At 39.4% G+C, this 57,671-nt stretch carries 55 protein-coding genes and 1 other RNA gene (1 of these 56 running past the window's edge); 14 read left to right on the forward strand and 42 right to left on the reverse strand.

The window, feature by feature from the left end; all coding sequences use genetic code 11:
- The first annotated feature begins 273 nt into the window (after positions 1-273).
- Positions 274-486: a DUF3892 domain-containing protein gene (locus BN2425_RS08500; protein WP_052352812.1), complete on the forward strand. Its 213-nt coding sequence runs from the start codon at positions 274-276 to the stop codon at positions 484-486.
- 36 nt (positions 487-522) lie between these two features.
- On the opposite strand, the gene mntR is transcribed toward BN2425_RS08500, so the two are convergent.
- From mntR to BN2425_RS08535, 7 genes are all read right to left on the reverse strand, one after another.
- Positions 523-945, reverse strand: a complete 423-nt coding sequence (gene mntR, locus BN2425_RS08505) for a transcriptional regulator MntR (RefSeq protein ID WP_042457653.1) — start codon at positions 943-945, stop codon at positions 523-525.
- 74 nt (positions 946-1,019) lie between these two features.
- Complete coding sequence (locus BN2425_RS08510) at positions 1,020-3,194, reverse strand: DNA topoisomerase III (protein ID WP_042457656.1); 2,175 nt, start codon at positions 3,192-3,194, stop codon at positions 1,020-1,022.
- 128 nt (positions 3,195-3,322) lie between these two features.
- Positions 3,323-5,050, reverse strand: coding sequence for a thiol reductant ABC exporter subunit CydC (cydC, locus tag BN2425_RS08515; protein ID WP_042457659.1), 1,728 nt, complete (start codon positions 5,048-5,050; stop codon positions 3,323-3,325).
- Entirely contained in the window at positions 5,051-6,766 is a 1,716-nt protein-coding gene (gene cydD / locus BN2425_RS08520; RefSeq protein ID WP_042457661.1) for a thiol reductant ABC exporter subunit CydD, read from the reverse strand.
- Entirely contained in the window at positions 6,766-7,779 is a 1,014-nt protein-coding gene (gene cydB, locus BN2425_RS08525; RefSeq protein ID WP_042457664.1) for a cytochrome d ubiquinol oxidase subunit II, read from the reverse strand. Before cydB ends, cydD begins: the two co-directional genes overlap by 1 nt.
- Position 7,780: 1 nt before the next feature.
- Positions 7,781-9,184 carry a cytochrome ubiquinol oxidase subunit I gene (locus BN2425_RS08530; protein WP_042457667.1) on the reverse strand — a complete coding sequence of 468 codons (1,404 nt, stop codon included), beginning with the start codon at positions 9,182-9,184 and terminating at the stop codon, positions 7,781-7,783.
- 249 nt (positions 9,185-9,433) lie between these two features.
- The gene (locus BN2425_RS08535; protein WP_042457670.1) at positions 9,434-9,712 is read right to left on the reverse strand and encodes a hypothetical protein; all 279 of its coding nucleotides are present in this window, start codon (positions 9,710-9,712) and stop codon (positions 9,434-9,436) included.
- Between the two features lie 273 nt (positions 9,713-9,985).
- On the opposite strand from BN2425_RS08535, the gene cspD reads away from it, so the two are divergent.
- Positions 9,986-10,186 (forward strand): cold-shock protein CspD, encoded by a 201-nt coding sequence (gene cspD / locus BN2425_RS08540; RefSeq protein ID WP_042457673.1) that lies wholly within the window; start codon positions 9,986-9,988, stop codon positions 10,184-10,186.
- A gap of 217 nt (positions 10,187-10,403) precedes the next feature.
- Here the strand turns inward: cspD and BN2425_RS08545 are convergent, their stop codons facing one another.
- Both BN2425_RS08545 and BN2425_RS08550 read right to left on the reverse strand, forming a co-directional pair.
- Complete coding sequence (locus BN2425_RS08545; RefSeq protein ID WP_042457676.1) at positions 10,404-10,589, reverse strand: zinc-finger domain-containing protein; 186 nt, start codon at positions 10,587-10,589, stop codon at positions 10,404-10,406.
- 47 nt (positions 10,590-10,636) lie between these two features.
- Entirely contained in the window at positions 10,637-11,293 is a 657-nt protein-coding gene (locus BN2425_RS08550; RefSeq protein WP_042457678.1) for a reverse transcriptase-like protein, read from the reverse strand.
- Between the two features lie 217 nt (positions 11,294-11,510).
- Between BN2425_RS08550 and BN2425_RS08555 the strand changes: the two genes are divergently transcribed.
- Positions 11,511-12,431 carry a DMT family transporter gene (locus BN2425_RS08555; RefSeq protein WP_042457683.1) on the forward strand — a complete coding sequence of 307 codons (921 nt, stop codon included), beginning with the start codon at positions 11,511-11,513 and terminating at the stop codon, positions 12,429-12,431.
- A 47-nt stretch (positions 12,432-12,478) separates the two neighbouring features.
- Here the strand turns inward: BN2425_RS08555 and BN2425_RS08560 are convergent, their stop codons facing one another.
- Positions 12,479-12,970: a divergent PAP2 family protein gene (locus BN2425_RS08560; RefSeq protein ID WP_042457686.1), complete on the reverse strand. Its 492-nt coding sequence runs from the start codon at positions 12,968-12,970 to the stop codon at positions 12,479-12,481.
- 84 nt (positions 12,971-13,054) lie between these two features.
- On the opposite strand from BN2425_RS08560, the gene sspL reads away from it, so the two are divergent.
- Positions 13,055-13,192, forward strand: coding sequence for a small, acid-soluble spore protein L (sspL, locus tag BN2425_RS08565; RefSeq protein WP_042457687.1), 138 nt, complete (start codon positions 13,055-13,057; stop codon positions 13,190-13,192).
- A 124-nt stretch (positions 13,193-13,316) separates the two neighbouring features.
- Here the strand turns inward: sspL and BN2425_RS08570 are convergent, their stop codons facing one another.
- The 4 genes from BN2425_RS08570 to BN2425_RS08590 all read right to left on the reverse strand — a co-directional run bounded on the left by BN2425_RS08570 (position 13,317) and on the right by BN2425_RS08590 (position 19,977).
- A complete protein-coding gene (locus tag BN2425_RS08570) occupies positions 13,317-14,210 on the reverse strand; it encodes a 5'-3' exonuclease (protein WP_042457688.1) in 894 nt (297 codons plus the stop codon).
- A gap of 116 nt (positions 14,211-14,326) precedes the next feature.
- The gene (locus tag BN2425_RS08575; RefSeq protein ID WP_042457693.1) at positions 14,327-17,986 is read right to left on the reverse strand and encodes a dynamin family protein; all 3,660 of its coding nucleotides are present in this window, start codon (positions 17,984-17,986) and stop codon (positions 14,327-14,329) included.
- A 333-nt stretch (positions 17,987-18,319) separates the two neighbouring features.
- The gene (locus BN2425_RS08585) at positions 18,320-18,889 is read right to left on the reverse strand and encodes an isoprenylcysteine carboxyl methyltransferase family protein (RefSeq protein WP_042457697.1); all 570 of its coding nucleotides are present in this window, start codon (positions 18,887-18,889) and stop codon (positions 18,320-18,322) included.
- On the reverse strand, positions 18,886-19,977 hold the full coding sequence (locus BN2425_RS08590) for a type III polyketide synthase (protein WP_042457700.1): 1,092 nt from the start codon (positions 19,975-19,977) through the stop codon (positions 18,886-18,888). The genes BN2425_RS08585 and BN2425_RS08590 overlap by 4 nt, the downstream gene beginning before the upstream one ends.
- Positions 19,978-20,643: 666 nt before the next feature.
- Between BN2425_RS08590 and BN2425_RS08595 the strand changes: the two genes are divergently transcribed.
- The 3 genes from BN2425_RS08595 to BN2425_RS08605 are packed head-to-tail and all read left to right on the forward strand — an operon-like array spanning position 20,644 to position 22,949.
- Positions 20,644-20,793, forward strand: coding sequence for a cytochrome c oxidase subunit 2A (locus BN2425_RS08595; RefSeq protein ID WP_042457703.1), 150 nt, complete (start codon positions 20,644-20,646; stop codon positions 20,791-20,793).
- A 21-nt stretch (positions 20,794-20,814) separates the two neighbouring features.
- A complete protein-coding gene (locus tag BN2425_RS08600) occupies positions 20,815-21,294 on the forward strand; it encodes a cytochrome c oxidase subunit II (RefSeq protein WP_042457706.1) in 480 nt (159 codons plus the stop codon).
- The gene (locus tag BN2425_RS08605) at positions 21,291-22,949 is read left to right on the forward strand and encodes a b(o/a)3-type cytochrome-c oxidase subunit 1 (RefSeq protein ID WP_042457709.1); all 1,659 of its coding nucleotides are present in this window, start codon (positions 21,291-21,293) and stop codon (positions 22,947-22,949) included. The genes BN2425_RS08600 and BN2425_RS08605 overlap by 4 nt, the downstream gene beginning before the upstream one ends.
- A gap of 101 nt (positions 22,950-23,050) precedes the next feature.
- Here BN2425_RS08605 and BN2425_RS08610 read toward each other — a convergent pair whose 3' ends face one another.
- Both BN2425_RS08610 and BN2425_RS08615 read right to left on the reverse strand, forming a co-directional pair.
- Positions 23,051-24,553: a carboxypeptidase M32 gene (locus BN2425_RS08610; RefSeq protein ID WP_042457713.1), complete on the reverse strand. Its 1,503-nt coding sequence runs from the start codon at positions 24,551-24,553 to the stop codon at positions 23,051-23,053.
- Between the two features lie 112 nt (positions 24,554-24,665).
- Complete coding sequence (locus tag BN2425_RS08615; RefSeq protein ID WP_042457716.1) at positions 24,666-24,899, reverse strand: DUF2249 domain-containing protein; 234 nt, start codon at positions 24,897-24,899, stop codon at positions 24,666-24,668.
- Positions 24,900-25,017: 118 nt separating this feature from the next.
- On the opposite strand from BN2425_RS08615, the gene BN2425_RS22720 reads away from it, so the two are divergent.
- Positions 25,018-25,170 carry a hypothetical protein gene (locus BN2425_RS22720; RefSeq protein WP_195891916.1) on the forward strand — a complete coding sequence of 51 codons (153 nt, stop codon included), beginning with the start codon at positions 25,018-25,020 and terminating at the stop codon, positions 25,168-25,170.
- A gap of 20 nt (positions 25,171-25,190) precedes the next feature.
- On the opposite strand, the gene BN2425_RS08620 is transcribed toward BN2425_RS22720, so the two are convergent.
- On the reverse strand, positions 25,191-27,551 hold the full coding sequence (locus BN2425_RS08620) for a nitric-oxide reductase large subunit (RefSeq protein WP_042457719.1): 2,361 nt from the start codon (positions 27,549-27,551) through the stop codon (positions 25,191-25,193).
- Between the two features lie 204 nt (positions 27,552-27,755).
- Between BN2425_RS08620 and BN2425_RS08625 the strand changes: the two genes are divergently transcribed.
- Positions 27,756-28,448 carry a Crp/Fnr family transcriptional regulator gene (locus BN2425_RS08625; protein ID WP_235714590.1) on the forward strand — a complete coding sequence of 231 codons (693 nt, stop codon included), beginning with the start codon at positions 27,756-27,758 and terminating at the stop codon, positions 28,446-28,448.
- A gap of 34 nt (positions 28,449-28,482) precedes the next feature.
- Here the strand turns inward: BN2425_RS08625 and BN2425_RS08630 are convergent, their stop codons facing one another.
- From BN2425_RS08630 to BN2425_RS08665, 8 genes are all read right to left on the reverse strand, one after another.
- Positions 28,483-30,417 carry an ATP-dependent DNA helicase gene (locus BN2425_RS08630; RefSeq protein ID WP_042457722.1) on the reverse strand — a complete coding sequence of 645 codons (1,935 nt, stop codon included), beginning with the start codon at positions 30,415-30,417 and terminating at the stop codon, positions 28,483-28,485.
- Between the two features lie 64 nt (positions 30,418-30,481).
- Positions 30,482-31,621 (reverse strand): THUMP domain-containing class I SAM-dependent RNA methyltransferase, encoded by a 1,140-nt coding sequence (locus BN2425_RS08635; protein WP_042457725.1) that lies wholly within the window; start codon positions 31,619-31,621, stop codon positions 30,482-30,484.
- Positions 31,622-31,790: 169 nt separating this feature from the next.
- Positions 31,791-32,186, reverse strand: an RNA gene (gene rnpB, locus BN2425_RS08640) — RNase P RNA component class B.
- A gap of 69 nt (positions 32,187-32,255) precedes the next feature.
- Positions 32,256-32,558, reverse strand: a complete 303-nt coding sequence (gene gpsB, locus BN2425_RS08645; RefSeq protein ID WP_042457727.1) for a cell division regulator GpsB — start codon at positions 32,556-32,558, stop codon at positions 32,256-32,258.
- Between the two features lie 126 nt (positions 32,559-32,684).
- Complete coding sequence (locus BN2425_RS08650) at positions 32,685-33,245, reverse strand: DUF1273 domain-containing protein (protein WP_042457729.1); 561 nt, start codon at positions 33,243-33,245, stop codon at positions 32,685-32,687.
- 127 nt (positions 33,246-33,372) lie between these two features.
- On the reverse strand, positions 33,373-33,747 hold the full coding sequence (locus BN2425_RS08655) for a CotD family spore coat protein (RefSeq protein ID WP_042457732.1): 375 nt from the start codon (positions 33,745-33,747) through the stop codon (positions 33,373-33,375).
- Between the two features lie 349 nt (positions 33,748-34,096).
- Positions 34,097-35,353: a ribonuclease H-like domain-containing protein gene (locus BN2425_RS08660; RefSeq protein WP_042457733.1), complete on the reverse strand. Its 1,257-nt coding sequence runs from the start codon at positions 35,351-35,353 to the stop codon at positions 34,097-34,099.
- Positions 35,344-37,647, reverse strand: coding sequence for a DEAD/DEAH box helicase (locus tag BN2425_RS08665; protein WP_042457736.1), 2,304 nt, complete (start codon positions 37,645-37,647; stop codon positions 35,344-35,346). Before BN2425_RS08665 ends, BN2425_RS08660 begins: the two co-directional genes overlap by 10 nt.
- A 40-nt stretch (positions 37,648-37,687) precedes the next feature.
- Between BN2425_RS08665 and BN2425_RS22480 the strand changes: the two genes are divergently transcribed.
- A complete protein-coding gene (locus tag BN2425_RS22480; RefSeq protein ID WP_154663480.1) occupies positions 37,688-37,843 on the forward strand; it encodes a hypothetical protein in 156 nt (51 codons plus the stop codon).
- Here the strand turns inward: BN2425_RS22480 and hcp are convergent, their stop codons facing one another.
- On the reverse strand, positions 37,844-39,133 hold the full coding sequence (hcp, locus tag BN2425_RS08670) for a hydroxylamine reductase (protein ID WP_042457739.1): 1,290 nt from the start codon (positions 39,131-39,133) through the stop codon (positions 37,844-37,846).
- A 200-nt stretch (positions 39,134-39,333) separates the two neighbouring features.
- On the opposite strand from hcp, the gene BN2425_RS08675 reads away from it, so the two are divergent.
- The gene (locus BN2425_RS08675) at positions 39,334-39,819 is read left to right on the forward strand and encodes an Hsp20/alpha crystallin family protein (protein WP_042457742.1); all 486 of its coding nucleotides are present in this window, start codon (positions 39,334-39,336) and stop codon (positions 39,817-39,819) included.
- A gap of 46 nt (positions 39,820-39,865) precedes the next feature.
- Here the strand turns inward: BN2425_RS08675 and BN2425_RS08680 are convergent, their stop codons facing one another.
- Complete coding sequence (locus tag BN2425_RS08680; RefSeq protein ID WP_235714591.1) at positions 39,866-40,414, reverse strand: YppG family protein; 549 nt, start codon at positions 40,412-40,414, stop codon at positions 39,866-39,868.
- 184 nt (positions 40,415-40,598) lie between these two features.
- On the opposite strand from BN2425_RS08680, the gene yppF reads away from it, so the two are divergent.
- Positions 40,599-40,805, forward strand: a complete 207-nt coding sequence (gene yppF / locus BN2425_RS08685) for a YppF family protein (RefSeq protein WP_042457745.1) — start codon at positions 40,599-40,601, stop codon at positions 40,803-40,805.
- Positions 40,806-40,839: 34 nt separating this feature from the next.
- Here yppF and BN2425_RS08690 read toward each other — a convergent pair whose 3' ends face one another.
- The 3 genes from BN2425_RS08690 to BN2425_RS08700 form a co-directional block, all read right to left on the reverse strand.
- The gene (locus tag BN2425_RS08690) at positions 40,840-41,196 is read right to left on the reverse strand and encodes a DUF1798 family protein (RefSeq protein ID WP_042457748.1); all 357 of its coding nucleotides are present in this window, start codon (positions 41,194-41,196) and stop codon (positions 40,840-40,842) included.
- A gap of 73 nt (positions 41,197-41,269) precedes the next feature.
- Complete coding sequence (locus tag BN2425_RS08695; RefSeq protein ID WP_042457751.1) at positions 41,270-41,539, reverse strand: hypothetical protein; 270 nt, start codon at positions 41,537-41,539, stop codon at positions 41,270-41,272.
- A gap of 405 nt (positions 41,540-41,944) precedes the next feature.
- Positions 41,945-42,916 (reverse strand): DUF2515 domain-containing protein, encoded by a 972-nt coding sequence (locus BN2425_RS08700; protein WP_042457753.1) that lies wholly within the window; start codon positions 42,914-42,916, stop codon positions 41,945-41,947.
- Between the two features lie 189 nt (positions 42,917-43,105).
- Between BN2425_RS08700 and recU the strand changes: the two genes are divergently transcribed.
- Positions 43,106-43,711: a Holliday junction resolvase RecU gene (gene recU, locus BN2425_RS08705; RefSeq protein ID WP_042457754.1), complete on the forward strand. Its 606-nt coding sequence runs from the start codon at positions 43,106-43,108 to the stop codon at positions 43,709-43,711.
- 16 nt (positions 43,712-43,727) lie between these two features.
- A complete protein-coding gene (locus BN2425_RS08710) occupies positions 43,728-46,250 on the forward strand; it encodes a transglycosylase domain-containing protein (protein WP_042457757.1) in 2,523 nt (840 codons plus the stop codon).
- Between the two features lie 13 nt (positions 46,251-46,263).
- Here BN2425_RS08710 and BN2425_RS08715 read toward each other — a convergent pair whose 3' ends face one another.
- From BN2425_RS08715 to BN2425_RS08770, 12 genes are all read right to left on the reverse strand, one after another.
- On the reverse strand, positions 46,264-46,632 hold the full coding sequence (locus BN2425_RS08715) for a YpoC family protein (protein ID WP_052352813.1): 369 nt from the start codon (positions 46,630-46,632) through the stop codon (positions 46,264-46,266).
- Complete coding sequence (nth, locus tag BN2425_RS08720) at positions 46,625-47,287, reverse strand: endonuclease III (protein ID WP_042457760.1); 663 nt, start codon at positions 47,285-47,287, stop codon at positions 46,625-46,627. The genes BN2425_RS08715 and nth overlap by 8 nt, the downstream gene beginning before the upstream one ends.
- Before the next feature lie 151 nt (positions 47,288-47,438).
- Positions 47,439-48,137 (reverse strand): DnaD domain-containing protein, encoded by a 699-nt coding sequence (locus BN2425_RS08725; RefSeq protein ID WP_042457763.1) that lies wholly within the window; start codon positions 48,135-48,137, stop codon positions 47,439-47,441.
- 179 nt (positions 48,138-48,316) lie between these two features.
- Positions 48,317-49,510 carry a pyridoxal phosphate-dependent aminotransferase gene (locus tag BN2425_RS08730; protein ID WP_042457919.1) on the reverse strand — a complete coding sequence of 398 codons (1,194 nt, stop codon included), beginning with the start codon at positions 49,508-49,510 and terminating at the stop codon, positions 48,317-48,319.
- Positions 49,511-49,542: 32 nt separating this feature from the next.
- Positions 49,543-50,016: a cell wall elongation regulator TseB-like domain-containing protein gene (locus tag BN2425_RS08735; RefSeq protein ID WP_042457766.1), complete on the reverse strand. Its 474-nt coding sequence runs from the start codon at positions 50,014-50,016 to the stop codon at positions 49,543-49,545.
- 120 nt (positions 50,017-50,136) lie between these two features.
- Entirely contained in the window at positions 50,137-50,985 is an 849-nt protein-coding gene (locus BN2425_RS08740; RefSeq protein WP_042457769.1) for a ComEC/Rec2 family competence protein, read from the reverse strand.
- A gap of 46 nt (positions 50,986-51,031) precedes the next feature.
- On the reverse strand, positions 51,032-53,833 hold the full coding sequence (dinG, locus tag BN2425_RS08745) for an ATP-dependent DNA helicase DinG (RefSeq protein WP_042457772.1): 2,802 nt from the start codon (positions 53,831-53,833) through the stop codon (positions 51,032-51,034).
- A 143-nt stretch (positions 53,834-53,976) separates the two neighbouring features.
- Entirely contained in the window at positions 53,977-54,360 is a 384-nt protein-coding gene (gene panD, locus BN2425_RS08750; protein WP_042457775.1) for an aspartate 1-decarboxylase, read from the reverse strand.
- Positions 54,345-55,220, reverse strand: coding sequence for a pantoate--beta-alanine ligase (panC, locus tag BN2425_RS08755; RefSeq protein ID WP_042457778.1), 876 nt, complete (start codon positions 55,218-55,220; stop codon positions 54,345-54,347). Before panC ends, panD begins: the two co-directional genes overlap by 16 nt.
- Positions 55,217-56,053: a 3-methyl-2-oxobutanoate hydroxymethyltransferase gene (panB, locus tag BN2425_RS08760; protein ID WP_042457781.1), complete on the reverse strand. Its 837-nt coding sequence runs from the start codon at positions 56,051-56,053 to the stop codon at positions 55,217-55,219. The genes panC and panB overlap by 4 nt, the downstream gene beginning before the upstream one ends.
- 249 nt (positions 56,054-56,302) lie before the next feature.
- On the reverse strand, positions 56,303-57,280 hold the full coding sequence (locus BN2425_RS08765; protein WP_042457784.1) for a bifunctional biotin--[acetyl-CoA-carboxylase] synthetase/biotin operon repressor: 978 nt from the start codon (positions 57,278-57,280) through the stop codon (positions 56,303-56,305).
- Positions 57,265-57,671: the 3' end of a CCA tRNA nucleotidyltransferase gene (locus BN2425_RS08770; RefSeq protein WP_042457789.1), read on the reverse strand. Its footprint extends 793 nt past the window's final position; only the last 407 of its 1,200 coding nucleotides appear in the window; its start codon lies beyond the right edge, outside the window; its stop codon occupies positions 57,265-57,267. The genes BN2425_RS08765 and BN2425_RS08770 overlap by 16 nt, the downstream gene beginning before the upstream one ends.

Consider the following 57,671-nt stretch of genomic DNA (forward strand, 5'->3'; position numbering starts at 1 on the left):
GGGCTGGGGAGACCCCGCAGGCGCTAAAGCGCCGAGGAGGCTCCCCGGCACGCCCGCGGAAAGCGAAGCACCTGGAGCGGAAATCAATAGGCCCCATTGCAGGCGATAATCAATTCTAAAAATCATATTTTAATTCAAGTAAAATGAAAAATTGCCGAGAAAAATAACCTTTCTCGACAATCTGAAAACCTGCCGATTGGCAGGTTTTTTTCTTTTATAACGGATGATTTATCAAAAAGTTGCCATAATAGTATGCTATAGGGAGGGATATTCTTGGAAACAATTGTTGGAGTGCATCGAAATCATTATGGAGATATTATAAGCTTTGTGACATCAGAAGGCAGGGTAATTTCTTACCAGAAAGCTATAGTTGAGACCGAATCTGGTTTACTTGACGGAGTCCTTAAACAAGATGATGTGGACGGGCATATCATGCTAACTCCTAGCCATGATGGGAATTTTGACCATTACCCGACCTTATTTTAAAAGGCTGACTCTCAAAAGAGCCAGCCTTTTTTGAATTTATTCACTTTCATTTTGTTTTTGGATCTCTCTCAGTGAATCCAATCGTGAGGGATCTTCCTCGAAATATTGAACTAAATCTCCGATACGGTCAATTGAATCCCAGCTGAGATGATGTTCGATTCCTTCCACATCATGATAAATATTTTCGTCTTTAACCCCGATAATTTTTAAAAATTGTTCTAACAATTCATGCCTGAATACAAGACGTTTGCCAATCTTTTTCCCTTTGACGGTTAACACGAGTCCACGATATTTTTCATATACCAAGTATTCATCTTTATCAAGTTTTTGTACCATCTTCGTAACTGAGGAGGGATGTACGGATAACGCCTCCGCAATGTCGGAGACCCGGGCGTATCCTTTTTCTTCAATCAAAATATAAATTTGTTCAATATAATCTTCCATACTAGGTGTCGGCATCCCATACCCTCCAAAAAACAGAATCATTAAAAGTTTACTATAGAAAAATAAGAGTGACAAGGCAGTTTATCACTTTATCGATGAACCACTTTTGAATTTTCAAATAAAAATTTTACTTTATTATCCTTCTCATCGAGCGTGAGACTAGCATTGAAGCTGCGTTCCTTATTCACAAATCCTTCGATTAGATCTGTTTTTCCCTCGGAGAGAAGCAATTTAATATTCTTTTGCGTAATTGTTTTTCCTAGGATCTTTTTAGAAATGGTAAAATCACAATGGTTTTTTTGATAATTTGAACAGCCATAAAAATTCCCTTTATCAACAACAAAACCATCACACTTCTTGCATGAACCCAGCTTGGTAGGGGTACGTTTGTTAAATTTTCGTTTACCAGGAGAAAAGCTATTTGTCACTTCATCAGAGAAACTCCAGCTATCTGCATGATTCACAGCAGCCGAAATCAAATGCTGGACCATTTTTTTTGTTTGCTCCATAAACTGAGCCGGGGATGCACTTCCTTCTGAAATCTGCTGCAGCTTTTGTTCCCACTTAGCTGTCATTTCAGGAGAGGCAAGTAGTTCACTCCCGATGGCGCCAATTAATATCTTTGCTTTTGCAGTCGCATAGACGAGATTTTTTTTCACCTCGATATAAGCACGGTCTTTCAACATTGTAATGATTCCTGCACGTGTAGCCTCTGTCCCTAGGCCTTCCGTCTTGGATAATATTTTTTCGAGTTCTTTATCGTCTATATGCTTCCCCGCTGTTTTCATTAACGTAATCAGTTGTCCCTCTGTATATCGTTTTGGGGGCTGCGTTTGACCTTCTTTTACTTCCGACGAGACCGTTTGTCCTGCTTCACCCTTTGCTAGGATTGGCAGGCTAGGCTCATCCTCTTGTTCCTTATGTTGGATTACCTTTTTCCATCCTTCAGCGAGCTGGACTTTCCCTTTTGATACAAATTGCGCTCTGCCATCTACTAAAGTTTTCACCGTAGTGTATTCAGTAATTGACTTATCATAATGAGCAGCAATTAAGCTCCTTACAATAAGGTCATAAATTTTTTGCTCATCCTGATTTAGATTCGCCATCTTTGGAACCTGTTCAGTAGGTATAATGGCATAGTGATCGGTAACTTTCTTTTCATTAACATACCGTCGATTTTCAGCAATTGAGGAAACAGGAAGTGGAAAGAATGGCTGATATTCAGTGAAGTGACTGATTTTGGTCAGAATATCCGGAAAGTTCCCGGCTTCCTCTTTCGTCACATAACGGGAATCAGACCTTGGGTATGATACATATCCCCTCTGATATAGCCCCTGAAGAACATCTAATGTTTTTTTAGGAGAAAATTTGTATCGTCTGTTTGCCTCCGCTTGCAGGGCTGAAAGGTTAAAAAGAAGTGGCGGCAAAAATTCTTTCCGTTCAGATATTACCTCAGCGACCTCTGCACTCTTTTCCCGGCAGAAAGCAGCCACCTTTTCAGCCATTTCTCTCTTATTAACTCGGGTTTCTCCATCTAACTGCCATTTTCCGGTATATTTTTTGCCGTTAACTAAAAATTGAGCAATCACTTCCCAAAACGGTTCAGACTTAAAATTTTCAATTTCTAGCTCTCGTTTTACAATAAGAGCCAATGTTGGCGTCTGAACTCTTCCGACTGAGAAAGCATCAGTAAATCCCCGTTTTTGAAGAAGGAGGCTATAAAGCCGCGAAGCATTCATTCCTACTACCCAATCTGCACAAGCACGTGTATAGGCTTCAAAATAAAGACTCCTAGTTTCCTGTTCATCTAATAACTTTCGGAATCCTTCCCGTATCGCGTTGGCTGTTAATGACGAAATCCAAAGTCTTTTCATTGGTTTTCGGCAATTGGTCAATCTTAGGATATTACGGACAATTAATTCTCCCTCACGTCCAGCATCTCCAGCATGAATGATTTCTGTAACTCGCGAATCAGAGACTAATTTTTTTATAACCGCAAATTGTTTGGATTTATCTCTTGTTACTTCGTATTCGAAATGTTCAGGGATTATAGGTAAATTATCTAATGACCATTTTTTCCAATCCGCTCGGTATTTTTCAGGAGCAATTAGTTGGCAAATATGTCCTATCGCCCAAGTAACGAATGCTCCATTTGGAAAAATTTCATTTGGAAAAACTTCAATGAATCCATTTTGTCTTTTATGTTTAAAAACTGATGCCAGTGTGGAACCTTGGTCCGGTTTTTCAGCAATAATCAATATCATATGAAAACCCCTTTTTAAGATGAAACATGCTTTTTCATGAGAAATGGGTATCCCATATTGAAAAACTTTGCTCTTCATTTTACCTATTATTTTAATAGGAAGTAAAGACCAAAGTTATAGATTTTGATTTAAAAAGGATGATCTAATTGGTAAAGCCGCCGGTATTTTTCCTCTAATTTCATAAGGGATTGATGACTGCCTTCCAAGGAGAAAACACCGTGGTCAAGCAATAGAATGCGATCCAAATGTTCTACCCCTACAAGATGATGGGTTACCCAGATAATCGTTTTATCCTTTAATGTTTCAAAAATAGTCTTTAATAGTTTTATTTCCGTAATTGGATCCAGACCCACGGTGGGTTCATCCAACAACACGATCGGTGTATTTTGCAGAAGAACCCGGGCTAATGCAATTCTCTGCTGTTCACCTCCTGAGAACCGCTGGCCAGCTTCCTGCATATTCGTTTCATATCCATTAGATAAATGATTAATCATGTCGTCAAGTTGAACCAATTTGCAAACTTGATAAACTTCCTCATCTGAAGCCTCAGGATTACCTAGTCGGATATTATTCATTAAGGAGGTATTAAACAAATAGGGCTTCTGATTTAGGACGCTCATCCATTTCGTCATATCCAGGCTATTCTTAACAACATTTTGTCCTCCCAGCCGGACCGCACCTGCTGTAGGCTGCAAATGCCCTTGAATTAGTTTTAGCAGAGTGGACTTTCCGGAACCACTTCTGCCAATTAAGGCGATTTTTTCACCCTGTTTAACCGTAGCAGTGATTCCGTCTAACAAAATTTTCTCCTGTTGATAACCAAACGTAAGATTCTCCAATTCCAACAGTAGATTATTAGTATTTGGAAGTGGATAGGCTGCCATCTTATTCAATTCATTTGACGGTCTCTTCCCAATCTTCTCAAGGCGGTCCAATGCATCTTGATATGTAGTGATTTCACTGATTTCCCCTGAAAGCGGTAAGAACGATTCTAACAAAGATAACATGGCAAGACTAATAGCAGCAATAAATACTGGTGATGTCTCCCCACTCTCGGACAGACCACCCGCCCATGCAATGGAGGCAACCACACACGTCCCCACCACAAGCTGATTAATCATGTCCCTCCAGCTTACAAAATTTTGTTTTTTCGATTCAATTAAATATAAATCTTCCTCTTTTTTTATGTAGTTATTAATAAACTTCGAATGATTCCCGCTAAAGATCCAATCACTGATTCCGATAATTCCATCTGTAAATTGCTGATAGAGCTGATTCCTCCCCTTTTTAATACTCTCATTGTTTGTTTTAACATAAACCAAGGATACTGTTGGTCCAACAAAAAGCAAAATTCCGATGAATACAGCGAGTAAGATGGCAAAGGGAATCGAGAATAGTCCAGCACTAATGATAATGACAGTATAAATGATGAGCGATGCAATAGCGGGGAATAGAGTCCTTAGATAAAAATTCTGCAGCACCTCAATATCGTTAGCTAGCAGTCCCAAAACATCTCCGGTCCTAAATGCAGAATGAAGTGAGAGGACCTGCGGCTCGACCAAATTATACAATTTTACACGCATGCTCGAAAGAATCCTTAAGATTAGTGAATGAGAGGATAATCTCTCTACATAGCTAAAAACTGCCCGTCCCATTCCAAATGCTCGAACACCAACGATGGGTACATAGACCATAAGAATCGATTCAGGTCGGGTTGCTGATTTAGAAATTAAGTAACCGGAGGTAAACATTAACGCCCCTCCCAAAAGAATTGTCAATGCCCCTAAGAAAAGAGAAAGGACGAACAGTCGGCGATATTGATTTACATATGGTAAAATCCATTTCTGTTTTTCCATTTAACATTCTCCTTTTTGGGCACTAATCAGCTGATAATAGGCTGAAGCCTTATTCATTAACTCACTGTGCGTTCCTGTTTCAACAATCCTGCCATTATCCAAGACAATAATTTCGTCCATATCCAGCATCCAATGCAGCCGGTGTGTAGCAAAAAACACAAGTTTACTGTCAAATAATCTTAGCATGGTATCCTTCAATTCTACTTCCGTTTCAATATCAAGATGGGCAGTCGGCTCGTCAAGCATTATAATCGGTCTTTTTGCTAAAAAAGCACGAGCAATGGCAATTCGCTGTTCCTGCCCCCCGCTTAAAGAACGTCCACCCTCACCAATCAAAGTATCTAGGCCGTTTGGAAACGATTGGACAAGCTCCATTAAACCGGCATTTTTCACTGCTTCCGACACCTCGTATTCAGTCGCTTCCGGATGATAAAAACAAATATTATTTAAGATTGTATCGGTGAAAATGTAGGGCTTCTGTGGGATATATGTGATTTGCTTTTGCCAATCTTGTGCAGACAGGGTTGATATTCTTTTCCCGTTTACTTGAAACTCTCCACAGACAGGTGCAATGAATCCGCTTAACAATTTAATTAACGTTGATTTCCCAGCACCACTCTCCCCAATTATTCCGATCTTTTTAGCACCAGTTACTTTAAAAGTAATTTCCTTTAAGCCAGCTGTTTGTTGATCTGAAAATTGGACATTGACCCCCTGCAGCGAAAATTCACGGGCTGGGCACCATTCTGGCACTTCTTCTTTTGCTTGTAGCAATGACTTCTCCATTAGGATTGCTTCCATCTTTTTCCCGGCATTTTTTCCATCAAGGGTTGCATGATAATCTGCACCAAATTCTCTTAGAGGTAAAAAATACTCCGGAGCTAAAATCAATATTGTTAACGCCTGTGCCAATTGAATCGAACCGTTAATTAACCCTAGACCTAAAAAGACTGCTACTGTGGCAATCGATAGCATCGTAAAAAAATCCATGGCAAGCGTTGACAAAAAGGCAATTTTTAACGTTGATATCGTAGCCTGGCGGTAATTTTCACTCACTCTCTTGATATTCCTGACATGTTGTTTACTCAACCCTAAATATTTTAGAGTCTCTAATCCTCTTAGTGAATCAATAAAATGATTGGCTAGCATTTGATAGGAGTGAAACTGCTGGTCAGCTTTATTTTTAGCAGCATAGCCAAGCAGCACCATAAATGCAATAAGTATAGGCATAACTGCAACCAAGATCACTGCGGAACGGGGATGAAACCAAAAACTATAGATGACGATCCCCATTGGGATAATCAGCATATTGATTGTTTTAATCATAATTAACTCTACATATTTGCGAAATTTCAAAATACCATCCATGACCAATGTAACCGTCTGCCCAGTACCTTCCTCTCCTGCATATTGGGGACCGAGCTGAAATAGCTTTTGAACGAGGGATTTACGGAGAGCATCACTTATTTGTGCTGCAAAATGATAGGCACTGTTATTTTTGATAACAACAAAAAATTGACGAAACATAAGGGCACATAAATATAAAGCTAGATTTTTGAAAACAGAGGAAAGCAAATCTCCTCTAAATAAAGAGGAGATTGCTTCTGCTAACGTATAAGCCTGGAGAATGATCAAAGCACTCTGCAAAACAGTGATAATTCCTATCTTCCATAAAACTGGTTTAATACCTTTTAAGGTAAATAATGCTCTATCCATCAGTAAGTTAAATGCTCCTTATCTGTTACCCGTTTTCGGAATATATAATAGCTCCAAATCGTATAACCGAGAACAAATGGTAAAATGGTAAATGCCACAATGGTCATAACTTTCAGAGAGTACGCTCCACTTGATGCATTGTATACGGTTAAATCAAATGCTTTACTAATTGAGCTAATCATTACACGGGGGAATAAACCGACAAAAATGGCCGAAACCGTCAAAGCCAAGCCAAGGCCCGACATTGTAAACGCCCATCCTTCCCGCTTTGTTGAAATCGCATAGAACCCCGCGCAGTAAACAAGTACGATGAGCACGACAATAATCAGTTCGGATATCAATCTGACTTGGAAGATGTCGGTCATGGTCCAAGATAGACCGACAAAAACAACTAGTGAACCCAATACCGCCAAGTTTATTTTTTTTGCCAATTTGCTGGCACGCATTCTTATATCACCATCAGTTTTTAATGTTAAAAAGTGCAATCCATGCAGCAAGCAGAGGAGGGTAACGGTTAAACCTCCCCATAGTGAATAAATATTGATAAAGTCGGTAAATCCTGCTGCCATGTTCATATCTTTTTGAATCGGCATTCCTTTTAGCATACTTGTGAACAAGACACCCAATAAGAATGGGGGCAATAAACTGCTAACAAATATTACCCAATCCCAGATGTTAGTCCAGCGTGTATTTTCTACTTTTCGACGAAATTCAAACGACACTCCGCGCCCAATTAAGCAAAGCAAAACCACAAATAAAGGCAAATAATAACCGCTGAACATAGTAGCATACCAATTTGGAAAGGCAGCGAAGATGGCCCCGCCTCCTGTCAGCAGCCAAACCTCATTAGCATCCCAAAATGGTCCAATCGTGTTAACCATTACTGTTCTCTCAGCCTGATTCCAGGCTAAAAACCTTGACGACATCCCCACTCCAAAATCAAAACCTTCAAGGAAGAAGAAGCCGATAAACACTACGGCAATTAAGACAAACCATAATTCGCTCAATTCCATGTTAAGCACCTACCTTAAATGGGTCCGTTGATTGATGTTTACGATCTCCAGACAATTGTTCCGGACCCTTTTTCACTTCACGAACCATCAAGTAAACCATAACGCCTAATAGAATGGTAAAGACAACAAGGTACAGGATAGTTGAAAATAAAACCATGCCGGCGGGAACATTCGGTGAGACTGCATCAGCAGTTGTCATTAAGCCAAACACTGTCCACGGCTGACGCCCCACTTCTGTCATCATCCAGCCAAACGTGTTTGCCAAAAACGGAAAAGCTATGGCAGGAACAAAGAATCTTAACAATAGAGTACTGTTCTCCAGACGGCCTTTTCTAAATAGGTACAAACCGATGATTGGCAGCAAAATCATTAATACACCAAAGCCAATCATTAACCGAAAACTCCAATAGGTGGTTTTGACTGGCGGGATATAATTTGTCCCCTCGCCGACAACTGAATCGTATTTGGTCTGATATTCTTGCTGCAAGGTCTCCATCCCTTTTAGACCGCCTTCAAATTTCGAATAAGATAAAAAGCTTAATGCATAAGGAATATTGATTTCAAATGTATTTTCTTGATTTCTTGAGTCTATAATTGCAAACATTGACCAAGGAGCCGGATCTTCTGTATCCTCCCAAATTCCTTCTGCCGCCGCCATTTTCATTGGCTGAGTTTTAACAAGGTACTGGGCTTGGGAGTGTCCGCTGAGCGCAACGCCGATACTTCCAATTAAGCCGAAAATCAATGCCAACTTCATTGACCTTTTATAGAACGCCAAATGGCGCTTTCGTATCAGATTAATCGCACTAATACCAGCCATAAAGAAGGCACCTGTGCATATCGCTCCTGTTATCACATGCGGGAATTCAACCAGCAATTGGCCATTCGTAATCAAAGCTAGAAAATCATTCATTTCTGCGCGTCCATTATTAATAGAAAAGCCAACAGGGACCTGCATAAACGAGTTAGCAGTCAGAATCCATATAGCCGACAATGTCGTTCCTAGGGATACGAGCCAAATACAAGCTAAGTGCAGTTTCTTTGATAAACGCTCCCAGCCAAAAATCCAGAGTCCAATAAAGGTAGATTCCATAAAAAATGCAAGTAATGCTTCAATGGCCAGCGGGGCGCCAAATACATCACCCACAAATCTGGAATAATCCGACCAATTCATCCCGAACTGAAATTCTTGAATGATACCTGTTACTACGCCTACCGCAAAATTAATCAAAAATAAGTGTCCCCAAAACTTTGCCATCTTCTTGTAAAGTTTTTCTTTTTTTACAACGTACAGTGTTTCCATGACTGCAACCATAAGAACAAGTCCGATTGATAAAGGAACAAAGAAGAAATGAAAAATGGTAGTTGCAGCAAATTGGACTCTTGCCAATAAAACCGGATCCACTATAAGCCCTCCCTTTTTTAATATTATTATGATGTTCATGTTAGTTTGCTCACCATTTCACAAATAGGCGTATAAAAGAAACAGATGGATGTGACAGTTACTATTCGTGAATTGTGATTTTTCTCACTTTTATATTATCAAATTTAACCAATTTTAATGAAGATAATTGTGGCGAATTTGTGACTTATGTATAAATTGTGGAAAGGACTGCCATTATTGGACAGTCCCCGTTCTAAAACATATTATTTTCTAGATTGGGCTTGTCATAGAGTCCTCCATGTACCAATTCTCTTTTGGAATGATGTTGGATACCGTTAAAATCAAAGATGGAATTCTTTCTACATCAAAGATAATAGCCCCAATTTTTTTGGTAAACATAATGAAGGCACTGCCGTGTGAAAATGTCCTCACTTTTCCGCCGATGTGTAGCAAAGCCATAAGGATTGCTTGTTTCTCGACTTCTTCCATCAAAATCTGTGGTGAGAATCTTAAAATCCATTCCTCATTCTCAATTGAAAAACGGAACATTGGTCCCACCCCACTACCTATAATATTAATAATAATACATATGATATTGTGGCAGTTTTATGTTATTCGTGAACAACTAATTTTGCAGGATTTGTCCATTGTGTTACTTTTGTTTGTAAACCATCTCTCCCATCTTGACTGTCTATTTCTGATATTGTATATTTAAAGCATCATGTAATCGAATACATTAGCTTTCGCTTTGGTGATTTGTTACATGGTAATATTTATCTCTGACACAAAGGTGTCTTGAAAGGCTTAGGAGGAAAAAAGCACATGCAAACTGGTAAAGTAAAATGGTTTAACAATGAAAAAGGCTTTGGTTTTATCGAAGTTGAAGGCGGCGACGATGTATTCGTACATTTCAGCGCAATCCAAGGCGATGGTTACAAATCCCTTGAAGAAGGCCAAGAAGTTTCTTTCGAAATCGTTGAAGGAAATCGCGGACCTCAAGCTGCAAATGTTGTAAAACTATAATCCATAAATAAACAAATAATAATAAAAGGCTGACGTTGTCAGCCTTTTTTAATTAGTCTCTGTTAAATTTGGCTGTTGATTTCCACTCCAGTCGCTCTGCGAACCCGCAGGTGTGCCGGGGAGCTCCATCGGCCTTGTACTCCCACAGGAGTCGAGCGCCTTCCGATCCAATCAACAGAGTTAAAAAAATCAACAGATCGTTTAACAGAGCCTTTAATTAAGATAACTTTTCTCCATATTGTTTAATTCTTTCTCCTATCGTACATTGGGAAATGCAAAACCGATGTGCCGCTCTGCGCCCGCTTTCTTTTATTAGATGACGATGCAAAAAACAACCCTCACAGTATTTCAGCATCAAGCCTTCAACCTGATTAAGCAGTTCCTTTCTTTCCACATATCTCACTAAATTCCATACCCCCCTACACCAAGAATTAACCAAGATCTACAGGTTTACAAAATAATGGTTTTTGAGAATATCTCTTTACCCTGCAATGCCTGGGTTGCTAGCTTATCTGCTTCTTTGTTGTCATTTCGTGGTATAACAGTATACTTAGGCTTGATATTAAGAGATTTCATTTTTTCTTCAATCCGGTCAAGCCAACGGTTTAAAGTCTCTTCATAACAGGGCCAATCCCCCTCAAGCTGTTTCAAGACAACCTGGGAATCACCTTTAAACTCACAGGTTAGATGATGTACGCCTAGATCCTCAAGTATATTTAATGCATAATAAAATGCCGCATATTCAGCTTCATTATTGGTATCCATTTCGTTAAAAAGCTGATTTGCCCGAACACGATATTTCTTCTTTCCTTGTTTAAAAAAGGCAACTACCCCTAATCCAGCCTGATTGGTTTCCTTTTGAAACCCTCCATCGAAGAATATAGTAATATCATGAGGGTCCTCTTCGATCTCGGTTAACAGTTTTTTCATTTCCTTCATAATCCACGATGTCCCGTTCTCATCGTAAAAATACAAGTCTGTAACCTTCCCGCTAACATCAAGTTCTTCCCCTAGTTGAACAGCCGTTTCTCCAGATACCCATTCAGAGGACAGCTGAACCTTTTCGCCACTTTTTATTTTCTGCATCCACTCTAACCGATATTTCATTGTCTTTCAGCCTTTCAAGAAGAATTTATTGAAATAATTATAAATATATACAATATTGTATGCTGCCATATCTCCCTTATCATTCCCCTGATGCTAGAGAATAAAATTTCTGCGCCGCAGCAGAGATATATGATAAACTGACATTTATATAAAGAGCTAATTCTTTACCACCTGAACAGAAGGGATGGAAGGAACATAAACTGGGGGAAAATCACATATGAACAAATCTTTAATGGCTGATTTAAGTTTACTCTTTGTCACACTCATCTGGGGTATTACATTTGTGTTAGTGCAAAATGCAATTAATTTTCTTGAACCATTTGCCTTTAATGGTATTCGCTTTTTCATTGCGGCGTTACTGCTATTAGCCAGCTTGTTGATTTTCGAGAAACGGCAGCTAAAACAATTAAACCTAAAAATAATAGGGATCGGCGTGTTTATTGGTTTTTGGCTATTTCTTGGCTACGTTACTCAAACAATTGGTTTATTATATACCACCACATCAAAAGCAGGCTTCATTACTGGGCTTAGCGTTGTTCTTGTACCGTTATTTTCCATGTTTGTACTTAAACAAGTTCCCGGAAAAAATGCAGTAATTGGTGTGTTAACTGCAACCGCTGGATTATTTTTGCTGACTATGACAGATATTTCCTCTTTGTCGATTGGGGATGGCTTTGTGTTTATCTGTGCTGTTAGTTTCGCCATGCATATTATTATTACTGGAAAATTTTCAAACCAATATCCAACGTTACTTTTAACCGTAATTCAAATCTCGACGGTTGCAATATTGTCGCTGGGCTCCTCATTTTTATTTGAGGACTGGAGAAAATCATTTAATCCTCATACATTGCTGCATACAGATGTAATTATTGCCTTAGTGATTACCAGTATATTTGCGACTGCTATTGCCTTTTATATTCAAACTAATTTTCAAAAGTATACATCAGCCACAAGGGTTGCGTTAATTTTTGCAATGGAGCCTGTTTTCGCAGCAATAACAGGATATTTTTGGGCTCATGAGCGCTTATCAATTAGTGCATTTTTTGGTTGTCTCTTGATTTTTATGGGCATGATTCTAGCAGAACTACCAGTCAAGAAAATTCTCCTATTTCGTAAAACAAACAGCCTTAAAAGCTAAAAACTCCCTTAGGGGAGTTTTTAGTTATTCAGCCAATAAATCCCTTTTTAAAATCTTAACTTATATTTTGCCCATTTTCTATCTTTTTTAGTGCAAAGATGTCCAATAATTCCAACAGCGACACCCACTATTGCCCCTCCCAAGACTTCTTCCGGTTCGTGCCCTAAAACTTCTTTCAACTTTTTCGGAGGCTCTTGCTCAAACTTCACAGTTTCATCGTGGTGGATTTTTTCAATTAATTCATTCATGGAATTTACCTTTAATGTCAGCTCCCCAGCCTGTCTCCTCACACCTTGGGCATCATACATGACGATTAATCCATATATGAGCGAGAGCGCGAAGTCAACCGCCCTAAGACCACGTTTTAATGCTATATAAGTCGTCAAAGTCGCTACTCCTGCAGAATGCGAGCTGGGCATACCTCCTGTTCCAAAAAACAATTCTGGCCGCCATTCTCTTGCTTTTAAAAGGTGTATCGGTATTTTCAATCCTTGAGCTAGTCCAATACTTAGCAAGGCTAAATAAATCCCTTTATTCATTGTTTCTCACCTCCTGTTTATTGTTAGAGAAGCGGAGTTTTATTATTCGGGACGGGTCATACTAATTGATGGGAGGTGAATTAAGTGGGTAAAAAAGGTGGAGCAAACCGCGGTGTCAAAGCACCTGGAGTAAATCCGCAAGGTTATGGACAAGATGCAGAATTTTCTGAGGAACCAAAAAGCAAACTTGAAAATGTTGCTAAAAAAAGCAATACAAAATAAAAATGTCCTTGAATAAACCAGATATCAGGAATCCCTGTAACCAGTTATTATCTTATAACAAAACCATATTTAAGATTTGCATGTAAAATAAAACAGGCTGCCTCATAGGACAGCCTGTTGGTTGCTAGGATATAATAGCTTCTTCAATCGGCAGCAAATTTTTTGCACCACGAAGTTCTAATTCCATTAGTTTCTTTAATGCTTTATCTTTTTCAATCTTTAATCCTGCTTCTTCTAGATTACAGTTGACCGGTACATCACATTTTATTTCAGCCAGCATTCTAGATAAACGAAGCATCTCTAAGTCTTGTTCAATTTTAGTTCTATGAGAATTAGACAGTGAATCTAAATTAGCTATAATGTCTTCTACATGGTTATACTCTTTCAATAACTTTAAGGCCGTCTTTTCGCCAATTCCTTTTACCCCCGGATAATTATCACTTGGGTCACCCATTAACGCTTTCAAATCAATCATTTGCCGGGGAGTAATCCCTTTTTCTTCAAAGAATGTTTGTGGTGTATGGACAAGATAGTTCCCATAGCCCTTTTTCAACAGGATAACGGAAATTTGTTCATCCAGCAGTTGAAGAATATCTTGATCACCAGTTAATATCGAGACATTAGCAAGACTTTTCATCTGGTTTGCAATGGTTCCAATACAATCATCGGCTTCAAATCCTACTAAGCCAATGTTGGGAATATCAAATGATGCCACCACTTCTTTTACTAAATCAAATTGAGGAATTAATTCCACTGGTGCCTCTCCTCGGTTTCCCTTATAATCTGGAAATAACTCAGTTCGGAAAGTCTTGCTTCCCATGTCCCAGCAAACAGCAACATGTGAAGGTTTAAAGGTAGAGACAGCAGTAAACAAATGCTTTATAAAACCGTAAATTCCATTGGTTGGAATACCTTTTGAGTTAATCATGTATTGCCCTGTTACAGCAGTTGCATAAAAGGCTCGAAATAACAAAGCCATACCGTCGACAAGCAGGAAAGATGGCTGGTGCTTATTCATTTTGGACCTCCTTCATTTACAGCGGGCATGAAACCTACACCGCATGCCTTTTGGGCGCGTCTACTATTATAACATAGATTGGCCAAAGAAGCTTTGCTATTTCGTTTTGGGCCAGATCAGCTAACAACCTCTGCTTCCAGTTGTTGAACAATATCAGTCAGCAGTTCAATTGATAAGCCGCCATCTAAGGCTGCTAACAAGCTATAATAAAAATCACTCACCTGTTCGTTTAATTCCTGCAGCAACAGGTTAAATTCATTGGTTAAATATTCTTCATAATGTTCCATTAACCGCGCCGACTCTTGTGATAAATATTGATCTGCCAATGGGTTTAATTGGTTGTTAAGCTCCGTGCTCATCAATGTCTTTTCATCTTTTTCAAAAAATGCCTTCGGATTCTTAAAATAAGCCAATGCTTTTGTAAAAAGCTGACGTTCGACATCCTTAAAGGCGATTGGAAAGTCTATTTCTTTTCCTGGACTTTTTTCATAAGCTGAAAATGAAAGGTCCCGGTTAATGGTATTGACAGCTTGATGTAGGGAAGCATGATATTCGAGCAGAACCTTTTCAACAAATCGATCTAACCTGACAGTCGTGGCCCGCATTTCCTGAGCAAAATCATAGCCTATACTTTCGAGAAATTCCTCAAGTGCAGCATGCAATGCTTTCTTCATAGAGCGCCCGTCATTTTTTAGAACTGATGGATTAAATGCTTCTTTAAAGAAATCATTAAACCGGAAGAATACCCTCTGTTTGATATAAAAAACAAGTTCCTCTGCCTCTTGTATCATTCGCATCCGCACCGGGTCGATTTTCTGATTTTCAAACAATCCTTGTATCATCGACAATTGATTATTGTATTCCTGGCGTTTCTCTGCTCTTACAGCGCTATCTTGCTGTGAACTTTGAATTAACTGGTTCACCATTCCACTTACCCGATGCAATTCGGTTTCGGCCGCTGTAATCGCCATTTCGGTTAACTCGTTAGTGATAAACCGATAAAATCCGTCTTCAAAGAAGTTGATTCCCGAATTAACGTTTGAACCCGGATTCTTTTTTTCATTTATGGCTTGTAAGCTTGAAACCGAATAGAGATGAGGGTTCCGAATGCCGTATTGCATTAACTGGCTTACTACATAATCAACAACTGCTTCTTTTTCCTCAACACTTTCAGCTAAATCAATTGCGTTAATGATAAAAAACATTTTATCTAATTGAAAGGATTCTTTGACCCTGCCAAGCTGGATTAAAAACTCGCGGTCGGCACGAGAAAATGCATGATTGTAATAAGTAACGAATAAAATGGCATCTGAGTTTTTAATATAGTCAAAGGCCACTCCAGTATGCCGTGCATTGATGGAGTCAGCTCCTGGTGTGTCGACAAGAGTGATGCCCTTTCTTGTTAACTCACAATCGTAGTATAACTCAATCCACTCCACGTAACAGGATTTCTCTTCTTTCACGACAAACTCGTTAAATTCGCTAATTTCCGTTTCTAAAATAGTTCCAAGCCGGTTAATAAGAGAATCATACCCTAATTGGAATGCCCGTAGAAAAGCATAATGAGTTTTCTCAGCGGCACTTTCCTGTTCTTTCTTTTTCAAAATTTGATTTATTTTTGCTAAGGCTTGGTTGAAATCCTCTGCTTCTAAATCAAATACCTTTAAGGAGCGATTGAGATCTTGGAACATGGCAGCTGGATCCTTAAATTTAATTCGGACAGTTCCATGACTGTACTCAGAAGTAACAGGCTTAATTTTATTTATGGCTGCAGTGGTAGGATTAGGTGAAACTGGAAGAACTTTATCACCCATTAAAGCATTGGCAAACGATGATTTTCCGGCACTGAAAGCACCAAATAATGCTACAGTAAACCCTTTATTCTCCAATCTTTCTGCTTTTTCCATTAATTCATGAGCCAACTTTTGAAAACCAGGTAGATCTTTGATTAACCTGGAAGCTTTTTGAAGCCTTGCACTTGTCCTTTTCACATCCCTAACGTCCAACGTTCCTTCGGCTAGTTGTCTTTGTTTGGTACTCACCTCTTGATGCTGCACAGTTAATTGTCGCAATTCTTTTGTTGCCCCATTGGTTCTAACAATCTCAAATTGTTCTGGTTCCTGTTCAAAAAGCCAGTTTGTGCCGGATTCTACATGAACTTCTTTGGAAAAAAGCTTTTCTATATCCTTTGCTTTTTCGGCTAATATGTTTTTAAAATCACTAATCTTAGAAAATGCAGTAATATATTTCTGCATTTCTTGTGTTTCGCTCTGATACTGCTCCGATAGGTAACGGTTACGTTGTTTTAATGAGGAAAAATAACAGGTCCGGAATTCTGCTGCTTGAATTTTGGCTGCTTTTTTAATTTCATTTGCAACATCATCTGTATATTGAAGCAGATATTGGCCTGATAACAGTGCCCCTTGCTTTACAGCCCTTTGCAGCAAATCAATAGAAACATGAATGGAGTAAGACTGAGCTAAATGCTGCACTTCCCCATCATGAATACCGGTATCTTTTAAGATACGAAGCAGATATTCCCGAATATGCCACTCAAGCTGTGATTTGGTCTTCTCCAGAATATCCTGATAAAACGCATTAAGCCGGTTTTCTCTTTCCTCTATGGTCTTCTGTTTTGAGAATAGGAAACCCACTTTGAACTCAGGCTGGCATGATTCTAGGTAAACTTCTGCTAACTTTCTCGTTTGAAAAGGCATTAAATAGGCATTGTTAAGCAGCTTTTCCAGTTCTAGGTCAAATTCCTTTTCCTGAATTTGTGTACCCTCCAGCACTGATTTTAGCTCAGCAGACCGTTCCTGATAGTTTTTTATAATTGTTGTTTTTTCCTGTTCCGATAGTTCATTTATCATGTTCAAATAAGGAAGAAGATCTTCTTCCCCGTGCTTTTTGGTTTGTTCAAGATGGTCCCGGGTAATTTTTTTCAGAGAATGAAACACAGATGGCAAAAGTAATTGCTGTGATTGATTCAACTGTTTTAAAATAAATGCCTGTAGTTCTGCAAACTCATTGTAAGGATGATTTTTTTCCCTTAGTGAGGTATAAAAAATTCTTGGCGGTCTTACCCCCCACGAAGCAAAGGATTCCACGACACTTTTTTGAAAATCTGAAAAACTTAATTCTTCCTCATTATGTTTATCTATCTGATTAATGACCAAATAGACGTCTTTTCCAGCTTCCGTTAATTCTTTAGTAAAGAAAAAATTCAGCTCCGCTTGCACATGATTATAATCCATTACATAAAAGATTAAATCAGCGAGATGAAGCGCTGATTCTGTGGCAATTCTGTGGGCATCATCAGCAGAATCAATGCCAGGTGTATCCATTATTACTGCATCTTGTGGCAAGACGGAACTGCTATGGCTAATTTCAATTTCCTGAATTGTGTCCCCATCTTTGCAATAATTTTTTACAAGTTCATAATCATAGGGCGCTAAATATAATCTAGGTTTTTCGTTTTTAAAAAACACTTTGGCATACTCATCACCAAATTTTACTTTGACAAGGTTAGCACTCGTTGGAATTGGACTGGACGGGAGAATATTTTCACCGACTACTCGATTAATCATTGTTGATTTTCCCGCAGAAAAGTGGCCGCAAAAGGCAATTGTGAATTCCTGGTTGGCAAATTTTTTAGCAAGCTGTTTTACTTTTTCAGCATGCTCCATATCTTTTTCCAAAATGAAGTAGTTATATGCCGAGACGAGTTTGTGTTTAAGTGTCTCAACGGTCTCTTTTGTTTTTACTGTTTTCACCATTTGTAATACCCCTTAGCAGCTTAATAATATTTCTATTTTACACAATAATTCTGACTTTTCCTATATTGACACCCCTTTTACTGGGATGTTTTTTTATAACAAATAAGGCCAAGGATTTCTCCTTGACCTTCGAAGACTTTTTCATTAATGGGTTATATTTTTTAAAACGTGCCTCATGACGAATGCGTAAATAATAAGTGTTCCTCCAACAAAAGCATAAGTCATATGTAACACCTTCCTTACCATGCTCAGTAATGAGAATGATTTTCATCATTTCCTAAATGATAACATAACTGATAATCGTTTTCAACAAACTATTGGCAGCTGTCAAAATTATTTAACAATTCTCGGCACAAACCGGCGGAAACCCTTGAAATCCTCTTTATACCTTGTTAACTTGCCTAGGGCCATTTCTTCCTCTGTTATACGGACAGAAAGCATGATCACATTTAAAATCGTAAATAGACATGCAGTAGAGTAGCATTGGAAGAGGATGGGCACTACGAGAAATTCCATAGAAACGACCAAATAATTGGGATGTTTTATAAACCGATAGGGCCCCTTCTTCACCACTTTTATATTGGGGATGATAATAATTTTTGTGTTCCAAAGCCTACCTAATGCAGTTATTGCCCAAATTCTAAGGCCTTCTATCATGAGAAACAACAGTACAAGTCCTTGCCATGCGGGGGATAAGCTCCGATTTAGCAACCATTTTTCTAATATCAGAATCAGAAAAAACAAACCATGCATGATTACCATATATCGATAATGGTTGCTGCCAAATTCAATTCCTCCCCGCTGCTTCATCCATCTTTCATTATTCTTAGCCAAGACTAATTCAGAAAATCGCTGAACAATCAAAAAAAGGAACAAAGAAAAGAAGGGTACCAAATCATTCATTCCACCCACCTCAATAAAAGTAATTCGGAGCTGAATCCTGGTCCTAACGCCGTACAAAGGCCATATGAGCCTCTTGGGATATCCCTTTCGAGATAAAGCCTTAGGACGTATAAAATGGTGGCAGAAGACATGTTTCCATGATGCTTCAATACCTGAAAAGAAAGGTCAGTCATGGATGAAGTAAATCCCATTGCTTTTTTATAGGCATCTAAAACTTTTTTCCCACCTGGATGCGCAATGAAATGGTCTATCTCCTTTAAAGTCCTTCGATTTCTTGCCAAAAAATGATCTACAATTGGTTTTAACCATTCCTCAATAATATGTGGGATGTCTCGTGAAAAAACCACAAACAATCCGTCATCCTTAACATCCCAGCCCATCACATCAAGTGACTCTTGCATCAGGGTTGATTCCGTTGCAATAATAGATGGGTATGCACGTTTTTGACCAAATTCATTAAGATTACAGTCATCTCCACAAACTAAGGCACACGCTATCCCATCAGCAAACAAGGATGTTCCAATTAAATTACTTTTGGACACGTCCCCAGGCTGAAAGGTTAAGCTACAGAGTTCGACCGAAAGCACAATCACTTTAGCTTCTGGAAAGGCTAAGCAATATTCAAATGCGCGCGATAACCCACTGGCGCCTCCTGCACAACCAAGACCCCAGATTGGGATTCTCTTTGTGTGCGAATGAAACGGCAATTGATTCATAATCCTTGCATCAATACTTGGCGTGGATATCCCTGTTGAAGATATAAATAAAATGGCGTCTATTTCCTCATATGCAATGGGCGTTTTAAGGAAATCACTATTATTTAAGCATTTTTCAATTGCTTCTTTTCCAAATTGAACAGCTTCTTCAATATATGTCTTATTTTTTTCCTCAAATGTATGCCGCTCACGATACCATGACAGGTCCTTTACAAAATGACGGGTTTCAATTTGACCATTCGGAAATGCCCTTAATAATCTATCAATATCCGTAAATGTATCAGAGAATAAGTCCCGGGCAAACTTTGTAACTTGTTCTTGCTTAATTTCATATGGGGGAACCACCTCAGCTGCAGAAACAATAATCGGCATCTTCCATTCTCCTTAAACTAATCTAGAGGTAGTTTTTCATTCTTAGATCCTTAATATGTATCTAATCTCGCAAAAACAAAAAAAAGCTCCCTCAGCATGAGGAAGCAAACGTTTTGAAGGTTGTTGTTGTGCATTTTTATTATAACGTGATTTTATCCATCTTTCACTATCTAAACTTTTCCAATCTCCTCCAAAACCCTAGAAAAGTTGTTTTCTTTTACTTACTTTTCAGATTGTTTTTGGACTTCTATTTTTATTTTATTGCCTGCTAGTATGCCACAGACCTGGCAATTTTGCAGTTTGTTATATAAAAGCCGGCAGTGCTCACAATAATATTTAACCAATTTCATCACCACAGCATAAAATTGAATTCTTCTTTTATCATATTTTTGTTGTTAACAATTTGTGACTCCATCCAAGCTCCTTTGCAAATCTTCCATACCAGTCCATAGAAGACAAAAGATAATTCACATTTCCGCCACAATTCCCCGCCCTCTGATGTGATTTAAATCACTGTTATATCAGTTTTTTACCTTTAACATGTTAGATATATAAGGAATGAACAATTTGTGAACTCTCCGATTTCATATTTTACTTTCACAATTGTTTTGTATTATGAAAGAGAACTTATCATTCATTGTAAAAAGTTGAAAGGAGTGTAAGGGGATGGCGAAAGCGGAACTTAAAGCAAACCAGAAAACCGAAGTAGAAGACAGCTCCTCCTTAAAGGGGACACTTGCATCCGTTTTCTTTGTGGGATTATTTATTATTGTTACTTGGGTAAGTGTCTACTACTTATTCGTCGACCGCTTCTAAAGACAAAAGGGGGGAAACAAGATGCATATTCATAAGTTTGAAAAAATTTGGCTCATTTTTGGCATAAGCTGCCTCGTCATTTTCTTATCCGTTGTCGGGGTAAGCGCCTTCTATCTTGGCAATAAGCCGCCAAGCTGCTTAACTACAATTAACCCTGAAAAGGTAGATCAAACAAAGCCTTTCAATAAACCAGGACTGCACAAAGTGGAAGGGAAGGAATGGGACTATGAATTGGTTTATGTAGCCCAAGCATTCTCTTACAATCCTGCCCAAGTAGAGGTTCCGCTGGGTGCCAAAGTTAAAGTAATTGCCACAACCAAAGACGTGATTCATGGTTTCGAAGTGGCGGGAACAAATATCAACATGATGCTTGAACCCGGTTATGTCAGCGAATATACAACAACATTTGATAAAGCAGGAGAATATTTAATTGTGTGTAACGAATACTGCGGCTCCGGCCACCATTTAATGTTCTCAAAGATTGAGGTGGTAGAAAAATGATGAACACAGCAGCAGATAAAATTAAAGTAGACCCGCGCGATGCAAAGCTTTCAATGGCTCACTTTTTCGTAGCATTTGCCGCCTTGGCGATCGGTGGACTAATGGGATTATTACAAACGCTAGTTCGTTCCGGTAAATTTGAACTTCCTGCCGGCATCGGTTATTACCAACTATTAACCGTTCACGGCGTCATGATGGGACTTATTTTAACTACCTTTTTTATCATGGGATTTCAATATGCTGCTGTCAGCAGGACAGCAGGAACACATTCTAACGCTGCCCGAAGAACAGGCTGGGTTGGTTTTTGGTTAATGACTCTTGGCACAGCAATGGCAGCAACAATGGTATTGCTCAATAAGGCATCTGTCCTATACACCTTTTATGCTCCATTACAAGCGCATTGGATTTTCTATTTAGGATTGACTTTTGTTGTCGTTGGCAGCTGGGTGGATGGCGCTTCACAAATTATGACTTACGTAAAATGGCGCAAAAATAACCCTGGAAAACCAAGTCCACTTTTAAGTTTCATGGCGGTGATTAACACTGTTTTATGGATTGTTGCTACATTAGGTGTTGCATCGACGGTTTTGTTCCAATTACTTCCTTGGTCTCTTGGCTGGGTGAAAACTGTAGATGTTTTGGTAAGCCGGACTTTATTCTGGTATTTTGGTCACCCATTAGTTTACTTCTGGTTGCTGCCTGCATATATGTGCTGGTATGCCATAATTCCAAAAATTATTGGCGGAAAGATTTTCTCAGATTCATTAGCACGTTTATCGTTTATCATGTTCCTATTGTTTTCGATTCCAGTAGGGTTCCACCATCAGCTAACGGAACCAGGTATAGATCCTGCTTGGAAATTCATACAGGTTATTTTAACGTTTATGGTTGTCATACCATCCTTAATGACTGCCTTCTCGTTATTTGCGACGTTTGAAAGATATGGCCGTTCTAAAGGAGCAAAAGGATTGTTCGGCTGGTTTAAGGTTCTTCCTTGGAATGATGCACGGTTTACAGTACCTTTCATAGGAATGGCTTCGTTTATCCCTGCCGGTGCAGGCGGGATTGTAAATGCTTCAAACCAAATGGACCAGGTGGTTCATAATACCATCTGGGTAACGGGGCACTTTCATTTAACAGCAGCTACTTCCGTTGTATTAACATTCTTCGGAATATCTTACTGGCTTGTGCCCCATTTAACAGGCAGAAAATTAACAAAGTCGATGAATAAACTTGCCATTATCCAAGGTTGGGTTTGGTTTATTGGAATGGTATTTATGTCAGGTGCGATGCATATCCAAGGGCTGTTAGGCGGTCCAAGGCGCTCAGCCTTCTCCACTTATGGAGACTCTGCTCAAGCTGCACAATGGATTCCTTATCAAATTGCACAAGCTGTTGGCGGTACGATTCTATTCCTTGGCATCATTTTAGTGCTGATCATCTTTATTAATCTAACTTTCTTTGCTCCAAAAGGTGACGAGGAATTCCCAGTTGGTGAAGCGGAGAAATCAGAGGCAGCTGCACCAATGGTATTCGAAAATTGGAAACTATGGCTAGGGATCACTGCTGTTCTCATCTTATTTGCTTACACTATACCGTTCATTGATATTATTCAAAATGCACCTCCAGGATCTAAAGGATTCAAAACATGGTAATCCGCAAAAAGGCTTCAATCGCTAGTGATTGAGGCCTTTTTTTCATTTGTTAAGACAATGGTTGATTGAGAACCGAAACTTGAATGATAGGAACAGCCACCTTAATTTATCCGGTAGATCTTTCCATACTTATCGTAGAGATAGTCTATTAAGTATTTAGCATTTAAACCCTCACCGGTGACATCCTGTAGGATCTCAAGTGGTTTTTTAAGTTTACCGTATTGGTGAATATGATTCGTCAGCCACTCTTGAATAGGCTGTAATCGACCGTTTTCTACCAGCGAGTCAAAATGAGGCAAATCGGTCAGCATCTTATGCTTAAATTGTGCTGCATACATATACCCCAACGCGTACGATGGAAAGTAGCCAAAGCTGCCGCCAGCCCAATGCACATCCTGCAGGACACCCTCAGCATCATTCCGCGGACAAATCCCTAAGTATTGTTGATACATGTTGTTCCAAACCTCCGGCAAATCAGAAACAGCAATCTCGTCATTAAACAATCCTTTTTCGATTTCGTAACGGATGATGATGTGCAGCGGATACGTTAATTCGTCAGCTTCAATTCGGATAAAGGAAGGCTTAGACTCATTAATCGCCCGATAAAACTCCTCAACGTCGGTGTGATCAAACTGGCCGCTAGCGTATTTCTTTAATAAATGATAATTGTGCTTCCAAAAAGGCAGGCTGCGCCCCACCAGATTTTCATAAAATAGAGATTGTGATTCATGGATACCCATGGATGTTCCAGCACAAAGAGGTGTCCCAATTAAATCTCTTGATATATTTTGTTCATATAGGGCATGGCCTCCTTCATGTATCGTTCCAAAAACGGCGGTCCGGAAATCTTTTTCGTCGTATCTTGTGGTGACGCGGACATCTCCGGGGTTTAATCCTGTGGCAAAAGGATGAACGGTTTCGTCAAGCCTTCCGGAATCAAAATTAAAACCGATTTGATTGAGAAAATCTAAACTCAACTTACGCTGATTTTCCTTGCAAATTGGCTTAAACAAAAAATCCGTCATCGGCTGATGCGATGATTGTGAAATCTTCTGGACAAGCGGGACAATTTTTTCCTTTAACTCCCCAAAAACTTCATCAAGCACCTCAACGGTCATTCCCGGCTCATATAAATCAAGAAGCACATTATACTTATTTCCTTTGTAACCCCAATAATCGATGAACCGTTTTGTTGTTTCAACCAACTTCTCTAAATAGGGTTGAAACATGAGAAAATCTGATTTTGCCTTTGCTTCTTCCCATACACTCTCTGCCTTTGATTGAAGTACCACAAATGCTTTATATTCTTCTGCAGGAATTTTTTTATTTTGTTGGTAATTCTTTTTGCACTCCTCAAGAACTTTACGTGTGTTTTCTGGCAAATCAGCTTTAGAAAGGCTGGCTATGTATGCCGCCATTTCTTCAGAGGTGGACATTTTAAATACCTCACTAGACAACATTCCGATGACTTCGGACCTTTGGTCAACGCCCTGTTTTGGCGCCCCAGTTCTCAAATCCCAGTATAGCAAACCCAAGGCTTCATGATATGCGGTCATTTTTCTGACATAGTCAAGAAATTCATTCTCTATGTATTTAATGTTCATTAGGTAATCCCCCTTTTATGAGTAAATCTTATCATACTTTTCTGATACTCAAATAAAAATTAGGATTAAAAAACAACAGAAACCTTGTCTCTGTTGTTTGGCAGCAGGAAATTTATCTCTTGCCGATAACGACCTTCCAGATTTCGGGACCTTGCTCGAGATACGCCCAAATAAATTGCTCCGGCCTCTCCATCATGAATTGATAATGTAATGGTTTGGGATCGTGATCATTAATGATTTGCATCGACTCACCAGATGCTAACTCATCAAATGTTTGTAAAATCTTCGGATGCTTGTCGCGGGGCGGAATTTCCGGTACATTAATTACTTTAGAAAAGGTTGTCATATCTATTCTCCTTTTTTCTTAATTTCTTGTATATTATAAAAAATATTTGTTTTTCATATAGTGAGTCCTATCACTTCTAGTGTATGATTTAATTAATAATCACTAGGAGGGAAGTATTTTGAAAGAATTAGTCGGCTGTTGTTCCAATTGTAAAAAAGAAATTTATTGCTTAGACGGTTTCTTGAATGGTGTCCACACAGATGCAAAGGAGCTTTATTGCTTTGATTGCTATGAAAGACAGGAAAAACCTGAAAAGAATCCGCAAAGCTAACCATGCGGATTCTCTACATGTTAATCTTCTAATGTTAGATCCTTAACAGGGAGTCTCTCTTCCTCTTTGTGTGTTGGTTTCCTTAAATGGAATAACGATTTGATACAGAACAACACTAATATAACCACTCCAACCAAGAAAATGGTGTCAGGCACTGCCCGCCAAGTTAGAATCGTTTGAACTAAGTCTTTTTGCAGGAAGGCGGAAGACCTTGATGCTGCATAACCGTTATTGAAAGCTTCTTTGATTTGCATAAAACCAACCGGCAGTAACGATAAAAATACCATGCCAGCTAGACCGACGTTTAATAGGATACAGCTAATCTTGAGCCACTTATCTTTCCAGAACTCAGGTTTCACTATATTTCTTAAAGAATAGAGTAGAACTGCTATTGCAAACATGCCATATACGCCCATCATTGAACCGTGTCCATGCGCAGGGGTCAAAAATTGACCATGTTCAAAGTAAGATACAGCTGGCAAGTTAATTAAGAAGCCTAATACACCTGCACCGACCAAGTTCCAAATTGCAACAGAGATTAAGAACCAAAAAGAGCCCTTGAATGGGAAATCCACTCCCCCGTCACGCATCATTTTGTATTGGTCATACGCTTCTAATATTAATAAAGTCAATGGAATGACTTCCATCGCTGAGAAAACAGCTCCAAGTCCAATCCAGACTTCCGCAGAGCCATTATAGTAATAATGATGCCCGATTCCAATTACGCCGCTGCCCAGTAGCAAAATTAATTGAAAGTATAATTGTCTGACAGTGGATTTCTTCGTTACCAAACCTAATTGAACAAGCAAGAATCCAATTACTACAACCGCAAATACTTCAAAAATACCTTCTACCCAAAGGTGGATAATCCACCAGCGCCAGTAATCGGCAAAAGTAAAACTAGTACCAGGATTGATAAATAAGGCAAACACATAGAATGCCGGAACGGCAATAGCTGAGTAGAATAATAGATGAATCAAGCCGCCTTTATCAGTTTCCCGTTTCAAACCTGCTTTCACCCCACGAAACACAATAAACAGCCAGATTAACATACCTACAATTAGAATCAACTGCCAGACACGCCCCAGTTCAATATACTCCCATCCGGTATGACCAAATAAGAACCATTGATTGCCCAGTTTTCCATTAGCTCCAAGCCATTCACCAATCATACTGCCGCCAACCAACACAACGAGTGCCCAGAATAATAAATCAACCAATAATCCCTGTTTCTTTGGTTCATAGCCTCCAACAAGTGGAGCGACATATATGCCCATGCCAAGCCATGCAGTGGCAATCCAGAAAATTGCTAATTGTAAATGATAGCCTTTTGTAATGTTAAATGGAAGAATATCATGGATCCACTTAATGCCAAAGAAACTTTCAGGTTCAATGTAATAGTGTGCCAGCAGCGCACCAAACATACACTGAACAAAGAATAACACTGTGACAATAGTAAAATATTTACCCGTTTTGACTTGGGAACTTGTAACGGGTATTTTGCGTATGTCAATTTTAGGGTATTCTCCCTCCTTATACGCTTCCTGCATACCAAATTTATAACGGTAAAAGAAGAACAAGATTAACCCTAGCATCACTAGAAAAATTGTAATACTGGCTCCACTCCACCAAACCGCAGAAAATGACAGATGATTTCCAGCATCTTCATAGTATGGCCAGTTATTCGTATAGGTAATTTTATCTCCTTCTCTGACAGTGCTTGAAAGCCATGCAGTCCAAAAGAAGAAGTCTGAAATTTGCTTCATTTGATCACCAGCCGCAACATATGCACGGTCTTTTTTAGGCATATCTGATTCTTTGATTAAATGAGCCTTTAACCCCCAGCCATCCCCTTTTGTAAAAATTTCTTGATAATGTTTCCTGACCCTCTCAAGCCCATACTCTTGCGCATCTGTAAGTGTTAACTTATCTTTGGCAGAGTCATATCGGTTTTTGCGCATTTCTTTAATAACTTGATTTTTTATGCCAGACTTTTCATCTTCATTTAAATCTGAAAACTTTTTGCTATACTGAATATCCGCTTTATAATCCTGCATGCCTTCTGTATATATTTTTAACGACTCAGCCGTATAATCTGGCCCCATATAAGATCCATGTCCTAAAACTGTACCGTAGTCCATTAGTCCATATTTTTGCCAAACGGCCTGCCCCCCCATAATCGATCCTTTTGTAAATAATACTTTTCCTTGCTCATTTGTTACCTCTAGCGGTCTTGGGGCCTGTTCCTTAAATATCCAGTATCCTCCACCTAGTAAGACCGTAAAGCTTAGTAGAACTGTCACGATTAGAATGGATTTTAATAAGGCGTTTTTCTTTTCCTTTACCACCTTTTTCACTGGTTCGTTACGCTGTATTTCCATCCAAAGCCACCCTTTCTATATTTATCACACTTCCTATTGTAGCTGTCACACATTCGACACAAAGTGAAGGATTTCATCTTTTTCCTGTGATATTTAGCACAAGGCTGAGAAGTATTTTCATTGAATATGACGTAGGTCACTTACTATCACTTTTTCTAGTGATATAATATAGAATGATGATTATTAACCATGAAGGTGATGCAATTGAAGCAAGAAGATATTAAAGAGAGGCTTTCACATGTTCCACTATTCAAAGAGTTATCTGATAGTGAATTGGAGCAGATGGTACAAATAGCCCAGACTCGTCTATATAGAAGCAAAATGTATGTTTTTATGCAGGACGACCCACTGGACAGAGTATTTTTTATTCATAGTGGTAAGGTCAAAATTTATAAAACCGATTTTTCCGGTAAAGAGCAGATTGTTTCTATTCTAGAAGCAGGAGAAATGTTCCCTCACGCAGGATTTTTTATAAAAGGACGGTATCCTGCAATGGCCGAGATTATGGAAGATGCACTATTGATTGTGATACCAATTGATCAATTTGAGAAAATACTCCTAACTTATCCGGAACTTAGTGTAAAGCTGTTTCGAGTGCTGGGAGAAAAAATAATTGACCTTCAAGGAAGATTAGAAGCTCAGGTTTTGCATAATACATTCGAACAAATTGTTTTGCTGCTCATTAGGTTATGTAAAACGAACGGTGAAAAAATGGGTGACCGCTATAAACTAACTACTCAATTTACCAACCGGGAATTGGCCAATATGATCGGAACCTCAAGGGAAACAGTCAGCCGAACCATCAATCTTTTAAAAAAGAAGGATTTGATTGTCTCGGATGAGGAAGGAAATTATCTGATTGACCGTGATTTGCTGCAACAAGAGTTGTTTAGTTAAGAAAAGAGGAAGCAGCAATCTGCTTCCTCTTTTCTTATTTGTGATTAATTTCTAATGGTTCTACTGGCAAAATGCCGTGAATTTTTTGTACTACAGTCTCGGAAGTTTCTTTTTCGAGCAGAATATGGACAACACCTTGGTCGGCTTCACTTCTAATTAATCGTCCAATCCCTTGTCTGAGTCTTAGGAGCATATAGGGCAAGTCCACTTCTGTAAATGGGTCATCCACTCCCTCTCGCTTCGCAATAAAGACGGGATCATTAGGCGGATAGGGCAAAGAAAGTATTGTAACATTTTCAAGCGACCGCCCTGGTATATCAAGCCCCTCCCAAAGATGCATCGAGCATAGGACCGCATGTTCCTCATTTTGAAACCTAGAAACAAGAGTACTGATTTCCTCGTCCCCCTCAAAGTAAACAGGGAAAGGAAGGTCCTCATTTAATAACTTTAATTTAATTTGTTCCATTTCTGCTTTTGTATTTAGGAGAATTAGAGCCCGTCCTTCCGATTTAATGACTTGCTCTATTACATAATCCAATTTCTTCTCTGCTTCATCTTTAGGAAACTTCGGGAGGTAAACCGCCATTTTATCTTCATATTCAAATGGAGAGTTAACAGAGAATGATAGATAATCCTTAATACCGAGACTTGATGCAATATAATCAAACGAGTTCTCGTTAGATAAAGTGGCTGATGAAAAAATATAAGGCTTTTTCTGTGAAAAGACTTCTTCCTGCAACACTTCAGAAACAAGTTTAGGCATAATCACTAATGTTCGTTCGCCGCCATTTTCTTCGAACCAAGTAATCCCATTTAATTCCTGAAGAAACAGAGATAATGAATAAGTGATTTGCTCTAAATATTCTTCAACAATTCTTAGGTCATATTCATTAATGACAAATAGTTCACTCTCAAATACAAGCTCTTCCTCTAATTTCTGTAAAGTTGAGAGTAGTTTCCTACATGCTCGCATCACCAATGAATGCTTATGAATTAACTGTTTCTCAGAGTTTTCAGGGGTTGAGGAAAATTGCGAAATCACGTTAAAGAAGGCTTCGTTATCCAATATAGCTTCCTCAATCGTATGTAATGTTCGCTCGCGCACATCATTTTCCATTAGCCTGGTGAGCAAAGTTTCCAGTGTATATTCAGTAAAGCGATAACTTAATGCTTTTTGTGCAGCATATTCCAATAAATGCCCTTCATCAAAAACAACTGAGGAGTGGTCCGGCAACAGTGGCAACTGCCCTTCTCGCTTCCGTGATTCTTTAGTCCAGACATGCTTCATATAAAAATCATGGGAGCAAATGATTAAATCATGTGCATGGCGATAATACTCCCTGTTTAAGGTGAGCCCACAGCGATGACGATTTGCACAAGAAAAACAATCTTGAAGCGGATCCCAGTTGACACTTTCCCAAACTTCATCAGGCAGGTCAGGATATTCTCGCCGATCACCATACCTAGTAAAAGCCCGCATCGAACCGGCAGCTTGCACGAAGTCCGGCAATTGCTCATATATGAAATTTGTTTCCTCATGAAAGTGTATTCTTCCCTGTTCCAGTTTATTGAGGCATAAATATTGATCTTCAGATTTTGCCAGACGCACATCAATATTTAATCCCAATATTTGTTGCAGTTTGGCAATATCTCCTTCCTTTTTTACCAGTTGCTCAATTAATGTTTCATCCGCGCAAGCAATTACTGCCGGGCGATTGGTATAGCGTGCATACATAATAGAGTATAGTAAATAAACAATGGTCTTCCCTGTTCCAACCCCAGCTTCTGCAAACATGACTTGTTTTTCCTTAAATGCCTTTTCCAGCTGGAATGCCATATAGATTTGTTCATCCCTTAGTTCATACCCTGACTCCGGCAATATGTCGTAAAATACATCCCCTATCCATTGGCTTAACTGATCATAAAATGATTCTGTTTTAGATACGGCGAACGGAATGCGCTCTTCCATCTTATCCCTCCAAAAAGAATAGCGCCGAAACGACGCCTATAACATTCATCTATTTTTTTAATGGTTAATCTTGACGTGGAGGTCTTTTCCCCCAATATTGATAATAATCGGTTTTAATAAAACCGTTAAACAACTTTCTTTTTTTTGTAGCAGGTTTACCATATAGTTCTTCAAAATTCTCATTGGAGGTTAGAATATAAATCGACCAGGTGTCTAGCTTGCTGAATGCCTGTCCCATTTCCCGGTACATCTGTTCCACCTCTTGTTTTTCCCCGAGCCTCTCTCCATATGGAGGATTACCGATAATGACCCCATACTCCTTTTTGACAGATATGTCTTGTACTCGCATTTGTTTAAACTGTATGACATCTGCTAAACCTGCCTCAAAGGAGTTTTCCGAAGCAATTTTTACCATGCGGTGGTCAATATCAGAACCGATGATATCCAAAGGCTGGTCATACTTGGCCAAATCCTCTGCCTCATTTCGGGCTTCCTGCCAGACCTTTTGCGGCATCCATTTCCAGTTTTCCGAAACAAAATCCCGGTTAAAGCCCGGTGCGATATTTTGTCCAATCATCGCTGCTTCAATAGGGATCGTTCCTGAACCACAGAAAGGATCGATAAATGGCCGGTCGGGATGCCAGTTGGTTAACATGACTAGCGCTGCGGCAAGCGTCTCCTTTAATGGAGCCGCTCCCTGGGAGGCTCGAAATCCTCGCTTATGGAGGCCTTGTCCACTTGCATCTATGGTAATGGTGGCAATATCTTTTAGTAATGCCACCTCAACCCGATACAAAGAGCCATTTTCTTCCAGCCAACCTGTTTTCTTATATTGGAGTTTCATTCGTTCAACAATGGCCTTCTTCACAATTGCCTGGCAATCCGATACACTAAAAAGTTTAGACTTCACAGATTTTCCCGATACCGGAAACTCTGCATCTACAGGCAAGAATTGTTCCCATGGCAGTGCTTTTGTTTTTTCAAATAATTCATCAAAGGTTAAGGCCTTAAATTCCCCTATTATAATCTTAATCCGATCAGCAGTTCGCAACCATAGATTGCTTTTCGCGATGGCGTATTCATCTCCAGTGTATATAACCTTTCCGTTTTCAACCTGACATTCATAACCTAGTGCCCTGACTTCTTTTGCCACTAAAGCCTCGAGCCCCATTGCAGAGGTCGCAATAATTTGATAAGTTCCCATTTTTTCACCCTTAAGATCCACTTTGTATGTATTTTGATTCGTTATCAACTGGTACATTTAATTCCATTATGTTCATTTATGAGTCAACAAATTCAATTTACATGTAACATAAAAAGCCCTCCGCTAGGAGAGCCATTTAGTTTTACCAATAACTATTCCATTAATAACGTTCTATAAGCCATGTTCTGTACCAAAGTACTACAAGCGACTATTTATGTCTCGTACTAAGGAGGTAACCATCTATCTACAGAATCTAAAAGAATCTGTCCTTCTCCTTGTTCATTTCCTCAGAGAAAGCGCCCCTACCATAATTTGGGTTTCTCGCTCGTGGGGTTTACCCGTTCCACCCTTTCTATTTCTAGAAAGGCTACGTCACTGTGGCACTTTTACAGGTATTCACACCATATCCATAAGGACTTAGATGTTTTCCCAGCCGTCAGCCATAGGTTGGCTGCCCTAGCTTATGTTTTCGCTAGGCACGAACACTACGGACATCTCAGACCGTGCGAGCATGGACTTTCCTCTGCAGCGTTGCATCCGCTAACTGCAGCGATTACCCGAACGTCATTAACGTACATGTTCTATTATATGTAATTTCTTCGTGTTATTCAATGGTTAATAATAGGAAAACACTTTAATCGTATAATTTACTGCCAAAAACATGCTTTTCCAAATTGGAGAGTCGTTTTAATATATCAAAGTTAGTTGTACCGGCAGGTTGTGCAACCGGCTGCCTTTTCGATGCTTCTTCAAGCTGTTTGCGAAGTCTTAAATTCTCCTGCTGAAGGTCTTCTATCTCTTGCTGAAAGGCTCCATAATCTTTAATAATTAAATCTAAAAATTTATCAACTTCTTCTTGTTTATAGCCACGGACACCAGATTTAAACTCTTTTTCCAATATATCTTTTGCTGTTAACTTAATTTTATCTGACAGCATCCTCATCACCTCGATATTCGCCAATCATTACTTTCTATTTTTTCAAAAAGAAACGTTTTTGTCAATTTTAATTGGCAAAAGCGTTAGTACAACATAAGCTTCCACAGGTATGTATATGCAGTTAGCTTAAAAATCTGTCTGTTTTTCTTGTTCTTCTTCAACAATCAATTGCAGGTCATAAAAATTTATTAATTGGATTTGATAATCATGACTTTTTTGATATTGTAAGGCCAATTCGTACAAAAATTTAGGACTGCCTTCTTTTTCTTGGTCATATAGCAGTACCATACCTTGGCTTTTATCAATAAAAAATTGATTTTTCAACCGGAATTGCCACGGTTTTTCATAACCTTTTTTAGTGACGGAATCAACAAAGTCCGCTTGCATCAAGACAGATTCATACCACTCTTTGTTATCCTCTTTCCAGGACGCTTCCTGATCTAAAAAAGGGGTAATCACGGCTAATTTTAATTCTGGATAATCGAGCTGGAGTTCAAATACCACTTCGGCTGCCCAAAGCTCCACCCCTAGTTGGCCGCTAATCAAAACCCATTCAAGTCCTTCTTCCACCATCGGTAGTAAAGCTTTCTTAATGGCTGTTTTTATATAATAAACAGAAGGATGGTCTTTTTTAAAAATCCCAAGTTCATAGGGCTTATACCCAGAAATCACCAGAACATTTATCAAAATTGGGTTCTCCTTTTCATTATTTTTTTGAAAAATGGACAATCATTTCTATAAGGACAGCATATCATACTAATGAAGACACAATAAAAAAGCAAGGGCTATGAAGCCCCTGCAAGTAAACCTCTCTCTACGGCCTGCGGCCTCTGAAAGGTCCGGGTCCGAAACCTGGACCACCCATGCCGCCGAAACCTGGGCCACCCATACCAAAGCCTGGTGCCATATTAGGCATTGCATTTGGAAGAGCATTTGCAGCTGGCATAGTTGCTTGCGGCATCATCATTCCAGGTGCACATGGGTTGCAGCAATTAATCTGTTGATGGCAAACATCTTCCGCACAGGAAGCAGTTTGCGGGCAATAATGTTTATGCTGAAATAAATGATGGTTAACTGTTGTCGTGTGCACTGGATGAATGTGCGGCACGATAGTGGTAGAAAAAGTGTGATTCACTAGATTGGTAGTCGGGTGAATGACCGGCGGGGTAACATTTGTACCAAGAAACATAACTTCTTCTCCTTCCTTTCGTTTCATTCTGCTTACATTAACAGCCTATGAAGGAAGGAGTATTCTTGTACTAATGAAAATACCTATTTTTCTTATAAAAAGGAATAAAAGCTGTCCTTCAATCCGGTCAGAACAACTGCAATTAAACAAACTACTACAAAATACAAAAACAAAATGGCTTTATACATATTTTCCAGCTCCATAAATTTTTCACGTTAATCACTTCACACAATTTTAAATTGTACTCTGTAAACACGTATTAGACAATATGGAATGTTTAATTTTCGCTATGAAAATATGAACATTTTGTAACAATTTTTTATTTTACTCATTTTAGGCTACCATCAGCCTAAGATTTTTCTTTTTTTCTAAGCAGTCGGTCATATCTTTTTTCAAGCTGTTCCAAGATGGAAATGTTTTCTGATTTTGTTTTTTTACGTTTTGTAGCAAGATCCATGGCTTTTTCGCAGAATTCAATTGCAAGTTGCAAATCCTTTATCCGATGTTCATATATAATGGCCAATTCAATATATGCCGTAAACTGCTCCAGTGGGCCTCCAGATTCTGCTGCATCTAAAAATAACTTTTGGGCCTTCTGATAGTTATGGTCTTTTTTATGCTGATAGGCTAAAGTAAGCATGGCCTTGCTCGAGGTAACATCTTGAATGGCTGTTAATTTGGTTAATACCCTTTCTGCCTGATGTGTTTCCCCTAAAGCAGCAAACCACCGCCCAACTTCATATGTTTCTTTTCTCGTCTGGCCTAGGTCCTTCCCACATAACTGGAAAGTTAAGTGTGTATATAAGGTAACTAGGGATAAAATGTCCACCTCATTATGCTTTAAAATACCAAGCATTCCCTCAGGTTGTTTACTTTCAATAAAATCAAAGTAAATCATGGGAGCTAAATATCCTGGAATGTCATCCGCTCTCTCTACCCCTAAGACATCTTGTTCAACATTGGTCAACTTAATTCGATCCAGCTTATGCTTCCACAATCGTCTAGCTGCATGATAGATATCAAAATGCCCAAATTCGGGAAGTTTTGGCACATGCTCTCTTACAAGAGTATGACGGGTCTTTACTTGCGGCCAATCAAACGATTTCCCATTATAAGTAACCAGGGTTTTATAATTTATCCTTTCCAAAAAGCTTTGATACAACGGAACTTCTGCACCAGGATGCGGTAAAATGTGCTGCCGCAAAATCAGCTTATCTCCAGATATACTAGCATAGCCTAACAAGAAAATCGTATTGCCAGTCCCTCCTCCAAGCCCTGTGGTTTCAGTATCAAAGAAGAATAATTCTTCAGCACGAAAACCCTTAGCGGATAATGGATGATTAATTTTTTCCCTATTCCATATATCCATCGCAATTAGAAAATCGCTGAAGCAATAATGGCCATGCTTATGGTCTAGTGGGTAAACTACTTCCCGGATTAAACAATAACTATCGTCGAAATAATAGGGAACCACGTGTTCTGCCTTCCATTTTTCCAAAAAAGGAATCTCAATGGATGGAGGCTCTGGTTTGGGGACTGGGTGGACCGGCTGTGCCCCAACGGATAAATGGGGTTTTAGCCGGTTTAGTTTATTTTTTAATGACATTTTTGCACTTCCCCGTTCATAACCGATGTAGGGACAAACGCCTTAATAGTTGTCAATGTATCTTGTTTTGCGGTGTTGCTAACCGTATCGGTTCCAATACAGGACGGGCAGCCTGATTCACACTGACAATTTGTAATCATTTTTTCGGCTTCATGAAATACATTGGCTACATCACCATATATTTTTTCACTTAAACCGATCCCACCCGGATATCGGTCGTAAAAGAAAATAGTTGGTTTTTCATTATGGTCCGCTTTCACCTGTGGTATAACATGAATATCTTGTGGGTCAGACATTACGAATAATGGAGCGATATGGTTCAGAGCATGTGCTGCACCTGCGAGCCCTTGCTCAGTTCTCTCTTGCCCAAGTTCGGTTAATGGTTTATTTAAAGAAACCCATGCCGCATTCGTATGAAGCTCCTCTTCTGGCAAATGAATGGGACCAGAACCAATATTTTCGTGAGTTTCAAATTTTATTTTTTTGAAAATCGTAGCCATTGCCCTGACACTGACATCGCCATATCCTACTTCAGATGCTTGATTTTTCTGAAGCTTGTCCACTTCCAATACCTTTAATTGCACGGCTAAATTAGCGTCAGTATAATAATCGACATCCACCTCTCGCACAAAAGCTTTCTTTTCCTCCCAATCTAGTTTCTCTACTTGATACTGAGTGCCCTGATGCAAGTATATGGCTTCCTCATGGAGAAGGGTCATGGATGAGAACCTGTCCATTTCTCCAATGACTCTTGCGTGGGCCACATTGGTTATGTCGACAATTACGACATTTTCCTGGGAGGCTGATCGTAAACTAATATTGTGAGCAGGGAATGAATCGTTCATCCAATACCACTTATCCCCGTTTTGATAGAGAACTCTTTCCTCTGTTAAATATTCTAATAGTTCCTCAGTATCGACGGTCCCGAATGATTCTTCCTTCTTAAAGGGCAGCTCATAGGCGGCACATTTCATATGATCAATTAAGATAATCAAATTATCTGGATGGATTCTGGCCGTTTCCGGACTTTTATTAAAAAAGTAATCTGGGTGCTGAATAATGTATTGGTCGAGAGGGCTAGAGCTCGCAACCATGATAACGAGCGCCTCGCCATGCCTCCGTCCCGCGCGGCCAGCTTGCTGCCAAGCACTAGATATCGTGCCTGGATATCCAGTCATAATACAAACCTGAAGTTGTCCGATATCTACACCTAATTCGAGAGCATTTGTTGAGACAACTCCATAGATATCACCAGATCGCAGGCCTTTTTCAATTTTTCTCCGCTCTGTCGGCAGATAGCCTCCCCGATACCCCATAATCGATTTAGGTCCTAATTGGTTTTTTACTAACTCTTGAAGGTAAGTAAGAATAATTTCAACCCGGACCCTGCTTCTGGCAAAGACAATCGTTTGTATCTTATTCTTCAGCAGTTCTCCTGCAATACTTCTCACCTCGAGCGTAGCGCTTCTTCGAATGTTTAATGGCTTATTTACAATTGGCGGGTTATAGAAAACGAAATGTTTGGTCCCGCTTGGTGCTCCGTTGTTGTCAATCAGCTCCATTGGTTCCTCCGTTAACCGTTCAGCCAATTCCAGCGGGTTGGCAATGGTTGCGGAGGTACATATAAACACTGGGTGACTCCCGTAATACGCGCATATCCGTTTTAATCTTCTGATTACATTTGCCACATGACTGCCAAAAACTCCCCTGTAGGTATGAAGTTCGTCAATCACCACAAATTTCAGGTTTTCAAACAAGGAAACCCATTTTGTATGATGCGGCAGGATGGCGGAATGCAGCATATCAGGATTGGTAATGACAACGTGACCTGCCTGCCTGACCCGAGAGCGGATGTTTGCCGGCGTATCCCCATCATATGTGTAGCTGTTTATATTAAGCCCTGCTGACTGGATCAGCTCATTGATTTCACTTTTTTGATCCTGGGCAAGCGCCTTGGTCGGAAACATATAAAGGGCACGTGCATTTGAATTTTGGAGGACTGTCTGCAAAACAGGAAGGTTGTAGCATAATGTTTTCCCGGAAGCCGTAGGGGTTACAGCTACTACACTTTTTCCTGAGGTAATTTTATCGTATGCAGTCCTTTGATGGGTATAAAGCATCTCGATCCCTTTATGGTGCAGCGCATCCTTCAATAATGGGTGCAAATCTTCCGGAAACGGCACGGTTTGCGCCTTCGTTTCAGGAATTGTATGCCATGTAACAATATTTCCCTTAAACTTTTCGTTTGTTTTTAACTCTTCTACTATTTCCTGAAGGTTTTTCCTTAACTTCATGACCTCACCCCAATACCTTTATTTTAGCGAATAAACGTTCGTGAAAAAAGTAAAATTACCTGTTTTGTTAAAAAAATTATCCGGTATTATTTTCCACTCGATGGTTGAAGAGGAGGAACAACAAAGTTTAGCAAACACAAACACCGCAGCCATAAAAGGCTGCGGTACGGGGAATGTCATAAGAGAGATCATCTAATTATAGCGAAAGCATTTCTTGCATGTCTTCCTGGGCAGTGCCAATTAGTTTTAGGTTGAAAGTATCTTGAAGGACTTTTAATACACCTTCGGAAATAAATTCTGGCGGTTTTGGACCAATCCGGATATCTTGGATTCCAAGGCTGAACAATCCTAATAAAATGGCTACAGCCTTTTGTTCGAACCACGATAACACAATGCTTACAGGCAGTTCATTTACTTCACATTCAAATGCATCTGCCAATGCCATGGCGATTTTGACTGTTGATACGGAATTGTTGCATTGCCCCAAATCGATATAACGAGGAATTTCTGTTCCTGGAACCACTCCATAATCCACATCGTTAAACCTAAATTTCCCACAGGAAGTAGTTAAAATGACAGTTTCCGGAGGCAATGAAGTTGCAAGCTCACGATAATACTCGCCGCCCTTTCCTGGAGCGTCACAGCCTGCTATTACAAAGAACCGTTTGATTTTCCCAGCTTTTACTGCGTCAATAACTTCAGGAGCCAAACCGAGCACCGTTTCGTGGTGGAAACCTGTAATCAAAGTCTCATCAGATTCAATATTGGCCTCTGGAAGCTCTAAAGCCCGTTTGATTATTGGTGTAAAATCATCATTTACAACTTTTTGAACATTTTCTAGTCCCGCCACTTCATAAGAGAACATACGGTCAGCATAGGTCCCCTTAATTGGCATTACACAATTCGTAGTAGCCAAAATAGCTCCCGGGAACTTTTCAAACAGACGCCGTTGGTCATACCATGCCTTTCCAATATTCCCCTTCAAATGTGAATATTTCTTTAGTGCCGGATAACCATGGGCAGGCAGCATCTCTGAATGGGTATAAATATTAATGCCTTTGCCTTCGGTTTGCTTTAATAGTTCCTCTAAAGCAAATAAATTGTGACCTGTTACAACAATAGATTTACCTTCTATTTTATTTTGGCTTACACGGATAGGCTGTGGGATCCCTAACCTTTCAGTATGTGCTTTATCTAAAAGCTCCATCACACGTACCGCTGATTGCCCTACTCTCATTGCCATGTCAATATGTTCTTGTAGATTAAAGTTAGAATTGGTTAATGTCATATACAATGCCTCATGAGTCACCGCGTCAACAAATGAATCGGTATATCCCAATTGATTGGCATGGGTACGGTAGGCTGCGATTCCCTTTAATCCAAAGATAATGGTATCTTGCAAGCTAGCTATCGTTTCATCTTTTCCGCAAACACCAATCACATTACAGCCTCCGGTTGGTGTCTGTTCACATTGATAACAAAACATGGCCTTCCCTCGCTCTCGTTAATTTCCTTCGTTAATTTCCTTTAAAGCATACCGTTACTGCGATTGTAATTTATGTGATTTACATCACACGAAGAACAATGTTCACATTTTTGTCATAGATTCATGGCTCCCAATTCGTAACCTGATTGGGTATCTCGGCATATATTATGATGTGAATTTTTGTAGATGGGGGTACTAGTATGTCAAATCTTCCAAGTAACAAAAACAACGGAAAGAATTCATTTTCTGAGCCCTTTGGTGATATATTTAAATCTATTAATCAATTTTTTAATGAACAGCCGGTGAGAGGTTTTCTGCAATCCATCGATGAGTTTTTTAATACCCCATTCCCATTTCAGCCAGGGTTCCAGGTAAATACTGCAGAAACAAAAGATGAGTATATTGTATCGGCCGAACTCCCTGGTGTTAAAAGGGAACAAATCCATTTGAACACAGCAGGAAATTACTTAACCATTACCATTGATAATAAGGAACTTGAAACAACAGAAGACGATCAAAATCAAATTTACCGCCGAAAATATGTACACCAGCAATCCTCTCGTACGGTTGTTTTGCCTACTGCTATTAATGAAGAAAAAATTAAAGCCTCTTATCGTGATGGGCTATTGAAGATTCGGATTCCGCGTGAAAAAGGAAATGTGATTCAAATAGAAGCAGAGGATTAATGAATGACTATAATAGTTGAAAAGACGGCTAATGTAGCCGTCTTTTTTATACCTTAAACATTCCCCCGAAGCCTTTTACCAGCGAACTGACTTGCGAAACGGCATTTACCATTTGGCCAGCTGTGTTTATCATTTTATTAAAATCAATCGATCCATCCTGCGACTTAAATGAGTTCATAAGCGATTGTACACCGCTTGGCTGCTTTGGTATGAAACTTTGTTTAGGGTATGGATTCATGATTCCGTACCCGTTCATTTGCATATAGGGCTGAGAATAAGATTCTTCCTTTGGCTGCAACGGGTTTTGAAATAAAAACTGAGAATCCTTTTGTGTGTATGGTTGACCTGACATTCCCACGTAGGGTGTTCCAAAACCAGGTTGATGATTTTGGAAAAAGGGCTGCGCTACCTGCGAGGGATAAGGATATTGCTGTAAATTCATCCACCCATTGGCAGCAACTTGTGGATAATATGGGTACGTTTGCTGGCGGAATTCAGAAGGGGGATTCCACGCTTGACCAATGAAATTCGGCTGCATCACTTGTCCCGGATATCCATTTAAAAAGCGATTATTAGGCCTCATGGTACCAGACATGGGCAAACATCTCCTCTTTATTTATCTGCTACACAGTATGAAGATTCCCCCTGATAGGTGATAAAAAAAGATAATAGTTGTTGTCAAATCCGCGTGAAATTTGTCTAAAGTTTAAATTTTATAAAAACTAAAAATCATTCGTTTCTATGTTACGATAAGGAAAATGATGAAGGAGGAGTATACCATGGACATTCGCGATTTAAAAAGTAAGTTTTTACATTCCCGGGACTATAGTACTGAGGACGTAAATGCACTAATGGATTTTGCTAAGAAAGCCTACATTCATAATGAAATTACGATTAAAGAATATCGACAACTTGTCCGTGAATTAGAAAGCCTAGGCGCCAAACTGCCAGCCGAGGAAGACTCCCTCATCGAGAATACTAAATAGAATGAAAAAAGAGATGCTGCGTTGCATCTCTTTTTTAATGATTTATTTCTTTTATTACTTCTTCAAGAAAATATTTAATCGTTCGGTTTGCATTTAAGAACAACGCTTTACTTGTTCCGGGAAAAAAAGCCTGAATCGAATTCCGTTCGATATGATCCGAGATGGTCTCAATTTGATTTCTATGAATATGCTTGGGAGATTTTTTTTCCACCCAATCCTTCATCATGACCTGCCATTCATCTTTTACAGATTTCACCTTGTCAGCAAAAGGTTTTACGACCTGATAAAAATCCTGCTCCTTTTGAGTTTCCCGTACTTCCTGAAAATATTTTAAACACAACTGGTTATATGTTAAAAGTTCTTCTGTTAAATTTAGGAGTTGTTCCTCCATTATTTCCCCTTCAATCCTTATAAATAAGAGAGCAAAAACCAATTTTGCTACTATTATTTAATTTTAACCAGATTCAAAAGCCCAATTCAAGTTTTAAGGATTGAGACACACTGGCAGTACGAGGTTTGATTATGATGCTGCCTTCAAAGCAGGAAGGATTATTATTCTCCAGGATAGCGAGTTTACTGGAAGACTCAGCTATTTTTCTATGCTCTTCCATATCAAGCTCACAGCGCTTAGCTGAGAATGATGTCTTAAGAACCACATCTAACTCTTCCAATTGATCATAAATTCCCGTCAGTTTGGCTAAAAGTCTTTCTTTACTACTTTGTGGTTTAATCATCAAAAACCCTCCTATTGTGGTTATATGGCTGAAAGTTATTTCCCTTACTGTTCAACTACAGAACATATTTCCAGGTCCAAGACTAAATGGTTTATTAACTAATTCTCCCTCCCTTTTAAGCTTCCTTCATGATTGACAAAACTAGAAGTGTTTCGCTAAAGAAAGTGGCAAACTGGCATTTCCTTAACCCTTTTTCGACATCTTCCCTACCGCATGAAAAGTACAATTTCGTGCAAACTAGTGGTGGAGGTGTTTTTAATGGCTAAAAAAAGTCGGCAAACCAAGAATCAAGCTAAGCCGCCAGAACCTGAAAAAAAGACTGGATACGGCGATAAAAAGCTGGAAGGACCAAATAGCCCAGCTGAATAAGGTGAAAAAGCAAGGGCAATCCTTGCTTTTTCACTTTTATTTATGAATTTCCATTAGGTTTTTTAGTGAGACTAGTAATTGCAATTGATTTGATTTCTCATAGTACCAATCAGTAAGCTGAATGGGATGTTTGAACCGGGCAGGGGCATGCAGCCAAAGTGGCGATACAAACCGCTCCTTGCTCCAGTCAATATATACATGCTGCTGGTGTTCCACAATAGGGAAGGTTTTACGCAGAATAGGGGTTCTTCCAGCAGATCTTGTTTTAAAATACTGTTCATAATCAAACCGTGAACCAGTATGGGGGGTTTTTTCTGCAAACTCAAAAAAATGAGGAAAAAGCCGGGGATGAAATAAAATTCTCACTAATCTTTTTCCCAGCTCTATCCTCTTGGAAAGAGATTTAAACCCACTAACACTTGCCCCATACACCTCGCCCCCACATGTTGGAAATAGCACGCAGCTAAAATGAAACCAATCTTGAAAATTAAATATAAATGAATGGAACACCTTTTTTTTATAAACAGGATGCTCAATGACCGGATCTTGAATCACATTCTGTTCATTGATAATCAATGCTGTCGTAAGTCTACCGTTATCTTTGGTCTGCCAATAACGTTCCCATTCCTTTTGCATGAACCGGGAGACATGGAATAAGGGAAGTAAATGAAACAGTGGACGGTTCAGTTTCGTCGAATATTGATAGAGCATTAACTGAGGATAGGCATCATGAAAAATAAGCCAATTGGCCCGTTCGTAAGTCATAAACAGCCTCTTTCTGACTTCAGGGGCAAGAAGCTGGGGGAAAATTGATCCCTCCAAATCACACATATTCCAACCGCCATTCCTTGATACCATGCTGGCTAGGAAGGACCAAATAATTTCTGGATATCTTTTAAAAAAGGAAAAATAGGCATTTGTTCGCGAAATATTATCAATATTCTTCTTGCTTGTTTCCGCTTGAATTTGACTAACAATGTTCTGCTCGTGTAATGTAAGATGATTCATTTGGTTTTTTCCTTTATAATTTTAATAGTTTATCAGATAAATTATTTTAAAGCTCTCTAAGAAAAATGGTTCATTTCTTTTCTTCGCATTAACGGTACAATTAATATTAGAATTCGCAACCTGGTTTATTTTATTCACCCGTTTTTACTTGTTTTTGTTTAAAAGGGATGGCTTAAAGAGGTGCATATCATGAGTGTCAATTACCCTAACGGAAAAAAATATGTTCAAAGACAAATAGAGCCTAAATTATTGGTCAACAATCAAAAGAATGGTACTTTTAGTAATCGCGGAATGACGCTTGAAGAAGACATAAACGAAACCAATCAATACTACCTAGAACAAAAAATTGCCGTCATTCATAAAAAACCAACTCCCATTCAAATTGTCCAAGTTGATTATCCTAAACGGAGTGCTGCTGTCATAAAAGAGGCTTATTTTAAGCTGGCTTCTACCACAGATTACAATGGTGTTTATAAAGGAAAATATATCGATTTTGAGGCCAAGGAAACACAAAATCCAACATCTTTTCCGTTGAAGAATTTTCATCAGCATCAAATTACCCATATGGAGCAAGTGTTGAGCCATGGAGGAATTTGCTTTGTCATTATTAGGTTTACCAAGTTTGATGAGGTTTACCTGCTGAGTGCACAGCACTTATTGTTCTACTGGAATAGAATGACTGGCGGGGGCAGAAAGTCTATTACCAAACAAGAAATTGAAGAGAATGGTCATTATATCCCATTGGGATATCAACCTAGAATAGACTACATTAAAGTTATAGAAGATCAGGTTTGAAAGGAAGGAATTTCCAATGGCTGAACAATTTCAATCAAGAGAGGAACGCCGTAAGAAACTCCAGACATCTGGCAAACCAAAAATCAAGAAAAAAAAGGGAGGACTTGTAAAAAGGATATTCCTACTTTTGGTCATTATTGGATTTGTCGGATTACTCGCCGGTGTGGGTACATTCGCTTACTTGGTGAAGGATGCACCTGAACTAGATCCCAAATTATTAAAAGATCCTATCCCTTCCAAGATCTTAGATAAAAACAACAAACCCATTACCGAGGTGGGCGCTGTAAATCGAGAATATGTCAGCTATGAGGATATCCCGAAAGTGCTAGAAAATGCCATCTTAGCGACAGAGGACTACCGATTTTATCAGCACCATGGGATAGACCCGATCCGATTAGGAGGAGCGATTATCGCAAACTTCAGGGAAGGATTTGGTGCAGAAGGTGGCAGTACCATTACCCAGCAGGTAGTCAAGAACTCGTTTCTGACACATGAGAAAACCATTAAGCGAAAGGTTCAAGAAGCTTGGCTGGCTTATCAGCTCGAACAAAAATATACGAAGCATCAAATATTCGAAATGTATGTCAATAAGGTCTTTGTTTCTGAAAACAGTTTTGGAATGGCCACAGCAGCTAAAATCTATTATGGTAAAGAGTTAAAAGATTTATCCTTGCCAGAAGCCGCCCAAATTGCCGGAATGCCGCAAAGCCCAAATAATTACAATCCATTTACCAATCCAGTTTTAGCAGAGAAACGACGGAACATTGTCTTAACACTAATGGAGCAGCATGGGTTTATTTCAAGGAAGGAAATGGAAGAAGCAAAAAAGCTAAAAGTGGCTGATGCAGTTTTAAAACCCGAACAGAGAACTACCAATGACAAACCATATGATGCATTTATCGACCAGGTCATCGCTGAGGTAAATCATAATACTAACTTTGATATTAATATAGATGGGTTAACCATTCATACAACGTTAGATTCTGATGCCCAATTATACGTTGATAAAATATTGAATACAGATCAGATTATAAAGTTTCCAGATGATCAATTTCAGGCAGGTATTGTCTTGCTTGATACAAGTACAGGTGAAATTCGAGCAATTGGCGGAGGCAGAAACAGGCAGAAACGCGGCTTTAACTATGCCATCCAATCTCAACGTCAGCCTGGTTCTACCATTAAACCTGTTCTTGACTATGCACCCGCCATCGAATATTTAAACTGGGGAACTTATCAAATGATCGAGGACAAACCGATTACGTACTCGACAGGTAAAAAGTTTGGAAATTGGGATTCTAAGTATTTGGGACCAATGACCATTCGAACCGCCCTGCAATTATCGCGAAATACCCCGGCTGTACAAGCATTACAACAGGTAGGGCTGGATAGAGCAAAAGATTTCGCTGTCAACATAGGGATACCGTTAAAGGAAATTTATGAGTCTTATGCGATTGGCGGTTTCGGCGGAAAAACGATTGGGGTATCTCCGCTTCAAATGGCTGGTGCGTATAGTGCATTTGGCAATAATGGAATTTATAATAGCCCACACGCCGTTGTTAAAATAGAACTTCGAGATGGTACTGTTATTGATACAGCGCCTGAACCAAAGGTTGCTATGAAAGATTCTACAGCGTTTATGGTTACAAGTATGCTTAAAAGTGTCCTTGTATCACCTGGTACCGGAACCAGGGCCAATGTTCCTGGATTACCCGTTGCAGGGAAGACCGGAACTACTAACTATTCGGCTGATGAAATGAAAGAATGGGGCATAACGAGCAGCAGTTCTGTTCCGGACGCTTGGTTTACTGGCTATTCTACCAAATTTACTGCCTCCATATGGACGGGGTACAGTGATCGTAAAATACCGATTGAGGCTAAGGGTGATAACCAAAGAATTGCCCAAATGATTTTTAAAGACCTAATGACATTCGTGTCAAAAGATATTGAGACACCAGATTTCACAATGCCAAATAGTGTACAAAAGGTTAGGATCGAAAAGGGTTCCATGCCTCCTGCTCTTGCAAGTGAGTTCACTCCTGAAAGTGAAGTGATTACGGAATATAGTGTTAAGGGACATAGTCCTAAAACAGTTTCTGAAAAGTATAACAAGCTTGAAGCACCTGTTAACCCATCAGCAAGCTATGATGAAGCATCAAAACAAATCATCTTATCATGGGATTATAAAAATTCGGCTAATTTGTCAGTCCAATTTGATATCACGTCCGATAACGGTACGGGTCCTAATCATACCGTACTAACAGAAAATCGCTTGACCGTTCCTGCCAACCCAGGTGACAAATTTACGTTTACGATTACAGCTGTTAGTGGAGACAGAAAAAGTGATTCCGCAACCACAACGTTTGAGGTCCCCCTTCCTACTAAAGATAATGAGGGAAATGATGAGGGGAATGGGAATGGGAACGATGGCAATCATGGTAATGAACCGGGACCGGGTAACGGCAATAGTCAAGGTACCGGGACAGTCACACCGCCAGTGATTATTCCAGGGACCCAAAGTGAACGCGGTAGCGGCACTTAAACTAAAAAATCGTCTAGGAATTTGTCCTGGACGATTTTTTTATGTTTTCTATAACAAATAGTTTTTCCAATTCAACCATCAATTCCGAGAGCTGACGGTAAGAGTGAAATAAGTTTGGTCTGTTTCTGACGAACTCTAATCTTTCTTCTAGATTGATTGGTATAACCGAAAACTCTTGATATGGGATCGGCTGCCTGGAAGCCGGTTGATCGTCTTGGCCATTCGTTATATACAAAAACCGAATAAAGAGGCCAATCCCCTGCTTCATCATAGCATCCACATTTTTAAAATCACGCTCTCTAAATAATCTTTCAAGATTATGTTTCATATCGGCCCATTCTTTAAGGATCCTTTTAGCAGCCGTTTCATCCCGATTAATCATCAGTATTGACCTTCCCTCGCATCCGTTTTTTGCCCTCTCTACATAGCTCCAATAATGGACAGGTTGGACATTGTGGATTTTGAGCCTTGCAATGGTACCTGCCAAAAAAAATTAACCGATGGTGTGTAATAGACCATTCGAATTGAGGAACCTTTTTCATTAACGTCTTTTCCACTTCTAATACAGAATCTTTCCAGCGGCAAATTCCAAGACGTTTACTTACTCTTTCCACATGCGTATCGACAGCAATAGCTGGTATGCCAAAGGCCACTGACACAACCACATTTGCCGTCTTTCTGCCCACACCAGGCAGCTTTGTTAATTCATCTCGATCCTTTGGCAGTTGACCGTCATACTCATTTAATAGCATGCGGCATAGACTTTGAATGTTCTTAGCCTTATTTCGATAAAGCCCGATTGAACGAATATCGTTTTGGAGTTCTTCGAGCGGGACATTTAGATAGTCCTCAGGAGTCTTATATTTCTTAAATAAATCCTTTGTTACCTTATTAACAAGCGCATCCGTACATTGTGCCGATAATGATACAGCGATCACAAGTTCAAATGGATTAGAATGATTTAATTCACAGTGTGCATCTGGAAACATTTCTCCGATTTGGTCTAAACAAAAACGGACTTGCGAATTATTTAACAACTTTTAATTCACCTTCTTCAGTTTAAGGCTCTGTTAACTTTGACTATTGATTTCCACTCCAATCAACAGAGTTAGAGTATCAACATTATCGTTTAACAGAGCCTAGTTTAAAATGAAAAATAAACGAGAGCTGCTGCCTCTCGTTTCAAGTTTATTGTTCCAGCCAGTTGTAGAAAGGAACTGTCGGCTGACTGGAATCATCTCTCACTTTCCCTTTTTGCGACTGATATTGACGGAACTTACGACCATGATTTTTGGCCTGGTCAATTGTCTTTATTCCATTTTTCTTCCATTCAAAAAGAATTCTATCAATATATCGGAAGTTTAATTTTCCAGACATAACAGCTTCCCTTAAAGCTGCTTTTATAATGTCAGGATCATGATGGTCATCGTCCATCCACATTGCCAGTGATTCACATTCAAAAGGTGATAACGGACGTCCAAATTCCTGTTCAAAGCAAGTATAAAGATCCGTCTCTTCCGACTTTTTTGAGACTTCTTTCTCTGCTTTATTCATGAGTAGAAACTGCTCAATTAGCTTTTCCCACAATGGTTTAATTGAATACATTTCAAAGCGAATTCCTTCATTCGAATACCCATCAATAATTTCAAGAAAGCCTCTTTGAATTAACCTGCGAAGTAAGTCATTACACTCAGCAATCGAAACAGTCATCCTTTCGGACAGCTGCTCTGGTGTTGGAAACGGATTTCCATTTTCTATAGAAGTTAGAATATTTAATAACAGAACAAGCTCTGTTTCCGTTAAATTAAGTCTTCGATATTCTGAAAATAAAAGAGTGGGAACAGTAATGGTACCATGTTCCAGCCAGTTTAATATTGTTGTCTTCATTTTGGACACCTCCTAGATAGTATAACATGAACCGATGTCGTTGGTTAAGTGCATTAGGTATCCAGTTAAGGAAAGAAAAAAAGCCTGCTTCCGCAGGCTCAGATTGTTGAGATGGGGTATTTTCCGTCATCTTTCTGTTTTTTACCACTTTTAGGTTTGCAGAAATTATTAAAGACCTTTTATTTAACTGCCTGTATCTTCCCTGTAACAAAATCGTGCATTCTTGCAACAGCTGTTTCTAACTGATCCAGTGCAGCGGCATAGGAAAGGCGAATATTATCAGGCGTACCGAAACCGGAACCAGGTACTACAGCAACCTTCGCTTCAACCAGCAATCCCTCCACAAATTCATCCACACTCTTGTACCCAGTCATTTCAGCTGCCTGTTTCACATTTGGATAGAGGTAGAAAGCCCCCTGTGGCTTCACACACGCAAATCCTGGGATGGCTACCAGCTTTTCATAAATAACTTCTAGACGCTGCTCAAAGGCCTGGCGCATTTCCTCCACTGTCTGTTGTGGCCCGGTGTAGGCAGCAATGGCAGCATACTGAGCTGTCGTGGTAGGATTTGATGTACTATGACTGGCAAGATTCGTCATGGCCTTGATTATTTGTTTATTGCCAGCTGCATAACCAATTCTCCAGCCTGTCATGGAATGTGATTTTGATACACCATTAATGACAATAGTCTGCTCCTTTAACATAGGAGAAAGTTGGGCAATTGACACATGTTTAGCCTGACTGTATATTAACTTCTCATAAATTTCATCGGAAACGATGAGAATGTCTTTTTCCAAACAAATTTTCCCTAACTCTAGCAATTCAGCAGCTGAATAAATAACACCTGTCGGATTGCTAGGTGAATTAATAATCACAGCTTTTGTTTTGTCGGTAACCGCGTTAGCAAGTTGTTCTGGTGTTATCTTAAACTGATTCGCTTCAGAACCCTCAATAAACACGGGTACACCACCTGCAAGCTTGACCTGCTCTGGATAGCTTACCCAGTACGGAGTAGGTATGATAACTTCATCACCATCATTTAGCAGTACTTGAAATAGCGTGTAAAGTGCATGCTTCGCACCGCTTCCTACGATAATTTCACTTGGCTCATAGATAAGGCCTTGATCAGTTTCAAATTTCTTGATAATGGCCTTTTTTAATGCTGGAAGGCCTGCTGACGGTGTATATTTTGTATGGCCTTCGTTCATTGATTGGACAGCGGCATCTAAAATATGCTGTGGTGTATTAAAGTCCGGCTCCCCAGCTCCTAACCCAATAACATCCACTCCTTGTTGCTTTAGCTCCTTCGCCTTTGCCGTGATTGCTAATGTGGCAGATGGCGTCAGCGCCAATACCCGCTTTGCTAATTCAATTGCCATTACCCTGTTCCTCCATTCCTATCCTTCTATAAATTTTCAATTTGTTTCAGCCATTCACCTGTTTCAAAATCAACATAATAATAATTTATTAAATTATCTTTAGAACGGTAATAAATTTCCCATAAGGGGATGTTTTTCTCCATTCCCAGCCTGACTGAAATAATCTTTTCAGGATTTTTTTCATCTGCCAATTTTTGAATGGCTTGCTCCTTAGTAAGACCCGAGTTGGCCTTTTTAACAAATACTTTTTTCGTTTTTTCGGGAACCCATACTATAATCTTTTGACCTTGTTTGTTTTTCCCTTCAATTACATTTACTGTCTCCAAACCATTGTAGATATGAAAATCATTTACCTCACTAAACTTGACCTTATTGCCTGCAAGCTTAATTGCTTGTTTTTCCGCAGCCTTAACAGGTTCCATAGCTGTCAGATAAACTTTTATAGACATACCTACAATAGCTACAATCACTAGGATAACAGCAATAATCCATTTCTTCACATTCTTCACTTCACTATGTACGATATATAGTAAACATCGCTTTTTTTTGACCTTCTTTATTATATCAGGTTATGTTAAAACATGCCCCGATTCTATTGCATTTTGCACAAAAAAATTGAGCTAATTTTCTTCCTTTTTCACAGGTATGGTAAAGACTTCATATTTTGTTTCTGAAAATTTCAGGGTAACCGTTCCATGCCTCTTCGTAGAATAAATTTCAGACCAGGTATCGTGCAAATTAGAAATCATTTCAGAATCAGTGACATCCTCTGCTGCAGGTAAAATGGATATTTCCGGGTTTAAGAAAGCAAGAAACTCGCCCGATAGTGGTGTCGAATCCCTGCAGGATATTTTTAAGACGGTAACATTGCCTATATCCTTTTTTAATAAAGTCTCTTCCGCACGGTTATTAAAGGATGAAAGAAAGAATAACCGGTTATTGAAAAACTCCAAAGTAAAATTCAGACCTTCATTTTGCTGTGTTCCGGCTAATTGCGCTTCTGCTATTAATTCGGGCAAAAGCTCTTCCCTCTGCCCTTGTTCCCAAGGATATACTTTCACCTCATATTGCTCGTCAATTTGGCCTAACACATCGGCATAACCACCGGGATATGTAATAATTTCCTTCACACCATATTTTGCAATCAGGCTATTAAGCTGTGGATAGGAAAGTTTTTCGTCCGCTTTTGTTAAAATTAGACTATCAATATTCTTTACTTTATATAATTTGAGCCACCTGTTTAATTCCTTCTCTGTATCTTTACCGCCTATATCTACTAAAATGGTCCTGCCATCTGGCCCTTGAATGAGCGTAGCTTCCCCGTCAGATAAACTAATAAACGTAACTGCCATCTCATGGTCTTTTAGATTGAGTTCGATATTTTCGACGTTACTGGAATTAATCGTTTCTGCACCGACAATGAAACTAAAGGAAAAAAGCATTGGCACTAATATTAGTAAAGTTCTCACATACATTCCTCCTAAGGGTTAGCATGCGTAGATTTTCCAATTTTTATCATAGCCACGTTTCAATAACCTTAATCAAGTCAGTCATCGGGCCCTTTTTGATTGACACAGGCGGAATGGATTCTAAAAAGTTCTTCCCATACTTCGTGGTGATAATTCGCTTATCAAAAACCATGACAATTCCCCTATCCGTTTCAGACCGGATCAACCGTCCAAATCCTTGTTTAAATCGTAAGATGGCTTCAGGAAGTGAATATTCGGTAAAGGGATTTCCCCCTTGTTCTTTAATGATTTGACATTTTGCTTGAGTAATGGGTTCTTCTGGTGAACTAAATGGCAGCCTGACAATTACCAAACACGATAAATCTTCACCAGGTATATCTACACCTTCCCAAAAACTGCCTGTACCAAATAAAATAGCTTTTTCAAACCGCTGGAAACTTCTAGTGAGCCGCATCCGGCTGCCTCCAGTAATTCCCTGGGCAATCAGCACATAATCCTCCAAAAAACCGCTTTCCCGAATCAACTCATAGGTCTTCTTTAACATGTCATTTGCCGTAAAGAGTATCATCATTCTTCCTTTAGTTGCTTCCGCTATGCTAATGATTTGTTCCGATATGGCAACAACGTACTCATCCAATGATACGGAATTAACTTCAGGCAAATCACTGGGAATTAGCATTTGCACTTGGTTCTTATACTCAAACGGTGACGGAATGACCAACTGGTGGACATCTTCAGGATTAAGTCCTAATTCTTTTATCACGTAATCAAAGGACTGATTGACAGTTAAGGTCGCAGATGTAATGACAATTCCGTCTTTTACAGAAAAAAACTTTTCTTGGAGCGTACCCGCAACTGAAGTGGGCTGAGCCATAAACGCTGTTACATTTTGCGGCGAACGAAAATCAATTTCAATCCACTTTACATGATTAGAATCCCTCATAAAACAGCTTTTTATGGTATTCTTTAAGCTTACCAACTCATTTAACCATATATACAAGTCCGTTATTATATTTTCCTGTTCGTTTGTATACGTCGTTTTCTTGCTTTTTAACCACTCCAGCCGACCTTCAACCGCTGCCTGAAGGTCAGATAATGAAAATGCAAGCCGTTCCGCACTGTGGACAAGAGCTTTTCTTTGCTTACTGTTGTCTGAATTGGAAAAGCTGATTTTTGTTCGAAAGGGACTGTTGGAACCTGCTTGTTTGGATTTGGCAAAAATACCAACCAATTTGAAAAAGTCATCAATTTCATAGGTAAGATTTGCAAAAATTTCTCCTACTTCAAAAGTATGTGGTAATTCCGTATCAAAATCTGGAAGACCCTCAAACATTTTTTCCAACTTATAAAACAACTGGCGCTGTTCATATTGGCCGAAATGGCCCAACCACATCCTAGTACTCAGGTAATCAAGTGAATACCCAAAAAATTGAGCAGCTGTTTTTTCAAGATGGTGACCTTCATCAATGATAGCGAAATGATACTCTGGCAGAATGGAGCCTTGCTCCTTTATATCACTTAATAATAAAGAGTGATTGGTAATAATAATATTTGCCGATTCAGCCTTTATTTTAGCCAGTTTGTAAAAGTCTCGTTCCTGCCAAATCGGATTCTCGGGGAATATACTTGCATCAGTTTTAATTTTGTTCCAGAATAGCAGCCCCCCACTAGAAAGATTTAGTTCATCCTTGTCACCCGTTTCTGTCTCAAGCAGCCAAATGAGAATTTGCATCTTAGTCAAAGTGGTGTCGTAGTTATCATTTTCATTCTCCAAGCTTTGATAAAATTTCTCCAGACTCAGATAATGGCCTTTCCCCTTCAATATGACTGCGTCGACCTCAAAAGGAAGCATCCTGTTCAAATCAGGGATGTCCTTTTTTAGAAGTTGTTCCTGCAATTGAGTGGTATGGGTACTAACGACAATAGGCTTTTGGTGCTGAACCGAAAAATAGGCAATTGGCAATAAATACCCAAGCGATTTACCAATCCCGGTACCAGCTTCAATTAATGCATGCTTTTTCGAGTCAAAGGCATGGTACACAGTATCCATCATATTAAATTGGCCGGTTCTTTTTTGATAGGTACCTAATCCTTTTTTGAGCAATTCAAGCTTGACGTCATTATCTGCTGGATATGGAAACACTTTTTCATCTTTATGTGAACCTATTTGCCTATGTTGTTTCCTTAACGCTAATCTGTTAAACCATTCCAGGGCATTATCTAACTGTTTTCCCTGGCTCTCCCATTCTATTAACAGTTCATCAAGCAGCAGATGTAAATCACTCTTTAACCCTTCGGAAAGCGGCAGAAGCTGCTGCAGAGTAACAGTCGGAAGCTTTTCCAGCCGATTTAAAAATATCAAAAATAGCTCGGCTGTCACTTCAGCATCACTATCAGCTTGGTGAGGACGGTTATGATTGAGATTTTCTTTCTCAGCCAAGTCGGAGAGTTTATAACTATCTGCAGTTGGATATAAAATTCTTGCCATTTCAACTGTGTCCAGAACAGAGCCATAAAATCCCCCACAGCCAGCTTGAATCAGTTCCTCTTGTAGGAATGATAAATCAAATAAAACATTATGAGCAACAAAATAAGCATCTTCTAATAAGGAATTTACCCTATCAGCTATTTCCGCAAATTCTGGGGCATCCTTCACCATCTCATCGTTTATGCCAGTTAATTCCTCAATAAACGGGGGAATGGACTTCTGGGGATTGACCAGTGACGAAAACTTTTCAGTAACTTTGCCATTTTCTATGACTACTGCGGCAAACTGAATGATTTTGTCACCCTTTTTTGGCAGATTTCCTGTCGTTTCTAAATCAACGACCACAAATTTATTTAACATTTCATAAACACCCCAAAACTTCTCAATCCTTTAACGATATGCCTTTGACAATAGAGTACGATTGCCTTAGGCAAACCATTTTTACTTATCCATTATAATAAAGTATGGGAAAAAAGAAAAATCCCCTGCTAAAGGGGATTTTCTTACATGATCGTTAGCGCTGGTTCAGCATAGATCAGTTCTTTAATTTTGTTATGTTCATCCATAATGGCAACCCTTGGCTTATGGGCCGAAATTTTTTCTTCCGGAATCATAACGTATGAAATAATGATCACTATGTCTCCTGGCTGCACCAGTCTTGCTGCAGCGCCATTTAAACACACAATGCCACTGCCTCTTTCACCAGGAATAATATAAGTCTCCAATCGGGCACCATTGTTATTATTTACAATTTGGACCTTTTCATTGGCTATCATACCAACAGCATCTAATAAATCTTCATCAATGGTAATGCTGCCAACGTAGTTTAAATTCGCTTCTGTCACAGTTGCACGATGGATTTTCCCGTTCATCATTGTGCGATACATAAAGGTTCCTCCTGGTCCAAATCGAGTATCAAATTATCTATTAAACGAACCTTAGAGAATTTTACAGCAAGAGCAATAATCACCTTTCCTGTAAGTTCTTCCAATGGTTTTAATTGCGGGTAGGATAGGATTGTAACGTAATCAATTGCAACGTTTGAATGGCTTTTCAGCATTCCTTCAATTAACTGAACTAACGAGGCAGGATTTCGTTCTCCTTTCTCAATTGCTTGACTAGCTGCAAGCAAGCTTTTATATAGAATCGGTGCCTGCTGCCTTTCCTGCGGCAGGAGATTTACATTGCGTGAACTTTTCGCAAGCCCATCCTGCTCACGGACAATATCAATAGCAACCAGCTCAACCGGAAAATTAAAATCTGAAACTAACCCTTCGAGAACCGCGACTTGCTGTGCATCTTTTTTTCCAAAATAAGCCTTGTCGGGCATTACGATATGAAATAATTTGGTAATGACGGTAGCAACCCCATCAAAGTGGCCAGGACGTGATTTTCCGCATAAAACATCCGTACGGTCTTGAACGGAAACTGTAACAGCAGGTTTATTTGGATACATCTCCTGAACTGATGGGTAAAATAAGTAGTCAACCATCTCGCTTTCAGCTAAAGCACGGTCACGCTCAAAGTCACGTGGATATTCTGCAAAGTCTTCGGTTGGACCGAATTGAAGCGGATTAACAAAGATACTCAGGACCACAATATCATTTTCTTTTCGAGCATTTCTCACTAGTGTTAGATGCCCTTCATGCAGATAACCCATTGTCGGGACGAACCCAATCGACTGTCCCTGCTGCTTATGGCGGGCCATTTCTGCCTGCATACTCTTAATTTCTGTCACTTTCTTCATAATTTCCCTCCATAAAGACCATTAAGCTCATGCTCCTTCATCGTGTAGGAATGTCGATCTTTTGGGAAATGAAGATTTCTAACTTCCGAAGCATAGGATTGGATGGATTCAACCATAAATTCGTTTACAGCATGGTATTGTTTTACAAATTTCGGCACCCTGTCCACTCCATAGCCTAAAATATCATGATAAACCAGGACTTGTCCGTCCACATGAACTCCAGCACCGATTCCTATCACCGGAATAACTAATGACTTTGCTACCTCTTCTGCCAGCTGTTTTGAGACACATTCCAACACAACCGCAAACGCGCCTGCTTGTTCGCACTTCTTGGCATCATCCAATAATTTTCTGGCTGCTTCAGCATCCTTACCTTGCACTTTATAGCCCCCCAGTACACCCACCGACTGCGGAGTCAGACCTAAATGGGAACAAACTGGGATCCCTGCTTTTGTGAGTGCTGCTATTTTTTCAATTACGTCATCAGCACCTTCAAGCTTGACAGCATTTGCTCCTGTTTCCTGCATTATCCTTGCTGCGCCGATTAGTGTATCCCTTACGGATAGATGGTAGGTTAAAAAGGGCATGTCAGTCACAATAAATGTATTTTTTGCGCCACGCTTCACTGCCTTTGTATGATGAATCATATCATCAAGTGTTACTGGAATAGTAGAATCATAGCCGAGAACAACCATCCCCAGAGAGTCGCCGACTAAAATCATATCGACCCCGCCCTGTTCAGCCTGCTTGGCGGACGGATAATCGTACGCAGTCAGCATGACTATTTTTTCCTTGTTTTGTTTCATTTTGAGAAAATCTGTTGTTTGTTTCATTTGAATCCCTCCTCATTATCATTGGGGAGAGGTGACAAAACGAACAAAAAGAGAAATAAAAAGGATCCATCTGAAGGCAGAGGATCCATTGTACTCTTTACGTGTTCCATCCCTCTGTCCCGGTCCGTTGTTCGGATCTAGGCAGAACTTTTATATTGTTATGTCAATTCTAAAAAAGGTGCAGTTCTATCGATACTGCCCAAAAAAATTATACAAAATTCTTAAAACTCTTTCAAGATATCATTTTTGTTATATTTCAATATCAGCAGAATATACATGATGAATGGTGCCGGATAAGTCCTCTAGCAATAATACTCCTTCATCGGTTATGCCTAAAGCTTTGCCCTCAATAACATTGGTAAGAGTCCGAGCTTTTATTACGTTACCAATACTAACTGCATATCCTTCCCATAAAACCTTAATGGGATAAAATCCTTGCTTAAGGTAAAGGAGATATAGTCTTTCAAAACAGGAAAAAATGCTTCTTATCAAGGCCGAACGTGAAATAGTCTTTCCCGATTCGATGTAAAGAGAGCTAGCAGTACTTTGCAATTCAACTGGAAAATCCTCTAGTTTTTGATTTACATTTATGCCAATCCCAACAATAATGGAATGAATTCGATCAGCTTCCGCTTGTAATTCTGTTAAGATTCCCGTCACTTTTCTACCATTAATCAAGATATCATTAGGCCATTTTATTACTGGAGTCAGTCCTGTTACTTCTTCGATTGCTTGAACAATGGCAACAGCTGTCAACAAGGTTAACTGGGGGGCTTTGTTTAACGCAATGTTTGGACGGAGAATGAGACTCATCCAAATCCCGGTATATTTTGGCGAATGCCATTTTCGATTTAATCTTCCTTTTCCTGACAGCTGTTCTTCTGCAATGACGACTGTTCCCTCAGATACATTTTCGGCAGTCAGCTTGTGGGCAATTAATTGTGTGGACTCTACACTTTCTTGATAGTGAATGTTTTTCCCTATAAATTGAGTAGTTAGTCCAAGCCGAATTTCATCCGCTGTTATTTTCTCTGGGGTTTTTAAAATTCGATAGCCCTTTTTCCGAACAGCTTCTAATTCAAAACCCTCTTTCCTAAGTTCCTCTATATGCTTCCAAACAGCGGTTCTTGAACAGCCGATCACTTCGGCTAAATGCTGTCCGGAGAGAAACTGTTCCCCTGCCTGTGTAAAGGCATCTAGCAGTTTCTTTCTTATTTCTGACTGCACTGCTTCAGCCACTCCTTAATTTTCTGTTTTTCGTTGGCTACGTTCCCTTCTAAGACCGCCTTTTCGATTTGCAACAACACTTGTTTCAACCAAGGACCGCCAGTTTTCCCGGACCATTCGATCAGATCACTCCCAGTTACATCCAAATCCGATCTTGTCTTGATAGGTAGCCTTTTATAAACATCTAACCATTGCTCTACCGAATCCATTTTTTGTATGCCATTTATCACTAATGTCAGCTTTTCAGCTGATTGTATAGTGTCATATCCTGCAATATATAATTGGTAGATGGACCAATTCTGTTCAAGTCTTTGTCTAGTGAAGTATAAACAATCCCTGATATCTTTAATATCTTTGAGAGGAAGCCGCCATTCTCTTAAAAACGGTTCAG

Origin of the sequence: Neobacillus dielmonensis, assembly GCF_000612665.1 — a bacterium.
In the GTDB taxonomy this organism is placed as follows: domain Bacteria; phylum Bacillota; class Bacilli; order Bacillales; family Cytobacillaceae; genus Neobacillus; species Neobacillus dielmonensis.

Bases quoted from the DNA above. Each gene is read 5' to 3' on its own strand.
- mntR (WP_042457653.1), bottom strand. From the start codon at position 945: ATGCCGACACCTAGTATGGAAGATTATATTGAACAAATTTATATTTTG.
- BN2425_RS08510 (WP_042457656.1), bottom strand. From the start codon at position 3,194: ATGATATTGATTATTGCTGAAAAACCGGACCAAGGTTCCACACTGGCA.
- cydC (WP_042457659.1), bottom strand. From the start codon at position 5,050: ATGGAAAAACAGAAATGGATTTTACCATATGTAAATCAATATCGCCGA.
- cydD (WP_042457661.1), bottom strand. From the start codon at position 6,766: ATGGATAGAGCATTATTTACCTTAAAAGGTATTAAACCAGTTTTATGG.
- cydB (WP_042457664.1), bottom strand. From the start codon at position 7,779: ATGGAATTGAGCGAATTATGGTTTGTCTTAATTGCCGTAGTGTTTATC.
- BN2425_RS08535 (WP_042457670.1), bottom strand. From the start codon at position 9,712: ATGTTCCGTTTTTCAATTGAGAATGAGGAATGGATTTTAAGATTCTCA.
- cspD (WP_042457673.1), top strand. From the start codon at position 9,986: ATGCAAACTGGTAAAGTAAAATGGTTTAACAATGAAAAAGGCTTTGGT.
- BN2425_RS08550 (WP_042457678.1), bottom strand. From the start codon at position 11,293: ATGAAATATCGGTTAGAGTGGATGCAGAAAATAAAAAGTGGCGAAAAG.
- BN2425_RS08555 (WP_042457683.1), top strand. From the start codon at position 11,511: ATGAACAAATCTTTAATGGCTGATTTAAGTTTACTCTTTGTCACACTC.
- BN2425_RS08560 (WP_042457686.1), bottom strand. From the start codon at position 12,970: ATGAATAAAGGGATTTATTTAGCCTTGCTAAGTATTGGACTAGCTCAA.
- BN2425_RS08570 (WP_042457688.1), bottom strand. From the start codon at position 14,210: ATGAATAAGCACCAGCCATCTTTCCTGCTTGTCGACGGTATGGCTTTG.
- BN2425_RS08575 (WP_042457693.1), bottom strand. From the start codon at position 17,986: ATGGTGAAAACAGTAAAAACAAAAGAGACCGTTGAGACACTTAAACAC.
- BN2425_RS08585 (WP_042457697.1), bottom strand. From the start codon at position 18,889: ATGAATGATTTGGTACCCTTCTTTTCTTTGTTCCTTTTTTTGATTGTT.
- BN2425_RS08590 (WP_042457700.1), bottom strand. From the start codon at position 19,977: ATGCCGATTATTGTTTCTGCAGCTGAGGTGGTTCCCCCATATGAAATT.
- BN2425_RS08595 (WP_042457703.1), top strand. From the start codon at position 20,644: ATGGCGAAAGCGGAACTTAAAGCAAACCAGAAAACCGAAGTAGAAGAC.
- BN2425_RS08600 (WP_042457706.1), top strand. From the start codon at position 20,815: ATGCATATTCATAAGTTTGAAAAAATTTGGCTCATTTTTGGCATAAGC.
- BN2425_RS08605 (WP_042457709.1), top strand. From the start codon at position 21,291: ATGATGAACACAGCAGCAGATAAAATTAAAGTAGACCCGCGCGATGCA.
- BN2425_RS08610 (WP_042457713.1), bottom strand. From the start codon at position 24,553: ATGAACATTAAATACATAGAGAATGAATTTCTTGACTATGTCAGAAAA.
- BN2425_RS08615 (WP_042457716.1), bottom strand. From the start codon at position 24,899: ATGACAACCTTTTCTAAAGTAATTAATGTACCGGAAATTCCGCCCCGC.
- BN2425_RS08620 (WP_042457719.1), bottom strand. From the start codon at position 27,551: ATGGAAATACAGCGTAACGAACCAGTGAAAAAGGTGGTAAAGGAAAAG.
- BN2425_RS08630 (WP_042457722.1), bottom strand. From the start codon at position 30,417: ATGGAAGAGCGCATTCCGTTCGCCGTATCTAAAACAGAATCATTTTAT.
- BN2425_RS08635 (WP_042457725.1), bottom strand. From the start codon at position 31,621: ATGGGAACTTATCAAATTATTGCGACCTCTGCAATGGGGCTCGAGGCT.
- gpsB (WP_042457727.1), bottom strand. From the start codon at position 32,558: ATGCTGTCAGATAAAATTAAGTTAACAGCAAAAGATATATTGGAAAAA.
- BN2425_RS08655 (WP_042457732.1), bottom strand. From the start codon at position 33,747: ATGTTTCTTGGTACAAATGTTACCCCGCCGGTCATTCACCCGACTACC.
- BN2425_RS08660 (WP_042457733.1), bottom strand. From the start codon at position 35,353: ATGTCATTAAAAAATAAACTAAACCGGCTAAAACCCCATTTATCCGTT.
- BN2425_RS08665 (WP_042457736.1), bottom strand. From the start codon at position 37,647: ATGAAGTTAAGGAAAAACCTTCAGGAAATAGTAGAAGAGTTAAAAACA.
- hcp (WP_042457739.1), bottom strand. From the start codon at position 39,133: ATGTTTTGTTATCAATGTGAACAGACACCAACCGGAGGCTGTAATGTG.
- BN2425_RS08675 (WP_042457742.1), top strand. From the start codon at position 39,334: ATGTCAAATCTTCCAAGTAACAAAAACAACGGAAAGAATTCATTTTCT.
- BN2425_RS08680 (WP_235714591.1), bottom strand. From the start codon at position 40,414: ATGTCTGGTACCATGAGGCCTAATAATCGCTTTTTAAATGGATATCCG.
- yppF (WP_042457745.1), top strand. From the start codon at position 40,599: ATGGACATTCGCGATTTAAAAAGTAAGTTTTTACATTCCCGGGACTAT.
- BN2425_RS08690 (WP_042457748.1), bottom strand. From the start codon at position 41,196: ATGGAGGAACAACTCCTAAATTTAACAGAAGAACTTTTAACATATAAC.
- BN2425_RS08695 (WP_042457751.1), bottom strand. From the start codon at position 41,539: ATGATTAAACCACAAAGTAGTAAAGAAAGACTTTTAGCCAAACTGACG.
- BN2425_RS08700 (WP_042457753.1), bottom strand. From the start codon at position 42,916: ATGAATCATCTTACATTACACGAGCAGAACATTGTTAGTCAAATTCAA.
- recU (WP_042457754.1), top strand. From the start codon at position 43,106: ATGAGTGTCAATTACCCTAACGGAAAAAAATATGTTCAAAGACAAATA.
- BN2425_RS08710 (WP_042457757.1), top strand. From the start codon at position 43,728: ATGGCTGAACAATTTCAATCAAGAGAGGAACGCCGTAAGAAACTCCAG.
- BN2425_RS08715 (WP_052352813.1), bottom strand. From the start codon at position 46,632: ATGATTAATCGGGATGAAACGGCTGCTAAAAGGATCCTTAAAGAATGG.
- BN2425_RS08725 (WP_042457763.1), bottom strand. From the start codon at position 48,137: ATGAAGACAACAATATTAAACTGGCTGGAACATGGTACCATTACTGTT.
- dinG (WP_042457772.1), bottom strand. From the start codon at position 53,833: ATGTTAAATAAATTTGTGGTCGTTGATTTAGAAACGACAGGAAATCTG.
- panD (WP_042457775.1), bottom strand. From the start codon at position 54,360: ATGTATCGCACAATGATGAACGGGAAAATCCATCGTGCAACTGTGACA.
- panC (WP_042457778.1), bottom strand. From the start codon at position 55,220: ATGAAGAAAGTGACAGAAATTAAGAGTATGCAGGCAGAAATGGCCCGC.
- panB (WP_042457781.1), bottom strand. From the start codon at position 56,053: ATGAAACAAACAACAGATTTTCTCAAAATGAAACAAAACAAGGAAAAA.